Genomic DNA, 40,817 nt, shown 5'->3' with positions numbered 1-40,817 from the left:
TGAACGCGGCGACACGCGCATGGGAATCATTCTCGATTCTATCGGCAAGTTCGTTCTCGGGCACGGCAAGCCGATTGCGATTGTATTCGCCGTCGTGACTGCAATTTCTGTTTTCGGGCTCACCAAGATAGAACCCGCCTTTGACGTGGAACGCACCATGGGCCGCAAGGTCGAATACGTGAACAAGATGCTCTACGTGGCAGAATCGGAAATCGGAAGTTTCTATTCGTACGACCTGGTGATTGACTTTGGTACAAACGACAAGGCCAAGGAAGTCGAGAATCTGAAAAAATTGGAACAGTTGCAGGATCATGCCGGCAAGTACCCGCTCACCAAGCGTTCCACCTCCATTCTTGATATCGTCAAGGATTTGGACCGTACGCTGAACGAAAACCGTCAGGATAAATACGCCATTCCCGAAACGGAAGAAGAAGTGAAATTTCGAGCTACAACTCCAACGAACTCCAGAAGGAAATCGAGGACTTGCAGAATTTCGCACGCAAGCTTTACCCGGACGCAAAGGTGACTGCCGTAGGAAACTTGCCGCAGTTCACCGCCATGCAGCAGTACCTGGAAGTGGGCCAGATGACTTCGTTCCTGATTTCTGTGGTGATTGTGGCAGTCCTTTTGATGATTGTGTTCGGCAGCATCCGCACGGGCCTTATCGGCATGATTCCGAACATTGCGCCGGGCATTTTCGTGGGCGGCTACCTTGGACTCACAGACATTCCGCTTGACATGATGACGGCGACGCTTATCCCGATGATCATCGGCCTTTCCGTCGACGACACGATTCACTTTATCAACCACGGGCATGTGGAATTTGACCGTACCCGCGATTACCGCGAGTCCATTCTCAACGTATTCCGCACGGCGGGCCCAGCTCTCGTGATGACGACGATTATCATGGTGGCGACCTTTGCGGGCTTTACCACCTCGGCCGCAACGCAGATGTTCAACTTCGGCTTCGTGGTGTTTATCGGCCTTGTCTCGGCATTGCTCGCCGACCTGTTCGTGACTCCGCTTTTGATCCGGAAGTTCAAGATCTTCGGCAAAGAGTAGTCAATTCTGAATTGATTGAGTGAAACGCAAAAAGCATCGGTAATAACCGATGCTTTGTCTTATGAGGTGGTATATATAGGATAGAGATTCTTGTTATGCCTGAATCAAAGTCTTGCCCAATTCCGTACAGGCCGTTTTGCCGGCGTCGTCAGGGGCGTTCTCGATAGCGAGCGGTTCTGCCACAAGTACAAGGCCTGCTGCTTCGGCGTCGGCCTTCCACGGGTTCATCCATTCGCCGCCACCCCAGCCGTAAGAGCCGAAAAGTGCGACTTTCTTGCCGGCAAGGGAAGGCTTTACGGCATCGTAGAAGGGCTGGAATTCGGAATCTTCAAGCTCTTCGGCGCCCATGGCGGGGCATCCGAGCGCAAAACGGCCGTATTCGGCCAACTTGTCCTGGGCGAAATCCGAAACGCTGAAAACATCGGCCTGACCGCCGGCGGCGTTAACGCCTTCAGCGATATACTTCGCTATCATTTCCGTATTGCCTGTTCCGCTCCAGTAAATGACTGCAACTTTATCCATTGTGATTCTCCTATTGATGAGCCTTCGCTCAGTGATTAGTTAAAATTTCTGCACCTTTTTTAGCTTACTGCGAGCATGGGGAGCGAGTAGCCGCGTTCAAAAAGTGAACTCATGACAGAAAAACATTTCCGGAAGCATTCGAATATCCGTTCGGATTTTTCGACGTCGCCGTAAACTTTCCAGTATCCTGTACTTTTGCTGTTCTTGCCCGCATTGATGATAAAACCTTTTACGTCTTCTAGCGGGTAGCCCAAGAAGAGCCCGATTTCATGAGGAAAGCAACGGCACCGTCCAATACGATGTGTCAAATTCAAAATGAGCCGTTCTTCGTCGAAATGCTTGTAGTCGTACTGTTTGAGGAAGTGCCGGACCTCTGCGGTTTCGAATAAGCGGCTCAAGAGGTTTCGGCGGTAGACGTAAATAAAACTGCGTCCGCAGCGTTCCGCCACAATGCGTACAAAGACGCCGGATGGATTCAAGTCGTGATTCCAGCGCGCCAGAAGCGAACACATCGGTTCGCGTCCGCCTTGGATGTTTTCCATGCAGAAAAGGCTCCCGACCTTGCGGGCGGCAAGGGTCGGGGCGCATTGGCGCACAAGCTTGTAATCCATCAAACGTTCTGCAGTCATCGGGAGGAAACCTCTTGCAATTCGAGCATCTTGCTGAACAGGCCGCCTTTCGCCTTGAGTTCGGCGGGGGAGCCTGTTTCGGCGATGTGACCGTCGTGCAACACAACGACCTTGTCGGCGTTTGCGATAGTGCGCATGCGGTGTGCGATGATGATGACGGTCTTGCCCTTCACCAACTGCGAAATGCCGCGCTGGATCTTGGATTCGTTTTCCACGTCGAGGCTTGCGGTCGCTTCGTCAAGCAGGATGATGGGCGCGTCTTTCAACAGGGCGCGTGCAATCGAGATTCGTTGGCGTTCGCCGCCCGAGAGCGTGTCGCCGTTTTCGCCGATAACGGTGTCGTAACCCTGCGGCATTTTCTGCACGAATTCGTCGCAGCCAGCGAGTTTTGCCACCTTCAGGATTTCTTCGTCGCTGGCGTCGCGCTTGCCGATGCGGATGTTGTCCTTGATGCTCGTGTTGAACAGCACCACGTCTTGGAAGACGATGGAGAAGTTCTTGAGGAGCGTTTCAGGATCGATTTTACTGATATCTTGGCCGCCGAGCGTTACGGAACCGCCCTGGATGTCCCAGAAGCGTGCCGCAAGTTTTGCCGCAGTCGTTTTTCCGCTGCCACTCGGGCCTACAAGTGCGGTAATTTCGCCCTGCTTTGCGGTAAACGAAACTTTCTTCAGAACCTGCTTGTTTTCGTTGTAATTGAAATCGACATCCTTGAATTCGATATCGTAATTGGCAGGCGTGAATTCTGTTTCGCCATGTTGTATGGGCATCTGGTCCATTTCGCGGAAACGACGCAGACGAACATTCACGAAGAACAGTTCGGCGAGGTTGTTGAATACGAGGAAAATCGGATTGTAGATGGTCGCCGCGCACACGATGAACACCAGGTAGGTGAATACGTCGATTTCGCCCTTGGTCCAGAGGCGTGCGCCCGTAATTAGCACCGTGGCAAGACCCATCTTGAGGATACCCTGCGCCGAATTCAGGAACATGCCGACCTTGATGTCGGAATCCATCTGCGATTTTTCGTAGCGGATGCAGTCCTTGTCAAAATGCCTGAGGTAGGCCGCTTCGCCCGAGTAGGAACGGATTTCCTGCACGTTTTCGAGACCTTCCTGGATGTCTTCGATAATTTCGCGGCGCATGTTGTACGAATTGATAAACCAGCGGTCCTGAATTTTCTTGGAAAGAGCGATCAGAAGCGCTGCGGCGGGTACGACCCAGAAAAGCGCGATGGACATTTTCCAGTTGTAGCAGAAGAGCATGATGCCGATAATGGTGACGCTTCCGATGGCGGCGAAAAGTTCCGGCACCGCATGCGAGAAAATCATTTCGAGCGCATTGCAGTCGTCCATGATAGTCGACGTCAAATCCGAAAGGTTCTTTTTGCCAAAGAAGGAAAGCGGTAGCTTGCGGAGCCTTTCTGCAATCGAGACGCGGCGTCGCATGCTTTCGTCATAAACGCTGTCGTAGGTGGCGGTGTACGAAAAAGCATAAATTACAAGCATCACAATGAATAGGGTGACGGAAAAACCGAGATAGAACCAGATTCCGTGAGGGGCCTTGCCTGCAAAATCGCCGACGCCCATATATTCCATCAAGAAGTTGAACAGCAACATCATCGGGAACATGAGCGAAACGAAGTGCAGGAACGTCCACACGACTCCGCGGATGAATGTGTGCGAGCCTTCTTCCGAAAGAGCAAAAGTATTCTGAACCCACTTATACATTTTCGCCTCCTTCATTTTCCTTGGAATTATCGAGGGTCCATGTGACGGACTGCTGGTATTCGGCCCACATCTTGGCGTAAACGCCGTTCTTTTCAAGCAATTCTGCGTGCGTACCGCGTTCGGCGATTTCGCCTTCTTCGACCACGATAATCTGGTCGGCATTCACCACGCTGGTAAGCCTGTGCGCAATCATAAGCACCGTCTTGCCTGCGGCAAGCTTGTGCAAGGCTTCCTGAATCAGTCGTTCGTTTTCGGGGTCGGCGAATGCGGTTGCCTCGTCGAGCACAACGATGGGTGCGTTCTTCAAGATGGCGCGCGCAAGTACGACGCGCTGCTGCTCGCCGCCCGAAAGGTAAGTGCCCTTGCTTCCGATAACCGTATCGATGCCGCCAGGCAACTTGTTGATGATTTCTCGGCACTGCGCAAGGTCAAGAGCTTCGTTTACCTGTTCAAGAGTTGCATCGGGCATGCCGTAACGCACGTTGTCCAAGATGCTCATCTTGAAAAGTCGCGTATTCTGGAACACGAACGAAATATTCTTCATCAGTTCCTTCGGATCAATCTGCTTTACCGAAATTCTGCCAATGGTAATTTCGCCGCAATCGACATCGAAGAATCTCGGTAGAAGCTTTGCAATCGTGCTCTTGCCACCGCCCGATGGCCCGACAAGTGCAACGGTGTGGCCCACCGGTACCGAGAGCGAAATGTCGCTCAGTACCTGCTTGTCGGTGCCGGGATAAGTGAAACTCACGTTCCGGAATTCTACATCAAAATTTTGCATCGGGACCTGATTTGCGCAAACCTCTAAATCCTTGGTGCGCGCGATATCATTGATGCGGTCAACCGCAATGCCTGCCTGGTTCGTCGCGTTGCTCAGGTACATACTGCGCATTACGCATTGCGTGAATAGCGGCGTCACTAGTACGTAAATCATCATGTTCACAATGGTGAGCTTCACGTCGTCGCCATGCCCAATAATGAGGATTGCTACTGGCACAAGGAACAGGACGAATCCGTTTACGAGCGTGGTGTAAATGCAGTAGGGAACTTTCCAACTAGCAGAATAGGCGGTTACCATCTGGTGGTAAGTTTCAATGGTCTTGTAGAAATTCTTGAACGAATAAATGGTCTGCTGGAAAACCTTGACGACAGGGATACCACGCACATACTCGACGGCTTCGCTGTTCATTTCTTCGAGCGACTGCATGTAGCGTTCCATGAACTTGGTTCCTTTTTTGCCTAAGGTCCCGAGAATAAAGATGGCGTAGGCAATCGGCACCAATGTGGCAAGACCAAGCCGCCAATCAAAAACGAACATCATCACGAGTGCCACAATCGGAATCAGGATGGTGCCCGAAATATCGGGCATCTCGTGCGCGACGAAGGTGTGCGTAATTGCGGCGTTGTCGTCGATAATCTTGCGGAGTTTGCCTGTCGGGTTCTTGTCGAAAAATCCGAGCGGCGCGCTCATCAGTTTTTTCATGGCGAATCGACGCAGGTCGCCTTCAAGCCTGAATGCTACTAGGTGCGAACAGGCGAGGGCTGCAAAGTAAAGTAATACACTTGCAACCGAGGCGAGTACTGCGCCGATAGAGTAATCGAAAATCTTGATGTTCGTCATGTCGCCGCCTGTAAGGATTTCGCGGACAATCAGCCACATCAGTAAAAACGGCACGAGTCCCGCGATGGCGCTCAGTGCCGAGAGAATCAAAGCAAGCGGGAACAGCGGACGACGCGATCCCATGTATGCGTAGAGCTTAGAGAATGTTTTTTTCATGGTTGTTATGCTGCGTTTTGCCTAAATTTTTTGCGGTATTCCTTCGGCGTCATGCCCATGACATCCTGGAAGGCGTGGGCGAATTTGCTTCCGTTGTTGTAGCCGACGGTTCCTGCAATTTCAAGAATCCCGCGGTCGCATTCGCGGAGCTGCTTTGCGGCATGTTTCATACGTTCGCGACGCGCGTAGGTGAATACGGGGAGCCCGAAAACATTCTTGAAGCAGACCTTCATTGCGGTAGGCGGCATGTCGAACTTGTCGGCGAGTTCTTCGATGGTGTAGTGGGAATCGATGTTGTCACAGATGAACGTGCGGATGCCGTAAACCTTTTCGACCTGGAGCATCGATATGTTACAGTCGCGACAAACCGATTCGCGGTGGGCGTCCATGTTCTTGAGCGTAATCAGAATCTCAAGGAGACCGAGCCTGCTATATTCTTGGCGGAAGGCGTCCTTTATGTGCTCAAACTTGGAAAAAACGTACTGGATTTCTTCGCGGGTGTGCACAATGAAGGGCTTGTTCTGAATGCTGAACTTTTCCTGGAAGGATGCGATGTCGATGTCGAAACCGGCAAAGGATTGCCGTATTTCGTTGATGGCTTCATCGTAGAAAAGGATGATGTCACCGCGGTAGTTGGCGGAACGGTTCAGCCCGCCGAGGGTCCAGGCGTCGTATACGAGCATTTCTCCTGTTTCCAGGTGGTTGCACGGCAGGTTCCCGCCAGACCATTCAATGCGGCCCTGACGGCAGAATTCCAGGATGAAGGATGGGGTTTTGGCCGGGACGGCGAAGTTGCGGTCAATGTTTGTGAGCCATTCAATTCCGGCGAGATTGAGCATTTTTTTATTCCTCTCGTTATGTTAGACTAGGCTTAAAAAGTAAGACAAATCTAACTACAACGAAAAACTTTGTCAAGGCTAACTTAGGCATGCGGATGAACTTTTCCTGTCATTTTTTTCTTACGCTGGGGGTTCTTTTTGTCTAAATGGAGCTAAAGTGGGCGTTTTGGATTAAAAGCAAAAAAATCGAACTGACGACCCTTTTGGATTTTTTAGCCGCTATTTGGAGTAGAATGGCAAATGAGACATTTCTAAAATGCTCCGCAAAATCAAAAAAAGCGGTCCCTTCCGCAAAATTTAGGAGCATTCTATGAAATCAAAAATAGTGAAGACCTTTGCTGTGGCCCTGGCATCTGTGGGGTTGCTCGCTGCTTGCAGTGACGATTCCTCCTCCAGCGCTTCCGATGACAACTATAAGCGCGAATTTGCGACAGCCATTGCTGCGGGTAACAGTATATTCATCGGCACCATGTCGCTTGAGCATACCGAAGATATTGGGGATGACTTTATTGAAGTTGGCACCCGTTCGGGCGTAATCTATTACAACAGATCGTTGTTTATTACTGATTTGGATGTCGGTTTGATAACCCGCTATGCACTTGACGAAAACAATAAGATTGGTGCAAAGCAGGGTGAAATTGCCCTGCCGGGCGCTTGGACGAACCACATTTTCTTCGTGAACGAAGAGAAGGCCTATTTGGCTGGTATGTCGGATTCGCTGGTTATCTTCAACCCCAAGAAAATGAAGGTGACCGGCTCTATCAATCTTTCCAAGTATAAGGATAAAGACGCCTTCGCTGTGAGCCCGGGAACCGGTATCATTGTTGACGGACTCCTTTATGTGGGCCTCTTGCAGAACGTGAGCGATTACGAGACCGGTTATACCGCTCAGGTCGCCATTATCGACGTGAAGAAGGACAAGGTACTCGGCGTCGCCAAGGATGACCGCGTCGCTGCGGTCGGATCGCTTGACGATAGCCAGAATGAAGCTTTTGTCGAAGCCGATGGCTATATCTATGTGTATAGCAATGCTTCCTGGAGCTATGCGCCGGGCCAGAAGGATGGCTTCCTTCGCATCAAGGTTGGCGAAAAGGAATTCGACAAGGATTATGTGTGGAACGTTTCGGATGAGGTCTCCATCAAGGATGTGACGAAGAAGGGTGTGTTCAAGTACCTCTCTCCGTTTGCCAAGGCAGATGGTTCAACGGTTTATGCTTACCTTAACGTAATGAACGACTTGAATAAGAGCTGGGACTCGCAAGAGGACTACTATAATGCCACTTGCAAGGCTGTTAAGATTGACCTTGCCAAGAAGAAAATGGAGGCTCTGCCCGTTCCTTACACCTCTGCTTATGCTAGCTATGGCAAGTATGTCGAAGAAGATGGTAATGTGCTGTTCGCCGTTGCTACCGAAAAAGACGGCAATGGCTATTACCGTTACAATCCCAAGAAGGACAAGGCTGAAAAAATTGCAAGCCTCAAGCCGATCCCGATGTGGATTGTTCCGCTCAAGTAATTGCATAGAGGGATAGTCTCCTCGAGATTTCTCGGCCGTTTGGCCGGGAAATCTTTTTTTTCGGCATGACGGCATAAGGCCGCTTAATATAATGAAAAAAACGCAAGGGAATAATCCGATTGGATTTGAACAGGCCTATTCGGAGTAGTGTAAAAAATAAGTTTAGGCTAACTTTAGCGGCGAAAAACGCCGAATTGTCGGCAGGAGGATAATATGGATTTGAAAATGTTTAAAAAAGGCGCGATACTGGTTGTCGCAATGGCTTCGTTAGTGGCGGCGGAGGGGCTTTCGGGCCGTGATGTCATCCAGAAGGTGAAGGACCGTCCCGATGGCGATACGCGCAGTTCCGAACTCTCGATGACGCTTATCAACAAGGCTGGTGCGAAGCGTGAACGCAAGATTACCTCGTTTGCGATGGACGTAGGCAAGGATACCAAGCAGATCATGTTCTTCCGTTATCCCAACGATGTGAAGGGTACGGGATTCCTGACGGTTGATTACGACGATATCAGCAAGGATGACGACAAGTGGCTTTACTTGCCCGCCATGAAGAAAACGCGCCGCATCAGCGGAAAGAGTTCCAAGACGGATTACTTCATGGGTTCCGACTTCACTTACGACGATGTGGGCCAGCGCAATATCGATGAAGATACGCATACGCTCTTGCGTGAAGAGAAAGTGGACGGCGTGGATTGCTGGGTCATCGAATCGGTGCCCAAGAAGAACGATGAAATCTTTTCGAAGAAGGTCTCGTGGATCCGCAAGGATTGCTTGATTGCGGCAAAGGTGGAATATTACGACAAGCTTGGCAAACTGCATCGTTTCTTGAAGGTGGAGAAGGTCACGCAGGTCGATGGATTCTGGGCTATTGCCAAGATGAGCATGGAAAACGTGCAGACGAACCACAAGACGATTCTTGAATTTGGCGACCTCAAGTTCAACATCCCGCTGGATGCGAAGACGTTCACCGTTCCGCGCCTGGAAAGAGGGCTGTAATAGTGGCTAATGGTTGGTGGTTAGTGGTTGGATTGGCGGCAGCAACCGCCTTCGCCCAAGAAAGTCCGTTCCAGTTCAACGGTTTCGTGGATACGTATCATGCGGTCCAGACGCAGTGGCCTCACGACTTGACGTCGTCGAGGACGCGCCTGCGTACCGAGATGCGCGTTGATTACGAAGACGCATACCTGTTTGCGAGTCTGAATGCGGTGCATAACAGTATCTTGGACGATCGTACTGGCGTGCAGTTGCAAGAAGCCTATTTGAATTATTCGAATAACTTCTTGGAAGTCCGGGCGGGCCGCCAGATTGTCGTATGGGGCGTTGCGGATGGCCTTAGAGTCACCGATTTGATTTCGCCGGTAGATTACACGGAATTCATGTCCAGTGATTACGATGATCTGCGCATGGCTGTAGATGGTTTCCGCGTCAAGTATCCCGGGGAACGCGTGAATGCGGAAATCGTTTACGTTCCTGCTCCGCGTTATTTCCAGATGCCTATCCAGGCAGAAAACCCGTGGCGTCCGGATATGCCGGAAAATGCGATTCTCGATTTTCCGGAAGGCCCCGATACCCGTTTCAAGAACGGTGATTTCGGAACGCGCCTCTCGTTTTTCCTCTCGAATTTCGATTTCTCGGTTTCAGCATTGCATACACATAGCCAGTCGCCGGTAACGGTTGCGGGTTACGATTTCGAAAAGGATTCCATCGTTATCCGTGGTGTTCACGAAACCATGACGATGATTGGTGGCGATATTTCCATGCCGCTTGGGGAATTCGTTATTCGGGCCGAAGTTGCGGAATATTTTGGTGAAGCTCTCGGTTACAAGAGTAATCTTGATTACGCCCGCAAGAATACGTTCAATGCGCTCGGTGGAATCGATTGGTATGCTGGTGACAACTGGACGTTCATGGTGCAGTACCTGCACAAGTATATCGCTGACTACACGGACGAACTTGCGGCTGAGAAGAATAGCTCTGAAATGACCTTCCGCATCTCGAAGGAACTTTTAAACAATACGCTCAAGCTTTCGCTTTATGGGATGTTCGATATCGATAACCTTGCTTACTATGCGCGCGCGGCAGGCGATTACGCGGTTACGGACCAGGTGACGCTTTCGGCCGGCTATGACCATTTCGGTGGCAAGCGCGGGCAGCTCGCCAATTACGATAAGAACTGTGAAGTTTGGGCAAAGGCCAAGTACTATTTCTAGATGAGAAACCCTTACGCATCATTCCTCATGAAAAACGCCTTCTGGGTAGGCGTCGGTCTTGCAATCCTATTGCATATCGGCTTCTATGCATGGGGCTTTTTGAGGAATACTCAAGTGGTTACGACGCGCGAGGATGCTGAAGTCATCCATGTGGAACGACTGCTGCTCACGCCGCCGGAACCGCCTCCTGAAATCAAGAAAATTGTGAAGAAGATTGTGCGGGCGAAGGTTATCCCGAACATCGTGCAAGATACAGTTCCGGAACAGGAACCTGAGCCAGAACCGGAACCGATTATGGTTACGGATGCCGAAGTGGTAGAAACAGCTCCTGTTGTCGAAGAACCTGTGGCTCCTCCGCCTCCGCCACCTCCTCCGCCGAAGCCTTCGAAGGATTCGCTGATGAAGGTGACGCGTGCCTACTTGATGGGGCTTTCGAAGGAATTCGAAAAGCGCAAGGATTACCCAGCGACAGCCCGCCGCTTAAAGCAGGAGGGGACGGTGCGTGTCCAGTTTACGGTAGCCAAGGATGGTGCCATTAGCGATGCGGTGGTTGCAAAACCGTGCCCGTATTCCTCATTGAATGAAAGCGCCCTTGCTGCCGTGCAATCGCTTCCGAAATTCAAGCCTATTCCCGAAATCCTGGAAAAGGATACCTGGAAAATGGAGATTCCAATCAAGTACAATCTGCATCAATAAAAGGAAATTCATGAACTACATCTTAGACTTTATCCAGCAGGGCGGCGTGATTGCCTACGTGCTCGTGGCTATGAACTTTGTGGGCTATGCGATTATCGTATGGAAGGTTATCGCTCTCGTTCTTTTCAACAGGAGCATTCGCAAGCGCCTTCCGGCGAAGATCCTGCATCGTGTGGTGACCCACAATACCGATCACCACATCATTGTCGAAAGTATTCGCACCGAGATTGCGCTGGCTTTCTCGCCGCTTTCGAAGGGTCTTACCACCATCGAGAACATCGCGAGCATCTCTCCGCTGCTCGGCCTTTTGGGAACGGTGTTTGGTATCTTCAACGCGTTTAGCGTTATTGCGGTTTCCGGGCTTTCGGATGCCGGGGCTTTTGCAACAGGCATTAAGCTGGCCTTGATTACAACGGTCATCGGTCTCGTGGTCGCCATCCCGCATGTAATCTCCTTCAATTACCTGAATGCCCGTCTTGAATCGGAACAGGATAATGTGGAAAACGATGTGCTTCTGCGTCTGGGCCGCATTTTGAAGGAAAAAGACCATAGACATGAAATTGCTACAGCAGATGCTGCTGATGAGGAAACGTAAATGGCCCGCCGTACCCGCCGCATCCGCCCCGATATGACGCCGCTGATTGACTGCGTCTTTCTGCTGTTGGTGTTTTTCCTTGTCACCTCCGTTTTTAAACAAGATGAATCGGTGCTCAAGTTGATTTTGCCTGAGACGCAGAGCGAAGTCAAGCGCGATACGCCAGAAGGCCTGTACATCGAACTTTCTGAAACGGAACTCGCTTTCAATGGCGAGCGAGGAACGCCTGATGATTTGCGCGTCAAGGCCGCTGCCGTTCAGAACAAGAAATCTCCTGTGGCGATTAAAATCGACAAGGGAACGACTTACGAACGTATCGCTGTTGTGCTTGACATCTTGCAGGTTGAAAAACTCTACAACATCCAGCTGATAAACGAATTAGAAGGTGGAGAATAATTCACTATGAAGAAGTTTGATTTCACGATGATGACGCTTGCTTTGACGGTCGTTTTGATTACGCTGATGGCGGCGGTTTCCGTGCGAGCCCAAGATGAAGAAGTGACGTCGATTGACGATTTTTTGGAAGAGCCTAGTGCGGCTAATACAAGCGCCGAGAATAATGCGCCTTCTGCGGGTGTTACCCAGCTGGATGAACTTTCGGTGGAAACTGATGCCGAAGCAGAGCAGGCAAAGCAAGCGAAAAAGGTGGAAACCGTTTCGACCATCGACGCTACGGAACTTCAGAATACCAGCAAGAGTATCTCGAAAGCAGTCAATACTTCTTCGGGAGTTAAAGTACGCAAGTCCGGAGGCATGGGCGGCGAGGGCAAAATCAATATCCGTGGTATGGAAGGCAAGAACATCAAGGTGCTCGTGAATGGCGTCCCGATAGAAACTCAGGGAAACCTCGGTCTTGACGATATCCCTATAGACCAGATTGCCGATATCGAGGTGTACAAGGGCTACATTCCGGCGCGTTTTGCAACCGACGGCGCAGGCGGCGCTATCAACATCATTACCAAGAAACGCCCTGCTAATTCGGTTGATGCTTCTTACAGCCTGGCGAGTTACAATACACACAAGGCCTCGCTTACGGCAAGCCATACCATTGATAGCATTGTAGGCGCGGCCGCCCTTGAAGTTGGCGTATCGGGTTACTTTAACCATTCCGATAACGATTATGAATTCACGTCCCCGTACATGAAAAGTTCGACGGGTAAGGATACTTCTGTCATTCGCGATCATGACCATTATACTTCGTATAATGTGCAGGTGTTTACGAACCTGATGGGGGCCTGGTTCGATAACGTTTCGCTTGGCGCTAGCTATGGAGCAAGTGAACATGAAGTCCAGGGGAATACATTCCGTATTACAGAAACGACGATGGATGGCTATAGTTTTGGTACAACATTCGGGTTAGACAAGAAGAATCTTTTTGTGAAAGGTCTGGACTTTGGCAATTATTTTTCGTTCGCTTACGGTGAAAATACAGTGACGGATACTTCGCGCATTCATTGCCGTAACTGGTTTTCTTGCGATACGGCATCGAGAAATGTTGGCGAACTTTCGATGGTGGGACTCCCGAAATTACGTACGGTAGAATCGTTTGATTTCAATGACCTGTTGAACCTGGATTATGAATTCTACAAGAATCAGACGGTTTATTGGAATACCTTGTTCAGATACCGCAAGGAGAATCCAGAAGATGACGTGGGCTCCGAAATGGTGGGTTTCAATATGGCAGGATTTCCTGGCAAGACTTATTCGATGACGACAGGGCTTTCGCTAGAAGACCGTATTTGGGACGAACATATTCAGAATTTGATTGGTTTCAAGTTCCATTACCTGAAAGCCGAAATTTCAAAGCCGGTCTATTCTACGCTCAATGAACCCGAATTGCAGTCGGATGACTACAAAGAATTTAGTTATGACGAAAGTATCCGGTTCCAAATCGTCAAGCCGTTTGCGATAAAAGGTTCGTACCAGCACGCGGTGCGCCTTCCGAGTTCTGAAGAACTTTTTGGCGACGGGGCTAAGGTTAGTGCCGCTGTTGGCTTGATGCCCGAGGCTGTGGATAATTTTAATGCGGGTATTTCCATTGACTTGATGGAACTCCCTTTGGTGACGCGCTTCCGTTTTGACGGAGACTTTTTCTATTCATACTACAAGAATAAAATTCAGTATATAATGTTAGCGCAGGTGGCAACACCCTATTCTAACCTTGACCCGATTCGCGGTTGGGGCTACGAAGGTGATGTGAAGCTTGATTTGAATGAATATATCTTGCTCGGGACGAATTGGACATTCCAGGATTTGCGCAACATCGATTATGTGGCTAAGCAGGGAATTCCCGAAAATGCCATTGTACCGAATATCCCGCGGTATTTTATGAACTATCTCGCGGAATTCCATATTGGTGACTTGATTAACAAAGAAGATTTCTTGAAACTCTGGTGGGCCGCCAATTATACCGCTGAATACTATTACGGTTGGAAAATCAGTTCCCGTCAGGACCGCATGATTCCTGCGTCTTTCTCGCAAGATGTGGGCATTGAATACTCGGTGTGGGACAATAAGCTCGCCTGGAGTTTTGAGGTGGAAAACCTGACAGACCGCGTTGTTTATGACAATTACGGCGAAAGTAAGCCTGGCCGTTCTTATGCGACAAAGATAAGGTACAGTTTTAGGTAGGAAGATGATGCAAGAAGAAAACATCCGTGCTATTTCACTTGGCGAAATGGGTGAAAATTCTAGCGGGAACATCGCTAAGATTGAAGGCGATTCCCGCTTTATCTCCAGAATCATTTCTATCGGACTTACTCCGGGCTCTTCCTTTACGCTTTTGAAAAATGACGGTCGCTCTCCAGTACTCGTTTTTTGCCGCGATACTGTCATTGCGGTGAACCGTAGGGAATGTTCGCAAATTTTAGCTAGGGTGGAAAAGTAGTATGGCTAAAACGATTGCTCTTTTAGGCCAGCCGAATTCGGGAAAGTCAACCCTGTTCAATAACCTTACGGGTCTTCACCAGCGGGTGGGTAACTGGCCCGGGAAAACGGTGGAACGCGCCGAAGGTTTTTTCAGTTATAACGGCGTTGAATACAAGGTCGTCGATTTGCCGGGTAGTTACGGGCTTTCTGCGAATTCCGAAGAAGAAGTCGTTACCCGTAATTACATTCACGGTGGTGTGGCTGATTTAGTCTGCATTTTGGTTGATGCTTCGCAGTTGGAACGCAGCCTCTATATGCTCGCCGATTTCGTGGGCATCAGGGCCCCTGTAATGCTGGTCCTCAATATGATGGATGTTGCCGAGGCTGCCGGTAAAAAAATTGATGTGGAGTCTATCGAAAAGAAATTGGGCGTCCCGGTTCTTGGCTTCAGTGCTGCCGAGACCAAACGATACCCCGTATTCCTGAGAACTTTGGAATTGGCTGTAAAATTTCCGAGATTCCTAGATTCCGGTGAACTTCGAAAAGAATTGGAAGAGATCGGCGAAAATAAGGTAGAGTCTCCGCTCCATCTGCTTGAAGAGGCCTTGGGGGAGATTAAACTGGGAAATTCTGAAAAAATGTGGCTTGCCGTTAAACTGCTTGAAAACGACAAGCTCGTGCGCCAAGCGGTTAAGGATAACCTCCCATTTGCAAGGCGTAATGCCGTTGAGACGATTCTTGGAAATGTCGGTGATGGCGGTATTGCAACAGGGGAGGCCAAGTACCGTTGGATTTATAAAATCGTAAAAGAATCCTGCAACGAAAAAGCACCCGACAAGGTGTTCGGAAAGTGGGACCGCATTGCGACTCACCGTATCAAGGGCAAGATATTCTCGTTCGTCATTATGGTGGTGGCACTCCTTGCTTGCATGATCCTCGCTTTCCCCGGCATGGGAATCGGTTTTGGCTTGCAACCGCTCCTGCAGTCGCTTGTGGAGAAGGCTGGCGCATCGCTTGGTGCTTGGCCTGTTGTGGTCTCGTTTGTCAATAACGTCTTGGTGGGCGGAACCTGCATCACGGTTTGCATGACGAGTTTCATTTTCTCAATAATATTCGTCTTCCGCATTCTTGAAGAAATCGGCTATATGGCGCGATTCTCGTATGCGTTTGACAACTGGCTTTCTCGCTTGGGGCTGCATGGCAAGGCTATCATGCCGCTGTTTTCTGGAATTGGTTGTACGGCGGGTGCTGTCTGCGGGACGCGTGTGCTTGATACCCGCGGGCAGCGCTTGTTCGCCCTGGTACTCCTGTGGGCGATTCCGTGCGGCTCCAAGGTGGCCGTGGTGCTGTTCCTGGCTTCTACTTTCTTCGGTTCTGCGGCTCCGTTCTTTGCCATCGGTTACGTGGCGCTGATTTTCCTGTCGTTTTGGCTTTCGTCCATCTTGTTTGGCAAAAAGCTTATCCCCGAAAACGAGCGTGTGGGCATGATTATGGAATTGCCTCCTTACCATAAGCCGCATTGGAAGATGATTGCCGCGATGGTCGGGCGCAGCACTTGGGGCATTTTCAAGAAGGCCCTCAAGATGATCCTTATGGTGGCCGCGGTGTTCTGGGCGCTTTCTTATGCGAGCGACGGCAATGTCGAAAATACGATTCTGTACAGGATCGGCAATGCGATTGAGCCTGTGACGATGTTCTTCGGCATGCGTTGGGAACTCTTCATCTCGTACCTAGGTGGAATGTTCAGCAAGGAAGCGTCCCTTGGCATTATGAGTACGCTGTTTAACCATACCGGAGAAGCGTTCTCGTTGGTGACCCGTGTGGCGGCGAGCGACAATTTGGGCGAGGTCCTTGCCAAAACGATTTCGAAACCGGAAGCCCTGGCATTCCTTTTTGCTTCCATGTTCAACGTCCCCTGCGTACTTGCCATGGGTACGACTTACCGCGAGGTGGGGGCCATTAAGTGGCTGGCTACGATTATGGGGTACTACATCGCTCTATCGCTGGGTTTGGGCTTTATCGGCTATCATATCGGACTGCTTATTTTCTAAAGGAGAATGCTTATGCCTAATGTGAAAACAACTGGTAAGAAATCTTCGAATACCTTGGTGCGCGACCTGGTGAATGTCGGCATCTTTGCGGCACTCTATTTCGTGCTTGCATTTGCTTCGTCAAGCATCGGCTACATTCCGGCGCTGATCATTTTTTCAACAGGAAGCATCAGCCTTGTGACGAGTATTCCGCTGTTTCTGTTCTTCTTGAAGATTGATAGGCCGATTTTTTGCTGCTTGTTGTTCAGCAGTTTCTTCGGCTGTGTGATGCTGATGATGGGACAGAGCCTTTTGATGTTGCCGATTTTTGTGACTGTAGGTGTTTTGACAGGCTTTTGCTTGAAAATTTTGCACAAGTCTTTTTGGGGCTTGTTCTCGGCAAATGTCTCCATGAGCCTTTTGTCATCTTCGATGATGCTTCCGTTGTGGCTTTCTACCGAAGAATACCTGGCGTATGCGAGCGGCATGAGCGATGAAGGCTATGTCGCGAAGATGGCCGAACTTGCAAACAGTTACTGGCCTTTGGTGGCCATATTCGCATTTGGTATTTTGGGCGCGGTTGTGGGGTCGTTTATCGCCCGCCGCGTGATGAAAAAGCATTTTGAACGGATAGGGCTTGCCTAGTGAAACTGGATCCTCGGACAAAGCTGTTCCTGGTTGCCGCAGCGAACACCATGATTTTTTCGGTCCCGTATGCTTATAGCATGCCGATGGTGGCCGCTGTTCTGGTCTTGCTGTTGCTTGAAAAGAAATGGAAATTCATGAGTGTATTTTTTCCGGTATATGCTATAGCGGCACTCTGTTTTGATTATTTGAAGCAGCTGGATTCCGGAATGATTGGCACGTTACTGGCGGCTACCGTTCTCTTGATTTGCCGTATGATGCCTGTTGGCGTGGTGTTCTATTACATCATGGCGACGACCAAGGCGAATGAATTTATGGCGGGAATGTCGAAAATGCATGTGCCGAATAAGGTGACCATTCCCTTGACGGTGATGATTCGCTTTTTCCCAACGGTATTCGATGAATCGCGGGCTATCAGCACTGCGATGAAAATGCGCGGCATTCGCCTGTTTAGCTTGCATACTCTCAAGAATCCGTTGACGATTTTAGAATATAGGCTCATTCCGCTTCTCGTTTCGATTACGAAAATCGGCGATGAACTTTCTGTCGCGGCGTCGACACGTGCCCTTGCCCCCGATACCAGGCGTACCTGCATTGTGCCGATAGGGTTCCATGTACAAGATGCTGTTGTCTTTGTTTATTGTATTGCTGTAATCGCTTTTGTCGTGGTCTCTCACATATGAAAATAACCCTCAAAGACGTATCCTTTTCCTACACCGACAGCATTGACGATGCGATTCTCAAAGATGTCAACCTTCAAATTGAATCGGGGGAGTGCGTGGTGTTGGCGGGGGAGTCGGGCTCCGGAAAAACCACCATTTCCAAACTGATTAACGGGCTTATTCCGCTGTACCAGTCGGGAACCATGGCTGGCGACGTGTTCTTGGGCGACAAGAATACCTCCGATATGACGCTTGCTGAGATTTCGAAGTATGTGGGCTCGGTATTCCAGAATCCGCGTTCGCAGTTTTTCAATATCGATACGGATAGCGAGATTGCGTTCGGTTGCGAAAACTTGGGCATTGAACCGGAAGAAATTCGTCGCCGCATTGAGAAAACGGTCGAGGATTTTCATTTGGAATCGTTGTTGGGGCGTAACATTTTCCACCTTTCGGGTGGCGAAAAGCAAAAGATTGCCTGCGCTTCGGTGAATGCGACGGACCCTGATATTTTTGTTCTTGACGAACCTTCCGCCAATCTTGACTTGAAAACCGTTGATGACCTTGCCGAAATCATCAAATTGTGGAAATCCCGCGGCAAGACGGTTGTCGTGGTGGAACACCGCTTGCATTACCTGCGGGACATCGCTGACCGCATTATCTATGTGAAAGAGGGGCGTATTGAATGCGAATGGACCCCGGCAGAACTAGAGGCGAAAGGGCCCGATTATGCGGCTAGCCTCGGATTGCGCAGCATAAAGCTGGTGCAGTTGGGCGGAACGGGGGTGTCACCTGCCGCACAGCGGGGCGAATCCATCACTTTCCGCAACCTTCGTTTCGCTTACCAAAAAAAGTTCCCGATTCTCGATATTCCTGAACTTTCACTTCCCAAGGGCAAAATTACTGCCCTTCTTGGCCATAACGGTGCCGGAAAATCGACCCTTGCACAGCTGGTGTGCGGCCTTCGCGGCTCGTGGAGCCAAAAACGCGCTGCCCGCAGGTTGGGAACCTACTTGATTATGCAAGACGTGAACCACCAGCTGTTTACCGAAAGTGTCCTGGACGAGGTCTTGCTGGGCATGAACCCGAAAGACGAATCGGCCGCTCTCGAAATTCTCGACAGCCTCAACCTTAAGGACTATGTCGACAAGCATCCGATGGCTCTTTCAGGCGGGCAAAAACAGCGTGTCGCTATTGCAAGCGGGGTCAGCTCGAATCGCAACCTGATCGTATTCGATGAACCTACGAGCGGCCTTGATTACCGCCAAATGCTTGCTGTTTCCGCAACGCTCAAGGCGCTTGCGAAGCGCGGTAAGACCCTTTTCGTGATCACTCACGATCCGGAACTCGTCTTGAACTGTTGCCACTATGTCATCCGTATGGATCATGGCCGTATTGTAGAAGAATATTCCCTGTAAAAAAACTCTCTCAATAAAAGAAGCCACCCCGTTTTCGCGGGGTGACTATTTTTTGTTCCAGGAATGGAGTACTCTAAAATTAATCGGCGATGGGAACGATGTAGTATGCGTTTCCGGTGGTCACGTTCATTTCCTTGGTGACCTTGCCGCTATCAATATCGTAGCGGTAAATGGCTCCGCCCTTCTTGTCGGCATGGCCCACGAGGACACTCTTGCCGTCGGCATCAAGATGGATAGAGGGGGCGAACCACGAAATGGTCGGAGAGAGGTCCTTGACCTTCTCGACGGTCTTGTTATAGATATCTACAACCACGTATTGCCATTCGTAATCGTACCAGTTGTTCGGATTGGAGAAATTGCCGAAGAAGCCAAAGAACTTGCCCTTGCCGATATAGGTGCCGCCGACCATCAGGCTGTTATTGTTGCTCTTCTTGCCGTTATAGGCGGCTTCGTGCATATGGAACACCCAGTCCTTGTCGAATTCGGTTTTACCCTTCTTGATGCGGACCCAGCCTTCCTGGTAACCTTCGATAAAGCTGTAGGAAGCGTTGGAGTAGAAGTAGATGTCACCCTTTTCGTCGACAAAAGAGGCGGTGTTGTTCATGTCGTCCATGCCGCCGACGGCTGCAACCTTGTCGCTGTAAATGACCTTGTCGACCTTGTCGCTCTTTACGTCGATGATGGCCACACTGGCGCGAGGACCGGCAATCGCGTTATCGAAATCGACAAACTGGTTCAACGACACGAACATCTTGTCGTCGCGAATCACGGCAGAGCCCGGAACAGATGTCAGGGCGCCGCTTTCTTCGTCGATGTAGCTGGAAAGGTCGATGGTGGCCGTGGTCTTGAGAGTCTTGGGGTCAAGAGCCGTGATGGCGTCGCCCAGGGCCTGTTCAACGTACATCTTGTTTTCGTCGACGAACTTCATCATGATGGCGTTCGTTCCCTTAAACTTGGCCTTGGCAGCGGCCTTGTCGGCCATATGGCCATTCTTGACTTCGTAGCGGGAAAGCGTGCTGTTTCCGCCGTCAGAAACAAGGGTGTAGACCGAACCGTCAAAGTAGGCGACTGCACCCGTATTCGGAGCCTCGATAAAATCTTGGACGAGTTTGGACTGATTGTCGGAAAGAGATCCAAGACCCACGAACTGCGAAGTTTCCATCATGAAGGAAAGAAGGTAGAGGTCGCCAGTTTCGTTGGACGGTTCATCGCCAGAAGCACTGGAGCTGGAATCGTCGCCGCAGGCAGCGAGCATCATTGTAGATGCGATTGCTGCAATGGTTAGTTTATTCTTGAAGAGGTTCATTGGGTATCCTTTTGTTTATAGTGTAAACTTGACTTTTGTCGCAAAGGCGCGGCCTGGCTTGGATTCGCCATACTTGTCGTAGACGAGTTCATCCATAAAGTTGCGCACTTCGAAATTCCATGAAAGCTTGTTTGCAAGAATCGAGTATTCGACTCCTATGTCTTGCGAGAATGAGCTTGGAATGGTACGGTCCTGTTTCTTGGAGACTTTCCAGGAGTAGTAATATTCATCGGTGTAGTTGGCAAGCCAGTAAAGTTTGAAGAAGTCATCGCGGAAAAGCAAGTCGCCTAGGTGAAATTCTGCACCGAAGTTCATGTAGAATGTGGGGATGTTCGGTACGGTCAGGCCCTTCGCGATTCCAAACGCCATATCTGCCTCGCGGCTTTCGGCATCTTGCTTGGTCATGTTGTAGGTGAGCGAGATGTATTCGTTGACATCGACTGCGGCATCAATTTCAAAACCGGTCGTCTTGGTGCCAACGCTGTTGTAATACGGTCGCGGAATCGAGACGAAGTTATTCCAGTAAATGCGGTCATCCATGAGCATATAGAACCAGTTGAATTCCAAATGCAGTTTTAACAGCAGTGGAATCTGTCGTAGGTCGAGTTCGGCGCCTGCCGTAAAGTTGTCCGACTTTTCGGGCTTCAGGTCCGGGGCGCACAACACGTACAATCCGTCACCAAAAATTTCTTCGCGGGTCGGGAACCGTAGGCTGTGCTGATACCCGCCTTTCACGGCAAACTGATCAATGACGGCCAATTGGTCTATCAATTTTAAGCGCAGGTTATCGCTGTAACCATAATCCTTGTTGTCGGCATAATCATCGGTCAACTGCTGGATTCTGTTTTCGCCGTCATCCTCGGCTTCGATGACGTAATAATACCCTTTGACTCCTGCTACGTTCTGGATGCGTTCGTTCCAGAAATTATTTTCAAGCGAAAGACCCGATACTACCGAATGGCTATGGCCCGGGAATCCTGCGTTGTTGAGAGTCTTGCCTTTAGCCATACGTTTGTCCGTCGGGTCTTGCGATTCGTAGCGGTACAGGCCGCTCCAGGTGAGAATGTGGTTCTGGGTGAAGGCGTAATCAAAGTTCCACGGAACGATAAAAGTCTGGTTTTCGCGTTCTATGTGCGACGCTCCGCCAAGAGAAATTTCGCCGTAAGCCTTTTTACTTTCGCGTACATTCTCTTTGTCCCAGCCGTAATAATACGTATGGCTCGTATCAATAACCGCCTCTTTGCCGTAGGCGTAGCTTAGCGAAAGACCCATCGATAGTCCCTTGATAAACAGGTTTGCTTTTTCAAGGGAAAGGTTTACGCCGTACGATTGCGCATTTGCGGTCGCCTCTTCGATGCGGTGCGCGTTTGACTCTATTTCTTTGTCCATCGCATTGTAGATTACGCCTAATGTCAACTTGTCAAAAAAGAAACGCTCGAAAGAGACATACGGTAGCACATTATAGCTGTAGTAACGGTCGTGTTCACGCGTTACGGTCGTATCCATGTAGGGCGTGGTGAATTCATAATCGTTGTCGGAGTAGTTGTAATAGGCCGAAATTCCGGTGGCGATAGCGCGGCTCTTGAGCGAATCGGTTACCCATACGTACTTTGCGTCAAGCGAGGCCTTATGCGTATTGAAACTTCCGAAGCTGTAGGAACCCGTAACCGAACTCTTGGGCAGGTCATGTGTCACGATGTTGATTACACCGCCCATGCCGTCGGTGGCGAAGCGTTCGGGGACGTAGCTTTTGTAAATCTCGATGCGGTCAATCTTGTCGATAGGAATGTCGTTGACGGAGAAGTTTCCGTTGCCGTTATCAACAGGGACGCCGTCGACAAGGACTTTTACGTTTTTGCCTTCCATGCCGCGGATGTTGATCTTGCTTTCGCTGCCCATGCCACCCGACTGACGGATTTTTACGCCCGAAGAGCGGTTTGTGGCGTCTGCGATGGTGGTGCTGGAGCCCTGCATTTCCGTGGCATCCATAACCTTGACCGATTCGGCTTTCGTTTTCTTGTCGATCGGAGCGGCTTCGTTGATTCCTTCGCCTTCGATGCCCATTTCGTCAAGGACGGTTACCCCAATTTGCGAATCATTCGCATTTTTGTCTGTGTCAGAGGACGGATTGGAGGATTCTTCGGCAAAAAATTCGTCAAAATTCGTGACATCTTCGTCGGGGTTTGCCCCCGTCGATTCCTGTGCCCGCGTTGCAACCGCCGTGATGGCAATCAAAATGAGGATAATCGTTATCAGTTTGTATACAAAAATTCGTTTCATCGGCCCCAAATTGAGAAAATGGGACCTAAAATATCTACTCCAATTGGTTTTGCGAAAATCCGTTTGGAGTAGAACAGAAAAAGTTTTTTTCCAAAATTTGATTCAGCCCTTTTGGGAGGAAACTCTATGAAAAAGAAATCTCTGCTCTCTTGGATTTTTCTGTTTGCCAGAAACAAGAAAAAATACTACATCGCAAGCATTTTCTTTGCGCTCTTGCGCGTTGCTTGCGGAATCGCTCCTTACATCATTATCGCAAACATCGTGCGCGAACTGCTCTCGGGCGTGCGCGATTGGGACGTCTATCTAAAAGAATGCCTGATTATTGCGGCATTCTGGTTCGGGAATGTCCTGTTCCACAGCATTTCGACGACGCTTTCGCACGTAGCGACGTTTAACGTTCTCGGCAACATCCGCAAGGACCTTTGCGACAAGCTATCGCGTGTGCCGCTGGGTTCTGTTCTCGACATGCCCTCGGGCGCGCTCAAGAACATCCTGGTAGAACGCATCGACAGCATGGAAACGACGCTTGCGCACGTGGTTCCGGAATTTACCTCGAACCTGATTCTCCCTGTGCTCATGTTCGTCTACCTTTTCCATATCGATTGGCGCATGGGACTAGCCTCGCTTGGAACGCTCCCGATCGGTATGGTCGCCATGGCCGTCATGTTTGCCGGAGCGCAAAAGTGGTTCGACAATTCTATCCAGAAAACGAAGGCGTTGAACGACACCGCGGTTGAATACATCAACGGCATCGAAGTTATCAAGGCGTTTGGCAAGTCAAAGTCTTCTTACGACAAGTTTGTAGTAGCCGCAAAAGAAGGGAGCGACTGTTTTGTTGAATGGATGCGCCGCTGCATTTGGCCGCATTCCCTTGCCATTACGGTCGCTCCTGCCACGCTATTGACGGTGTTACCGTTTGGCGGTTACTTCTATTACAACGGTTCCATTACGGCCGTCGATTTTATCACCGTCATCATCGTTTCGGTGAGTATCATGATGCCGCTCCTCACCATCATGAGTTACAGCGACGACATCAGCAAGGCCGGCGTCATTTTCGGCGAAGTCGGCTCAGTGCTCGAAATGAAGGAGCTGCAACGCCCCATTGTCGACTTGCACAATCCGGCCGACAATTCAATCACGTTGAAAAATGTCCGGTTCAGCTACCATGCTTCGACTTCGCTCAGCACAGGCAAGGACAAGGTCCCTGAGCTTGCCGAAGGGCCTAGCAATGAAAAAAGCAAGGAAATTCTCCATGGCATCAATATGGTTCTCCCCGAAGGGAGCTTTACCGCATTCGTGGGCCCGAGCGGTTCGGGCAAATCGACGATTGCACGCCTTATCGCCTCGCTGTGGGATGTTGACAGCGGCGATATCGAAATCGGCGGCGTGAACATCAGGGATCTTTCGCTCGAAGAATACAACCGCCGCATCGCCTACGTTTCACAGGATAACTTCCTGTTCGACATGTCTGTCCGTGAGAACATTCGGCTCGGGCGGCCTTCGGCATCCGATGCCGAAGTCGAAGAGGTGGCGCGCCAAAGCGGCTGCTACGAATTTATCATGAGTCTTGAAAACAGTTTCGACACGATTGTCGGCGGCTCGGGCGCCCACCTCTCCGGTGGCGAGCGCCAGCGCATCGCCATCGCCCGTGCGATGATGAAAAACGCCCCCATCGTCATTTTGGACGAGGCGACCGCCTACACCGACCCCGAAAACGAAGCCATCATCCAGAAATCCGTGGCAAAACTCGTGCAAGGCAAAACACTCATCGTCATCGCACACCGCCTTTCGACCGTCAAAGACGCCGACAAGCTCTACGTCATCAAGGACGGCAACATCGACAGCTGCGGCACGCACCAGGAACTGCTCGAAAAGGGCGGTCTCTACAAGTCCATGTGGCAGGCCCACATCAGTGCCAAGGATTCCGAGGAGGATGCATAAATGTTCGATACACTCATTAAATTCTTCAATTTCTGCAATGCAGAAAACCGCCACAAGTTCTACGGCTCTATCATCGTGGGAATCTTCAATTCCTTCTTCATGGCACTCCGCATCGGTGCCATGGCCGTCATGCTGCAGGGCGTCATTCGCCACGTACAGGGCGTCGCCCCGTTCACAATGGATATTGTCTGGCTTTCGCTTGGGATCATGGTGGCGAGCCTTATCGGCGCAACCGTTACCAAGCGCGTCATGAGCATGTGGCAAACCGAGGGCGGTTACCGCACTTGCGCCTCCAAGCGCATCGAAATCGCCGAACACCTGCGTTACCTGCCCATGGGCTACTTTAACAAAAACAGCCTCGGCTACATCACCTCCGTCACCACCAACACCATGGAACAGCTTGGCGATGTGGCAACACGCGTTGTCATGATGGTCACGCAGGGCATTCTCGACACCGTCCTCATCATCGTGATGATCGCCTTCTTCGATTGGCGAATTGCGATTGTCGCAACCATCGGCTTTGCGATTTTCCAGTTCATCAACACGCTCATGCGCATGAACGTCCGTGCCGTGTCGCACGAAAAAGTGGAATCCGACAGCAAGGTAGTCGAAAAGGTTCTTGAATACATCCAGGGAATCGCCGAAGTCAAGGCCTACAACATGACCGGCAAACGCTCCAAGGAACTGAACGAAGTCATCGACAAGTGCACAGCAGCAAACATCAGCATGGAACTCAAGTGCGTTCCGCTTTCAAACTTGCAGACTTTTGTCGCCAAGCTCACGGGCGTTGCCATCATGATGTTCTCGATTCATTTCTACCTGAACGGCACCATGGAACTTGCCAACTGCGCTGTCATGCTGGTGTGCTCCTTCATGCTCTTTGCAGCCCTGGAACTGGGCGGCAGTTACGCGGCGCTCCTCCGTGCCGTCGACATCTCGGTCAACCGCGCAAACGATATCTTGAACAAGCCCACCATGGACATTGACGGCGAAGATATTGTCCCTGCCAATCACGACATCAAGGCCGACGGTATCGATTTCGCCTACGACAAGCGCAAGATCATTGACAACGTGACGCTTACCATTCCCGAAAAGACGACCACGGCAATCGTGGGCCCGAGCGGTTCTGGAAAGACAACGCTTTGCCACCTGCTTTCACGCTTCTGGGATGTAAATGCAGGCTCAGTCACTTTGGGAGGCCGCCGCGTGCAAGATTACAGCATGGACAGCCTCATGAAGAACTTCAGTTTCGTATTCCAGAATGTGTATCTGTTCCGCGATACGATTGAAAACAACATCAAGTTCGGGAATCCGAGCGCCACGCACGAGCAAGTCGTAGAAGCCGCCAAGAAAGCCTGCTGCCACGACTTTATTGAAAAACTCCCCGACGGTTACAATACGGTCATCGGCGAAGGCGGCGCAAGCCTCAGCGGCGGTGAACGCCAGCGCATCTCGATTGCACGTGCCATCATGAAGGATTCTCCGGTCATCATTCTGGACGAAGCGACAGCGAACGTGGACCCTGAAAACGAACGCGACTTGATGCTTGCCATTCAGGAACTGACCCGCGAAAAGACGGTCATCATGATCGCACACCGCTTAAAGACCGTGCGCCATGCCGACCAGATTGTCGTCTTGGACAAGGGCCGCATCGTGGAACAGGGCAAGCACGAAGAACTCGTGAAGAACGGCGGAATCTACGCCCGATTCATCGATTCCCGCCGCGAAGCCGTCAGCTGGAAGCTGTAATGAATATTGCCGCTCCCGGCATGATGATGGGGGCCGACGGCGAGTTCCTTTCGCAGGCTATTCGTTTGGACGCGCTCCCATCATAAAATTCTGCATTTAAATCATGGACAAGAATGTCATTGCGATTGGTTACGCGATAGCGGCGGCCGCATTTTATGCACTGAATGTTCCCTGCTCCAAAATGCTGCTGGCCCACATTTCGCCCGTATTCATGGCGGGACTGCTCTATATTGGTGCGGGGATCGGCATTGGCATCCTCTACCTGTTCCATGTCAGGCGCGAGCCCCAATCGGAACGGCTCTGCAAAAAAGATTTCCCCTACACGCTGGGCATGGTTCTGCTCGACATTGCCGCACCCATATTGCTCATGTTCGGCGTAAAGTACGGAACATCTAGCAATGCATCGTTGCTCGGAAACTTTGAAATCGTCGCGACAACGCTGATTGCGCTATTCATCTTTAGAGAAAAGGTGTCTACACGTTTGTGGATCGCCATTTTATTTATAACGATATCCAGTTTCATCCTCTCGTTTGAAAATGCCGATGAATTCAATTTCTCGATCGGTTCCATTTTCGTTCTCGGCGCGACCATCTGCTGGGGACTAGAAAACAACTGCACCCGCAAAATTTCGGACAAAAGCACATACCAGATTGTGACCATAAAAGGCCTCTGTTCCGGAATCGGTTCCACCGTCGTTTCGCTTACCACAGGCGAAATGAACTTCGCCGCAAAATACATCCCGCTAGCCCTGTTGCTCGGCTTTGTGGCTTACGGCCTGAGCATTTTCACCTACATCCGCGCACAAAAATACCTGGGAGCCGCAAAGACCAGCGCCTTTTACGCCTTTGCGCCCTTTATCGGCGTCCTGTTTTCTGTCGTGCTCCTGAACGAAAAAATCACGCTGCAATACATTGTCGCGTTCCTGGTCATGATTGCCGGTACCATTTTTGTGGTTTACGATACGCTTGTCCGCTCACATTCGCACATGCATCAGCATGTTTTCACGCACACGCATGGCGGCATAACCCATACACACGTTGTTACGCATTCCCATTTGCACAACCATGTCTTCTCCGATGCAAAGCACGGTCACAGCCACGACATTAAGGACCTAGAGAAAATCTCAACACACTGATGAGGAATTTAATCGCCGATTACCCCTGCGAGTTCACTTTGCGCAGCGGGGTTGTTTGCGTAGTTCCGCATGACGGATTTCATGTCGAGGAGGATGCAGGCGATTTTGTGGAAAAAACAGATATAATCTATTCATTTCCTTTTTTCTAGAATGTTCATTATTTCATCCGGTAAAAAAGGAGGTTTTTTTCTGTGTAACATTGCGTGGCAATTAGGGCACACGGGAATCAAATCTTTTTCTGGATTAATTTGATAATTCGATCCAATCATTGATACAGGAACAATGTGATGAACATGTATAAATCTTTGACCGATACTCCCATACGTTTTTTCAAAATCAAAACCGCAGATTCTGCATGTATAGCCATTCTTTGCAAGGCATAATTCACGATTGATTGGACTGCGTTCGTATTTATTACAAACGACCTGATATTGCGACCCCTCTAATTCGCCAGTTTGCTCATCTTGATCAGAAACGGGAAGTAAACACAAGAAAAGACAAACAGCCTGTTTAGTCCATTCTGATATTACATCAAACAAATCCCAAGGTTCACTCGAATCTGTAATGGGAACTCGTGTCAGACGGCAATAGAAATTATTCCATGTACAACTTTTTAATTCTTCATCGTTTATTGGTCGTCCGTTTATCTGTAAATCAACAGAGACCCTTTTGGATCTTAGAGAATTAAGGAAGTTTATAAACTTTGTCTTTTTTTCGTTATCGGCGCCTGAGATGGATTCAAGCATCGCCCTTGCATGTATTTGCGGTCTTATTTCTAAAACAATCCTAATTTCATTCTGAATATACGCATTAACTTCAAAAAGCATATCTCCCTCATTGGACGGCGAGGAAAAATAGCATTCATTGCCGTCATGCAATTCCTTTCGTACATCGAACGGCATAGAAAAATATTCTTGCAAATATTTTTGAAGATCGGCAGAACTCATAGAATTTATTCCTCAGACACATCTGGATCAGGAAGATCTGCAACCAATTTTTTCAGAATTCGAGATACGGTAAAACGCATGTCTTCATAATTTTCAATTGTCGCTTGATTGCAAGTAGAGTTTTCCGCTTCAGCTAGCGCCCACAAAAGATCATCAAGGCCCTCAACAACGACTCCCTTTGCTAAAATAGGGCCATATACTTTTTTATAAAAATCATGGTTCTCATTTATTCGAACAGCGTGTACACCATTAATCAAAGCAGGTTCCCACAAAGCATTTCCTTCTATGGATTGAACAGGAACAACTCTATTTTGTGAGGGAATTTCCGCTTCACCAATCGTAATCTTCTTTTTAAACGAGCCATATTGATTATCGACAACAACCTCATCGGGTTTACCCGTAGGAGTCATTCGCGAATTTTCGACTTCAGGAGCTTTGGCGTTAATAGACGAATTAGATGAGTTATGAGCCTCCTTGCCAGGCTGATGAATGGATTTTGTTTCACCATCTCTATAACGCTTTTGCGCTTCCCGCCGAGGAGCAGCCAAGAACTTAATCAAATAATCAGCCAATTCCGATATAAGCATTATTCTTGACTTCTTTATGTCAACATTTAATAGTTCATCTAGTTCGTGCGTGAATGAAAAGTCAACACGTAACAAGGAACCATGTGGTTCCTTTGTGAAAAAACCAAGCCAATCTCCATAATGAATAAGCCTGTTTTCTCTATATACATAGAAACCTTGATAATCGTTATTTCCTCGCGCTTTCTCACTAGCTTCTTTAGAGCTAAACTCCGATTTTCTTGGAATTACATATGCTGTCACCTTAAATGACGTTTTTTCTCCATATTCAACCTCTACAGGAACGTTTTCTGATTGCAGAAGTTCAGTATTGGGTTCCTTTGTGCAAAACGGATCCCATGGCTCAACGGAAACTCCATTCAATTCAATAGAGGTGTTCGCAGCCCTCGAGTCTCTTTCATCTAAAAAACGCTGGAACACCATTGACAAGTGGAATCGGAGGTCATCTATTTTCTTCTCTAAAGCCCTTTTGGCAGCAGATTGTTTTTGATAACTTTTTAGCAACCTGTCAACCTTATTCCAAACAACAAGTGTTCCTGTTGCTTCTGACGCAACCATGTCTAGGATTTCTACTTCCTCGTCATCGACAGGAACTATCTTCAGCTTCCACGACCCAATATCACTAATGTAATCCAAATCCCATTGAACCTTACGGACCTCAGCATCATTAGGGCCTCTTGAGATTAAGGACAGCTGCTTGCAGAACGCCGTAGATGCCGTTTTCAAACCGAGTCCAAATTTTCCAAGACTATTCTTTTCTGCTCTTTCCTTGGATCCATATTTCATTGCGTTTTTAAGGCCGTCCATATCCATGCCTATACCATTGTCGGCAATATAGACTCTGACATTTTGAGAAGGATCCATCGAAACGTTTATAGAAATCTTGGTGGCCCTTGCTGCAATGGAGTTGTCAACAATATCTGCAATTGCTGTGTTGAAATTGTAGCCCGTATCACGTAGGCCATTCACAATCCTAGCCGGATCCGGTAAGAGTTCAATTTCTTCATTTAAATTTGACATATTCATACCTCATTTAAATTTTTGGAACCATGGTTAACGCTTTCAAAAGGTCATCTTCGTCCAAGGTGTCGCCTGTAACACCAACAACGGCTTCTTTTGCGATGTCCCTTTTTCGTAAGATTCTTTGTTGTATAACTTGTTCTATGGTGTCCTTGTAATACAGTCTATAGACAAAAACTGTTTTTGACTGCCCCTTACGGTAAGCTCGGGCGGAGGATTGGTCCTCTAAAGCCGGATTCCACTCAAGATTATAGTGAATAACGTGATTTGCTCCCGTTATATTCAGCCCAGTACCGGCAGCACGCGGATTCAATATAAGAACTGCAGATGATGAATACTGATTAAATTCATCAACAATTTTTTGTCGTTCGCTGACGTCGGTTTCTCCATTTATAGCCCATGTCTTTACGCCGTACCGATATCGCAAATTTTCTTCAAAGATTTCAAACATCTTCTTATAGGATGTAAAAACAATGGCCTTTTCTTTAGCTTCTAATATTCCTTCTAATATTTCACACAAACGCTGATATTTGATGGATTTCGAATATGGGTCAGCGATATCATTACTTGTTATAATCGGATGCGTGCAATACATACGTAATTTCTGAAACATCCCAATAGAAATTTGGCTCGTCTGAGATAAGCCCTTTATTTCATCTAAATATTGCGCGTATTCTTCACATTCTTTAGGGGACATTTGTAATGGTTGGTCAATATCTATTCGAGGTGGCAATTCATTTGCCACATCTTTCACTAGTCGGCGGATCATCAAAGAAGAAAGAATTGGTTCTAACTTTCGGCCCCCATCAACATCATCAGATATTACGTCATTAAACTGGTCCAATGATCCTAGTAAACCCGGTTTAACAAAATCAACGATTGACCAAACATCTGTCACATGATTTTCAAAAGGTGTTCCTGAAACAGCAATGGCATTTTCTCTATTAAGTGATTTGCACGCAATTGTTCTTGCACTAGTAGGACTTTTAATATTTTGTGCTTCATCCAATACCACCAAGTCCCATTTTTTCATATTTAACATGTGCAAGTCGTTTATCACAACCGAATACGAAGTAACTACGATATCGTAAGGATTGAAATCTTTAAAATTGCCTGCTCTTTGTGATCCATGATGGATGAGAATATTCAAACAGGGGGCAAATTTGCGACATTCTTTCTCCCAATTTGCAAGCAGAGAAATTGGAGCGACAACCAATATCGAACACGTTCTTTTTTGCTGCATGGATACTGCATATGTGATAATCTGCAGCGTTTTTCCGAGTCCCATTTCATCGCCCAAAATGCATCCGTTCACATTCCCCAGGATTGACCGAATCCAAAGAAATCCAATTTTTTGGTAGTCATATAAAGTTGCTCGCAGTGGCAATGCAGAGATATCAACATCTTCAATAGGATATTTTTGCATTAATGATGTGTCTACAGAATCTTCAAATAAAGATTCTTTCCGCATCATTTCAAAATTCTTTAATTTTAAATATTGTGCTAGCGAGATTTTTCCCGCAGAAGAAATGTTCGCATCGCGCAATGCGTCTTCGATATCAGAAGTATCATTCGATATGTAAAACCATTTATTCTCAAATACGAAATGATCGATGATTTTCCCTTCATGGATAACAATAGGGATACTTATCCCTTTTTTCTGTGAGTACGCATTCAAGCAAATGCTTTTATCTTTTGATTTGATGGAAACCTTGAACGTTGTGCCAATCGACGAATATTTTAAGGAAGGAAAGGCTTCTCTAGGGTCGCTTAGTTCAATATTTTTAAATTGAATCTTAACCTTATCTTTGGTTAATAATGGATACAGGTCTTTTGCCAATGGGTAATAAATATTCCCATTACTTGAAATGCAAAGTGTATTTGTCAAAACAACCCAACTCGTCAAAACAATTTACCCTTTGCTGCGGAATCTATTTAGACTTGCTGCGCTTATAGATATTGTTGGACTTGGTCTGTATTCCGCATGGCTGTCGCAAACCATTTGTATTTTGGAACAGCCTTCTGCGAGCTGATACAACTTCGTTTCTACGTCGTCAGGAGTATATTTATTAATGCGAGGATTGATTGCAAAAGAGTCTAAATTTTCGACTAGTTTCCGTAAACGGATGTCGGTTGAAAAAGCGAAAATAATATCTGCGACATAACCGTGGCTTACATTGACTATGTTCAAAGCGTTTAAAACAGGGGAAACAAAAAAATCAGCACGGTCAATGGTTTTATTGCCAGACCACCAAGAATAATTGCTTACAAAATTCAATAGGTATTGCGAAACCTTTTCTATATCAGGATTTTGGGGAAATTCATTTTGAAGGAATTTCTTAGCGACAGTAACAAAACGTTGACCTTCTATAGGATTTAATGTTTCCTTCTTCTGTTTTATATATGTTTCAACATTTACATGCATCAAACCGCAAATTTTTATTAAAAAATATTTGTACGTTAATAATTCTGTACAAAAATCAACCATATATGACGCTATAGCGAACCATTGGTTTGCTACATAAATTTTCTTGCCCGCTTTTGTCGTAATAATTGAAGTATGAGTAAAATACTCAACAGAACATTCTTTTGAAGCCAAATATCTTTGGTACGCAAACTTGAACGATTCATTCAACACAATCTCTTGTGTAACAAATTCATTCAGGAATCTTTGCTTAGCGTATGTTAAAACAGCATTCAAATCTTTCAATATTTGCGTATTAGACATAATGCAATCCTACTTGATTTTAAGAAGTTGCCTTTTAATTTCTTTCGCCAAAGTCCTTATCAAAGGAACAGCGACGCTGTTGCCAAATTGATGGTAAGCCTCTTTATCTGATACAACAATTCTCATCGTCGGCAGCCTATTCTTGTTGTTCTGATTCTCTGCTGCTTCTGCGTACTTCCAGCCATTACCGACTATCTTATAGCCCTGCAAACGTCCAGCTTCAACGGGAGTAAGTTTTCGAGGATTTTTATTTTTATCAGATTGATCTATAAGAATTTCACTACCGTCTTTCCAGTAGCGTGCTGAGATGGTGCTGCAATAGGTCGCGTTTTCCTTAAACAGCGAATAACCGAAGCCTTTCCCGTTTGCACGATTTCGTTCTTTCCTGAGCTGATGTCCTATCCACATTTTATCGCTGATGGTCATCTTCTCTGGAAGAGAAGCGTCAGGTTCCAAAATATCACCAACTTTTGTCGGTATGGATTTATCTAAAGAATCTTTATCAAAGATGGATTTCAAGTTCGAATCTAAACCAATCGGAAATTTAAAGTCATCTACAGGGCATTGCTTTTTGTCCCAACAAACAAAAAAGAGCCTTTCTCTATTTTGCGGCACACCAAAATACTTGGCATTTAAAACCATCGTTCTGACTTCATATTCCAAGCCCTCTTTTAACACTCGTAACAATGTTTCAAGAGTCTTCCCGTGATCATGATTTTTCAGACCTTTGACATTTTCAAGGAAGAGAACTTTCGGCTTCTTTCCAGTCTTTATTTTATGGTCAACTATAGCGGCGATGTTAAAAAAGAGAGTTCCACGAGTGTCTTCAAAACCTTTGCGTTTCCCCGCAATCGAAAAAGCTTGGCACGGGAAGCCGCCGCACAGAACATCAAAGTCTGGAACCTTATCCAATTGAACGTCGTTTATGTCAGCATTGAAAAACTTGTAATTACCTTCGTTATCTTTTACAAAAAGAGATGGCTCAATGGCCTTGTAATTTTCTTCATAAGTTATGCGAGCGTTCTTGTCCCATTCACTTGCAAAAACGCATTTTCCACCAACGGAATGCATTGCTGTGTGGAACCCTCCGATACCAGCAAACAAATCGATGAACTTGAACTTCGGTTTGCTTTTGTCGTCCTTGACAACCTTTTTACTCGGCACTTTTCGCTCCGTGTTGAAAGTGAACGAGTTCACTCTCGCGGGAGCGGTTCTGGCCGATTCGCTTGGCCGGGGTGCGGGCAAAAAAGAAACGGCGAGGAGCCGACTCACTCCTCGCCTAAAAGCGCGACATTTTCAAAAGAATACAATACACCCGCAAAAACCCGGGCGGATACAATACGCCCAGGGTACACTACGCCCATGCAATCCATGGGCGATGGCGAGTTATTGTCTTATTCTCGTTGTTGAAATTGTCGAAGTTCCAGATAGAGGACAAGAGCAAAACTCAGCGAGTCCACCCCTGTTCCGCATTTGCCCAGTCTTTCTTGAAAACAAAAAAGGCGTGGAGTTGAATGCGTTTACCTATCTGAGGCCTTCGACTGCCCACAACGAATAAACACAAACAACTCACGCCCCAAAAGGCCGCTTGCATACAGGCAAACTGCTATTAAACAATAGACCATGTAGCAAAACGATGCGGCGGGCATACGCCGGTCGCAGACGTGAGCGTTCGTCTCGTTCTCGTTGTTGAAATTGTCGAAGTTTCAGATAGAGAACAAGAGAAAACTCTATTTGCTTGAAATATAGATTATTCCGCTGTCAAAAGGTGACGCCACGCCCGGAAGGCAAGAAAAAAGCGTAAAAACGCAGATTTTAACCGCCTGCGGGGGTCGATTTTCGTCAAAATTCCCAAAATTTCCGCAAAAATCGCCGATTGTCATAATATGACATACGAGGAATGTATATTTGCATCGAGAACACTTTGCCCCGCCTTTTTTTGCTTGTAGGCGGAAGGAGTAGAAGATGGCTAGAAAGACCGAAAAAACGGATGATATCGCACCTAACCCGCTTATGGAGTCGGGCATCGGAAAGATGATTCAAGTTGTTCGTGGCAAGCAGGTGCTGCTTGACCGCGATTTGGCGACGCTTTACGGGGTGGAAACGAAGCGTATAAATGAGCAGGTAAAGCGCAATATTGAGCGTTTTCCCGAAGATTTTTGCATACAACTCTCTTTAGAGGAATCGCAACTTCTAAGGTCGCAAAATGCGACCTTAGAAAAAAAGGGGCAAAATTTAAAGGGAAAGCACACAAAATACCGTTCTTTAGCTTTCACCGAACAAGGCGTAGCGATGCTATCTTCGGTTCTAAAAAGTGAGTCTGCAATCAAGGTCAACATCGCCATTATGCGGGCTTTCGTGCAATTGCGTCACCTTATGATGGGTAATGGAGGCCTCGTCAACCGGCTTTCAAACGTGGAAGCAAAGGATCTGGAACAGGACGACCGCTTGACAGGTCATGACGAGCATCTGCTTGACCATGACCGTAAATTTGACGAACTGTTCGAGGCGATGGACCGTGGCGAGCTCAAATCTAAGGGTTTATTTTATAACAACCAGGAGTTCGATGCCTATGTATTTGTCTGCAACCTCATTCGCCAAGCCAAAAAGAGAATTGTGCTGGTCGATAGATATGTAAACGAGAAAACCTTGACGATGATGCTCAAACGGGAAAAGGGCGTTTCTGTGACAATCTACACCTACGACAAAAGCAAAGTCCTTGAAATGGACCTAGCCACTTACAACGAACAATATCCTGACAGCCCGATGCAAGTCTTGCCTAGTTACGGAATGCACGACCGATTCTTGTTCATAGACGATACAGCCTACCACTTCGGGGCTTCGCTCAAGGATTTGGGCAAGAATACGTTTTTCTTTACGCAGGAAGATTTCACGCTGCAAGAAGTGCTGAAGGAATCGCAGAAAATTCAGGCAGAAAAAGAAAGCTAGGCATTACAAGGTGACAACGTACCCCGCCTTTTTTTGCTTGTAGGCGGATTGGAGTAGAAGATGAATAACGAAAACACGTTTTCGATTTTAATGCGCAATGTGGCAGACCGAATTACATCCGTTCGAAATCATAAAATCATTTTGGATGCCGATGTCGCTTTGTTATATGGTGTAGAGACAAAGCGAATCAATGAGGCGGTCAGGAACAATCCTGACAAGTTTCCCTCGACATATATGTTCCAGTTGTCAAAGGACGAAGTTGAAATTTTGCGGACGAAAATTTCGTCCACAAATTATTCGGCCAAAAGCAGATCTTTACCCTACGCTTTCACAGAAAAAGGCCTCTATATGCTTGCGACAATCTTAAAAAGCAAGACGGCGATTAACACAACTTTCGCCATCATCGAGACTTTTGCGGCTGTTCGAGAACTCAAGAGAGAACTTGTGGAGTTGCATAAAGAAGGCGACAAGGAGGAAAAGCATTCGAAAATGCAGCATTTCGGAGAGATTCTCACAAACATCGTTATGCCGGATTTAGAAACAACAGAAACAGAATCCTCGCTGGAACTGAACTTTATCATAGGCAAGATAAAACATTCCGTAAAGCGTGTTAAGCGATAGATGAAAAACGGCGCAATCAGCAAGCCGCCATCCTTTAAGACGCGGCGGATTTCCGCGAGCGCATCGAGAATTCGTAAACCGGCGCGAAAACGTTCCATACATTCATATCAGGCCTTACTAGGGAACAATATAGTTATAAGCGACTACCGCATTTTTACGGGCCACCGCATCGTCAAGGAATTCGAACATCGTGCGGTAAGCGAAATCGCGAACGTCCTTACGGGAAAGGAATACGTCGTGCATTCCGTCTTCAACAGTCACTGTTGTAACATCAGGCCCTAGCTTGGGAGCCCATTTTTCTAGGAGATCCACATCGAGCAAGCAGTCGCAGCGCATGTAGTCTTCTTCCCACTTGACGTTGTTGACGGTGCAGCCACTACGCATCATAAGTATGGGAGACTTGATTTGCATTCCGTTATGAATCCGCTTGATTCCCCTTGTGGTCGCGCGAAGGAAACCGAAGTATTGTTGCGGCCATTCGGCGCTCTTTAATTCCGTGTTGAATTCCCATTCGCCTCTTTCGGTTTTCAAAAGAGACGTGTTGTACTTGGGAGATTCCTGTTTTGGCGCCGGCGCATCGGGCATCAATAGCGCGACGTCCGAAAGAACGGGGAATGCCACATTACGGACAAACCAGCTGTTTTTGTAGTCGAGGAAGGGACTGTTCAAGACAAACGCCGCAAAATCTTCGCTATTGCGTTCGTTCAAGTAATTCGGCGTAATCAAGCCACCATTGGAATGCGCGATAATGACAAACGGCAGATTGCTCGAAATGGAATTTTCAGCAATCTTTTTACTGAGCGCCACGGCGGCATCCAATTCGGCATAGTATTCCTTGACGCTCCGCATGTCGGAACGCGGCTCCCCAGCGCGGTACGAACGGCCATTGTAATGCAGGTCTATCGCAAAGAAAGCGAACCCGGCAGAATCGGACTTTTCGGCCAATTCTTCTTGGAAAAAGTAATCGTTGTATCCGTGTACATACAAAATAATTCCACGCGGGCTAGAAATCGGCGACACAGCGCGCGGCGAACTCCCGAAGGGGTATTCGATTAACGTCGAATGGAAAACCTTGTCGTAGGGTTTCACCTCAATCGGGTAAACCGTATAAGGTGCACCAAGTTCCGGATCAACCGACTTTTGCGGCAGGGAATTATCAACAAGGGTCTGCAAAGCCGATGTCGTGAGGGGTTTACTGTAGGCCTCATCACGTTTCTTTTCTTTGCAGGCAGCAAGGCAAGCATTAGCGGATGTGGCAGAAAGAAGTGCGACCATAGTCGCGGCAATGATTATTTTTGCTTTAATCATGCTGATACAATAAAAAAATGCATTACCCCCAACTACTCCAATCAGGCGTTCAAAAATCCACGAGAAATTTCATCTTTCCGCATTGGCGTATTTATGCTATCTTTTAATGTATGAACGAACCCGTCTTACAAATTGCCCAAGGTCTTGCCATCCCGTTTTTGGGGACGGTGTTAGGGGCGGCTTGCGTTTTCTTTATGCGCAAGCAGATGGGCATAAACCTCAAACGCGGCCTACTCTCGTTTGCGGCGGGCGTCATGGTGGCTGCTTCTGTGTGGAGCTTGCTTTTGCCAGCCATTGAGGCGAGCGAATCCATGGGGAAGCTTGCTTTTATCCCGGCGACAGTTGGCTTCTGGGCGGGCATCATTTTCCTGTTCATTCTAGACAAAATTACACCGCATTTGCATTTAGGGAGTTCTACTCCTGAAGGCCCCAAGGCAAAACTCAAGCGCACAACGATGCTTACGCTTGCGGTGACCTTGCATAACTTGCCCGAAGGCATGGCTGTAGGCATTGTATTTGCAGGCTGGCTTTCGGGGAATGTCGCCATCACGCTTTCGGGCGCATTTGCGCTCGCGATAGGCATTGCTATTCAGAACTTCCCCGAAGGGGCCGTGGTTTCGCTTCCGCTCCGTGCGGAAGGAGCTTCCCGCAAAAAAGCATTCGCATTGGGAGCGCTTTCCGGAGCCGTTGAACCGGTGGGGGCTTTGATTACATTGCTTGCCGCAGAGGCTCTTTCGCCTTTTATGCCGTACCTGCTTTCGCTTGCGGCTGGGGCCATGATTTATGTCGTGGTCGAAGAAATGCTCCCCGAAGTGAGCGAAGGCGATCACTTTGATGCCGGCACCCTTCTTTTTGCCGTGGGCTTTACGCTGATGATGGTGCTCGACAGCGCCCTTTAATTGTCTATTCTTCGTTCAATTAAAAACCCGCCGCGGCACTCGCCGGGCGGGAGATCAACCCTCCTTTCGCTTCAGGAGACACTTCAAAAAAGCGAAAGATGAGGTTTTATGGCAATACTGTACGTCTTCGATTAGAAGCTGAAAACGGTTTCAATGCCCATGTGGAACGATTCGTTGTCTTCGTTGTCCGCAACAGGGATGTCAATCATGCCGAAGGCGGTAATCTCGAGATTCTCAACCGGCGTGATGTAGACGCGGCCACCGACATCGAATGTCTTCTGGGTGTCATCATCGTCGTCCAGGGTGTTGGTGTGGTATTCCACGGGAATGCCGAGCTTGATGTATTCAGCCAGCTTGAGGGCCGGTTCTGCATACAGGAAGAAGTATTCCGGGATTTCTTCGTTGTCCAGGTCGCTTGCGCCTTCGGCGGCATCACCCCTGTCGATGAGGGCGTAGAAAGCCGAGGTCTTGATTTCGAACATGCTCACTTCGAAGGAGGGTTCCACCAAGAAAGCGTGGGCCGTAGAAGTCCAGTCCTGGTCTTCCACCACGTCGCCGTCGTCACCCAGGTAGTCGGCATGGAATCCATAAACGGCACGGAATCCGAATCCGCCAATGGAAAGTCCGGCTTCTACGCCTGCGTGCAGTTCGTTGTGCTGGGCTTCCTGATAGCTCTTGTAATCGGCATACGGACGCAGGTGCTGACCGGCGTATTCGAATTCATAGGCGGCATGGACGTCGTAAACGTTGCCGTTGGCTTCTGTTTCGGGTGCGTCGTTGTCACCGCGGCCAAAGCCCAAACCGAGTTCGAAACCGGCGAGCTGTAACTGGATTCCACGAATGTCATGTTCCTTCATACCGGCGGCATTGTCGGCAGGATCGTCGTAACCGTAATAGGCCACAAATGCACCTTCAGAGGAAGTCAGGTCACCGAACTTAACCGAGAAGAAGTCGGCGGGCTGGTACTGGATATAGGCTCCGTTGTAGACGGCTTCCGGGCTATCCGTTTCTCCGTCGGCTTCGAGGCCTACGAATGCAGACCATTTTTCATTGAACTGGACTTCGAAATTGAGGTCGAATGTCGATGCGTAGGAATGCTTGAAGTCGTCATCGTTCCAGAGGTCGCCGGTATAGACGTCAAATTCGACTTCGCCGGAATACTTGACTTCCATCTTGGCTTCGGAAGTTTCTTCGCTCATGCTGGCCTTGATGATGTCCAGGGCATTGCCGGCGGCAGCGGCGACTTCGCCGGGATTCGTATTCTCGGCGGGAGCAGATTCAGTCACTTCGGCAGGCTCAGTGACCTTGTCGGTTGGTGAGCTTGTCGAACCATCGGCAGGTGCGGCGGCGGGTTCGGCTGCCGGAGCGGTTTCGGCGGGAGCTGCTACCTCTGTTGCGGGGGCTGCAGCCGGAGCGGCGCTTTCGGCTTCCTGGGCAAAGGCCGCAGAAGCGAGAAGCATGGTAGCGGTAATCAAATAACGTTTTTTCATTTTTCTCTCCCTTGACGGTTTGATTTTTTTTGTAACACTCCGTCAAGCTTTTTACAATTCGTGTTACAAAATGGTGGGGTTAAAGCGCTTTCACTTTGATTATGTGCAAAATGCGTGCCAAAATTTTATTAGTCTTGTCTAAGTTAAACTCCTTAATAAAGGGCCGACGGTTTTGGGGCCGCCGGCCCTATGGTTCTTGATTCGAATGAGACTAATTATCGAAACGTTTTTCCTTGTTAGCCTTCATGCCGAAGAGCTTGAGGAAGATGCCCGTACCCACGAGCGCCACGATGGCTGCGACAATCCACTTGGCGTCGCCTCCAACAGGCACCTGGTAAAGGAGCACAGCCACAGCCCAGGCAAGAATTGTCTGCACGGTTGCCATGAGAACAGCGAGGCCGAGGCCGATTTCGCGGGCGACGACACCCATCGCAGCAAGGCAAGGCACGTAAAGCAAGATAAAGATGAGGAACGCGAATACCTGCCAGTTGAATCCGTCCACCGGGTTCCCGTTCTTATCCGGGTTGTGGAAGTAAGAGCGGAGGTTGGCGTAGATGTCGGCGGTTTCGGAAAGGTCGCCTTCTTCGAGAGCGCCCATTTCGTCTTCGGAGAGTTCAAGGCCAGCAGCGGCGAGCTTTGCAAACACGGCTTCGCGGGTCTTTTC

Annotated in this window: 34 protein-coding genes and 2 pseudogenes; 21 read left to right on the top strand and 15 right to left on the bottom strand. The window is 48.5% G+C overall.

The window, feature by feature from the left end:
- Both HUF13_RS17420 and HUF13_RS17415 read left to right on the top strand, forming a co-directional pair.
- Nucleotides 1–526, top strand: a pseudogene (locus HUF13_RS17420) (hypothetical protein); the annotation flags it as partial.
- A complete protein-coding gene (locus HUF13_RS17415; protein WP_304039182.1) occupies nucleotides 484–1,062 on the top strand; it encodes an MMPL family transporter in 579 nt (192 codons plus the stop codon). The pseudogene HUF13_RS17420 and the gene HUF13_RS17415, both read left to right, overlap by 43 nt.
- Nucleotides 1,063–1,155: 93 nt before the next feature.
- On the opposite strand, the gene HUF13_RS13450 is transcribed toward HUF13_RS17415, so the two are convergent.
- The 5 genes from HUF13_RS13450 to HUF13_RS13430 are packed head-to-tail and all read right to left on the bottom strand — an operon-like array spanning nucleotide 1,156 to nucleotide 6,559.
- Nucleotides 1,156–1,584 (bottom strand): flavodoxin, encoded by a 429-nt coding sequence (locus HUF13_RS13450; RefSeq protein WP_173475608.1) that lies wholly within the window; start codon nucleotides 1,582–1,584, stop codon nucleotides 1,156–1,158.
- Between the two features lie 59 nt (nucleotides 1,585–1,643).
- Entirely contained in the window at nucleotides 1,644–2,213 is a 570-nt protein-coding gene (locus HUF13_RS13445) for a DUF3793 family protein (protein WP_173341967.1), read from the bottom strand.
- Nucleotides 2,210–3,943: an ABC transporter ATP-binding protein gene (locus HUF13_RS13440; protein ID WP_173341966.1), complete on the bottom strand. Its 1,734-nt coding sequence runs from the start codon at nucleotides 3,941–3,943 to the stop codon at nucleotides 2,210–2,212. The genes HUF13_RS13445 and HUF13_RS13440 overlap by 4 nt, the downstream gene beginning before the upstream one ends.
- A complete protein-coding gene (locus HUF13_RS13435; RefSeq protein WP_304039180.1) occupies nucleotides 3,936–5,720 on the bottom strand; it encodes an ABC transporter ATP-binding protein in 1,785 nt (594 codons plus the stop codon). The genes HUF13_RS13440 and HUF13_RS13435 overlap by 8 nt, the downstream gene beginning before the upstream one ends.
- A gap of 5 nt (nucleotides 5,721–5,725) precedes the next feature.
- A complete protein-coding gene (locus tag HUF13_RS13430; RefSeq protein WP_173341965.1) occupies nucleotides 5,726–6,559 on the bottom strand; it encodes an AraC family transcriptional regulator in 834 nt (277 codons plus the stop codon).
- Between the two features lie 310 nt (nucleotides 6,560–6,869).
- Between HUF13_RS13430 and HUF13_RS13425 the strand changes: the two genes are divergently transcribed.
- From HUF13_RS13425 to HUF13_RS13370, 12 genes are all read left to right on the top strand, one after another.
- Entirely contained in the window at nucleotides 6,870–8,075 is a 1,206-nt protein-coding gene (locus tag HUF13_RS13425) for a hypothetical protein (protein WP_173341964.1), read from the top strand.
- Between the two features lie 225 nt (nucleotides 8,076–8,300).
- Nucleotides 8,301–9,071 (top strand): outer membrane lipoprotein-sorting protein, encoded by a 771-nt coding sequence (locus tag HUF13_RS13420; protein WP_173341970.1) that lies wholly within the window; start codon nucleotides 8,301–8,303, stop codon nucleotides 9,069–9,071.
- Nucleotides 9,072–9,073: 2 nt separating this feature from the next.
- A complete protein-coding gene (locus tag HUF13_RS13415; protein ID WP_173341963.1) occupies nucleotides 9,074–10,285 on the top strand; it encodes a DUF1302 family protein in 1,212 nt (403 codons plus the stop codon).
- Entirely contained in the window at nucleotides 10,286–10,981 is a 696-nt protein-coding gene (locus HUF13_RS13410; protein ID WP_173475607.1) for an energy transducer TonB, read from the top strand.
- A gap of 10 nt (nucleotides 10,982–10,991) precedes the next feature.
- Nucleotides 10,992–11,576 (top strand): MotA/TolQ/ExbB proton channel family protein, encoded by a 585-nt coding sequence (locus HUF13_RS13405; RefSeq protein ID WP_173341961.1) that lies wholly within the window; start codon nucleotides 10,992–10,994, stop codon nucleotides 11,574–11,576.
- Entirely contained in the window at nucleotides 11,577–11,972 is a 396-nt protein-coding gene (locus HUF13_RS13400) for a biopolymer transporter ExbD (RefSeq protein ID WP_173475606.1), read from the top strand.
- Nucleotides 11,973–11,978: 6 nt separating this feature from the next.
- The gene (locus HUF13_RS13395; RefSeq protein ID WP_304039176.1) at nucleotides 11,979–14,207 is read left to right on the top strand and encodes a TonB-dependent siderophore receptor; all 2,229 of its coding nucleotides are present in this window, start codon (nucleotides 11,979–11,981) and stop codon (nucleotides 14,205–14,207) included.
- A gap of 4 nt (nucleotides 14,208–14,211) precedes the next feature.
- Nucleotides 14,212–14,463, top strand: a complete 252-nt coding sequence (locus HUF13_RS13390) for a FeoA family protein (RefSeq protein WP_304039175.1) — start codon at nucleotides 14,212–14,214, stop codon at nucleotides 14,461–14,463.
- A gap of 1 nt (nucleotide 14,464) precedes the next feature.
- A complete protein-coding gene (gene feoB, locus HUF13_RS13385; RefSeq protein WP_173475605.1) occupies nucleotides 14,465–16,495 on the top strand; it encodes a ferrous iron transport protein B in 2,031 nt (676 codons plus the stop codon).
- 12 nt (nucleotides 16,496–16,507) lie between these two features.
- On the top strand, nucleotides 16,508–17,119 hold the full coding sequence (locus HUF13_RS13380; protein WP_173341845.1) for an MptD family putative ECF transporter S component: 612 nt from the start codon (nucleotides 16,508–16,510) through the stop codon (nucleotides 17,117–17,119).
- Nucleotides 17,119–17,802: an energy-coupling factor transporter transmembrane component T gene (locus tag HUF13_RS13375; RefSeq protein ID WP_173341844.1), complete on the top strand. Its 684-nt coding sequence runs from the start codon at nucleotides 17,119–17,121 to the stop codon at nucleotides 17,800–17,802. Before HUF13_RS13380 ends, HUF13_RS13375 begins: the two co-directional genes overlap by 1 nt.
- Nucleotides 17,799–19,196 (top strand): ABC transporter ATP-binding protein, encoded by a 1,398-nt coding sequence (locus HUF13_RS13370; RefSeq protein ID WP_173475604.1) that lies wholly within the window; start codon nucleotides 17,799–17,801, stop codon nucleotides 19,194–19,196. Before HUF13_RS13375 ends, HUF13_RS13370 begins: the two co-directional genes overlap by 4 nt.
- A gap of 79 nt (nucleotides 19,197–19,275) precedes the next feature.
- Here the strand turns inward: HUF13_RS13370 and HUF13_RS13365 are convergent, their stop codons facing one another.
- Entirely contained in the window at nucleotides 19,276–20,502 is a 1,227-nt protein-coding gene (locus HUF13_RS13365) for a hypothetical protein (RefSeq protein WP_173341842.1), read from the bottom strand.
- A 15-nt stretch (nucleotides 20,503–20,517) separates the two neighbouring features.
- A complete protein-coding gene (locus tag HUF13_RS13360) occupies nucleotides 20,518–22,782 on the bottom strand; it encodes a TonB-dependent siderophore receptor (RefSeq protein WP_173475603.1) in 2,265 nt (754 codons plus the stop codon).
- A gap of 126 nt (nucleotides 22,783–22,908) precedes the next feature.
- On the opposite strand from HUF13_RS13360, the gene HUF13_RS13355 reads away from it, so the two are divergent.
- The 3 genes from HUF13_RS13355 (at nucleotide 22,909) to HUF13_RS13345 (ending at nucleotide 27,607) form a co-directional block, all read left to right on the top strand.
- Nucleotides 22,909–24,723: an ABC transporter ATP-binding protein gene (locus HUF13_RS13355; RefSeq protein WP_173475602.1), complete on the top strand. Its 1,815-nt coding sequence runs from the start codon at nucleotides 22,909–22,911 to the stop codon at nucleotides 24,721–24,723.
- Nucleotides 24,724–26,472, top strand: coding sequence for an ABC transporter ATP-binding protein (locus HUF13_RS13350; protein ID WP_173475601.1), 1,749 nt, complete (start codon nucleotides 24,724–24,726; stop codon nucleotides 26,470–26,472).
- 103 nt (nucleotides 26,473–26,575) lie between these two features.
- Nucleotides 26,576–27,607 (top strand): DMT family transporter, encoded by a 1,032-nt coding sequence (locus tag HUF13_RS13345; RefSeq protein WP_173475600.1) that lies wholly within the window; start codon nucleotides 26,576–26,578, stop codon nucleotides 27,605–27,607.
- Between the two features lie 131 nt (nucleotides 27,608–27,738).
- Here HUF13_RS13345 and HUF13_RS13340 read toward each other — a convergent pair whose 3' ends face one another.
- Genes HUF13_RS13340 through dcm form a run of 5 tightly spaced genes read right to left on the bottom strand, consistent with a single transcriptional unit; the run spans nucleotide 27,739 to nucleotide 33,990 of the window.
- The gene (locus HUF13_RS13340) at nucleotides 27,739–28,554 is read right to left on the bottom strand and encodes an HNH endonuclease (RefSeq protein ID WP_304039173.1); all 816 of its coding nucleotides are present in this window, start codon (nucleotides 28,552–28,554) and stop codon (nucleotides 27,739–27,741) included.
- A 5-nt stretch (nucleotides 28,555–28,559) separates the two neighbouring features.
- On the bottom strand, nucleotides 28,560–30,164 hold the full coding sequence (locus HUF13_RS13335) for an ATP-binding protein (protein WP_304039171.1): 1,605 nt from the start codon (nucleotides 30,162–30,164) through the stop codon (nucleotides 28,560–28,562).
- A gap of 7 nt (nucleotides 30,165–30,171) precedes the next feature.
- The gene (locus HUF13_RS13330; RefSeq protein WP_173475599.1) at nucleotides 30,172–32,046 is read right to left on the bottom strand and encodes a DEAD/DEAH box helicase; all 1,875 of its coding nucleotides are present in this window, start codon (nucleotides 32,044–32,046) and stop codon (nucleotides 30,172–30,174) included.
- A gap of 24 nt (nucleotides 32,047–32,070) precedes the next feature.
- The gene (locus HUF13_RS13325; RefSeq protein WP_173475598.1) at nucleotides 32,071–32,886 is read right to left on the bottom strand and encodes a hypothetical protein; all 816 of its coding nucleotides are present in this window, start codon (nucleotides 32,884–32,886) and stop codon (nucleotides 32,071–32,073) included.
- A gap of 9 nt (nucleotides 32,887–32,895) precedes the next feature.
- Entirely contained in the window at nucleotides 32,896–33,990 is a 1,095-nt protein-coding gene (dcm, locus tag HUF13_RS13320; RefSeq protein WP_304039169.1) for a DNA (cytosine-5-)-methyltransferase, read from the bottom strand.
- Nucleotides 33,991–33,994: 4 nt separating this feature from the next.
- On the opposite strand from dcm, the gene HUF13_RS13315 reads away from it, so the two are divergent.
- The 3 genes from HUF13_RS13315 (at nucleotide 33,995) to HUF13_RS13305 (ending at nucleotide 36,456) form a co-directional block, all read left to right on the top strand.
- Nucleotides 33,995–34,444 carry a hypothetical protein gene (locus HUF13_RS13315; protein WP_173475592.1) on the top strand — a complete coding sequence of 150 codons (450 nt, stop codon included), beginning with the start codon at nucleotides 33,995–33,997 and terminating at the stop codon, nucleotides 34,442–34,444.
- A gap of 407 nt (nucleotides 34,445–34,851) precedes the next feature.
- Complete coding sequence (locus HUF13_RS13310) at nucleotides 34,852–35,835, top strand: ORF6N domain-containing protein (RefSeq protein ID WP_173475596.1); 984 nt, start codon at nucleotides 34,852–34,854, stop codon at nucleotides 35,833–35,835.
- A 60-nt stretch (nucleotides 35,836–35,895) separates the two neighbouring features.
- Nucleotides 35,896–36,456, top strand: a complete 561-nt coding sequence (locus tag HUF13_RS13305) for an ORF6N domain-containing protein (RefSeq protein ID WP_173475595.1) — start codon at nucleotides 35,896–35,898, stop codon at nucleotides 36,454–36,456.
- A 117-nt stretch (nucleotides 36,457–36,573) separates the two neighbouring features.
- Here the strand turns inward: HUF13_RS13305 and HUF13_RS13300 are convergent, their stop codons facing one another.
- Nucleotides 36,574–37,764: an alpha/beta hydrolase gene (locus tag HUF13_RS13300; protein WP_304039167.1), complete on the bottom strand. Its 1,191-nt coding sequence runs from the start codon at nucleotides 37,762–37,764 to the stop codon at nucleotides 36,574–36,576.
- Between the two features lie 110 nt (nucleotides 37,765–37,874).
- Between HUF13_RS13300 and HUF13_RS13295 the strand changes: the two genes are divergently transcribed.
- Nucleotides 37,875–38,663, top strand: coding sequence for a ZIP family metal transporter (locus HUF13_RS13295; protein ID WP_173475594.1), 789 nt, complete (start codon nucleotides 37,875–37,877; stop codon nucleotides 38,661–38,663).
- A 131-nt stretch (nucleotides 38,664–38,794) separates the two neighbouring features.
- Here the strand turns inward: HUF13_RS13295 and HUF13_RS13290 are convergent, their stop codons facing one another.
- Both HUF13_RS13290 and HUF13_RS13285 read right to left on the bottom strand, forming a co-directional pair.
- Nucleotides 38,795–40,153 carry a hypothetical protein gene (locus tag HUF13_RS13290; protein ID WP_173475593.1) on the bottom strand — a complete coding sequence of 453 codons (1,359 nt, stop codon included), beginning with the start codon at nucleotides 40,151–40,153 and terminating at the stop codon, nucleotides 38,795–38,797.
- 211 nt (nucleotides 40,154–40,364) lie between these two features.
- A pseudogene (locus HUF13_RS13285) lies at nucleotides 40,365–40,817 on the bottom strand (nucleoside recognition domain-containing protein); the annotation flags it as partial.

Origin of the sequence: Fibrobacter succinogenes (assembly GCF_902779965.1) — a bacterium.
GTDB lineage: Bacteria > Fibrobacterota > Fibrobacteria > Fibrobacterales > Fibrobacteraceae > Fibrobacter > Fibrobacter succinogenes_F.
Note: the sequence above shows the minus strand (reverse complement) of the source record. Positions and strands in the feature narration are given on the sequence as shown.

What these genes read in the sequence shown, in the direction of transcription:
- HUF13_RS13410 (WP_173475607.1), top strand. Translation starts at nt 10,286, where the DNA reads ATGAGAAACCCTTACGCATCATTCCTCATGAAAAACGCCTTCTGGGTA.
- HUF13_RS13325 (WP_173475598.1), bottom strand. Translation starts at nt 32,886, where the DNA reads ATGTCTAATACGCAAATATTGAAAGATTTGAATGCTGTTTTAACATAC.
- HUF13_RS13400 (WP_173475606.1), top strand. Translation starts at nt 11,577, where the DNA reads ATGGCCCGCCGTACCCGCCGCATCCGCCCCGATATGACGCCGCTGATT.
- HUF13_RS13305 (WP_173475595.1), top strand. Translation starts at nt 35,896, where the DNA reads ATGAATAACGAAAACACGTTTTCGATTTTAATGCGCAATGTGGCAGAC.
- feoB (WP_173475605.1), top strand. Translation starts at nt 14,465, where the DNA reads ATGGCTAAAACGATTGCTCTTTTAGGCCAGCCGAATTCGGGAAAGTCA.
- HUF13_RS13315 (WP_173475592.1), top strand. Translation starts at nt 33,995, where the DNA reads ATGAACTTGAACTTCGGTTTGCTTTTGTCGTCCTTGACAACCTTTTTA.
- HUF13_RS13365 (WP_173341842.1), bottom strand. Translation starts at nt 20,502, where the DNA reads ATGAACCTCTTCAAGAATAAACTAACCATTGCAGCAATCGCATCTACA.
- HUF13_RS13310 (WP_173475596.1), top strand. Translation starts at nt 34,852, where the DNA reads ATGGCTAGAAAGACCGAAAAAACGGATGATATCGCACCTAACCCGCTT.
- HUF13_RS13335 (WP_304039171.1), bottom strand. Translation starts at nt 30,164, where the DNA reads ATGAATATGTCAAATTTAAATGAAGAAATTGAACTCTTACCGGATCCG.
- HUF13_RS13345 (WP_173475600.1), top strand. Translation starts at nt 26,576, where the DNA reads ATGGACAAGAATGTCATTGCGATTGGTTACGCGATAGCGGCGGCCGCA.
- HUF13_RS13355 (WP_173475602.1), top strand. Translation starts at nt 22,909, where the DNA reads ATGAAAAAGAAATCTCTGCTCTCTTGGATTTTTCTGTTTGCCAGAAAC.
- HUF13_RS13405 (WP_173341961.1), top strand. Translation starts at nt 10,992, where the DNA reads ATGAACTACATCTTAGACTTTATCCAGCAGGGCGGCGTGATTGCCTAC.
- HUF13_RS13395 (WP_304039176.1), top strand. Translation starts at nt 11,979, where the DNA reads ATGAAGAAGTTTGATTTCACGATGATGACGCTTGCTTTGACGGTCGTT.
- HUF13_RS13390 (WP_304039175.1), top strand. Translation starts at nt 14,212, where the DNA reads ATGATGCAAGAAGAAAACATCCGTGCTATTTCACTTGGCGAAATGGGT.
- HUF13_RS13295 (WP_173475594.1), top strand. Translation starts at nt 37,875, where the DNA reads ATGAACGAACCCGTCTTACAAATTGCCCAAGGTCTTGCCATCCCGTTT.
- HUF13_RS13340 (WP_304039173.1), bottom strand. Translation starts at nt 28,554, where the DNA reads ATGAGTTCTGCCGATCTTCAAAAATATTTGCAAGAATATTTTTCTATG.
- HUF13_RS13420 (WP_173341970.1), top strand. Translation starts at nt 8,301, where the DNA reads ATGTTTAAAAAAGGCGCGATACTGGTTGTCGCAATGGCTTCGTTAGTG.
- HUF13_RS13290 (WP_173475593.1), bottom strand. Translation starts at nt 40,153, where the DNA reads ATGAAAAAACGTTATTTGATTACCGCTACCATGCTTCTCGCTTCTGCG.
- HUF13_RS13430 (WP_173341965.1), bottom strand. Translation starts at nt 6,559, where the DNA reads ATGCTCAATCTCGCCGGAATTGAATGGCTCACAAACATTGACCGCAAC.
- HUF13_RS13350 (WP_173475601.1), top strand. Translation starts at nt 24,724, where the DNA reads ATGTTCGATACACTCATTAAATTCTTCAATTTCTGCAATGCAGAAAAC.
- HUF13_RS13380 (WP_173341845.1), top strand. Translation starts at nt 16,508, where the DNA reads ATGCCTAATGTGAAAACAACTGGTAAGAAATCTTCGAATACCTTGGTG.
- HUF13_RS13435 (WP_304039180.1), bottom strand. Translation starts at nt 5,720, where the DNA reads ATGAAAAAAACATTCTCTAAGCTCTACGCATACATGGGATCGCGTCGT.
- HUF13_RS13300 (WP_304039167.1), bottom strand. Translation starts at nt 37,764, where the DNA reads ATGATTAAAGCAAAAATAATCATTGCCGCGACTATGGTCGCACTTCTT.
- HUF13_RS13370 (WP_173475604.1), top strand. Translation starts at nt 17,799, where the DNA reads ATGAAAATAACCCTCAAAGACGTATCCTTTTCCTACACCGACAGCATT.
- HUF13_RS13450 (WP_173475608.1), bottom strand. Translation starts at nt 1,584, where the DNA reads ATGGATAAAGTTGCAGTCATTTACTGGAGCGGAACAGGCAATACGGAA.
- HUF13_RS13440 (WP_173341966.1), bottom strand. Translation starts at nt 3,943, where the DNA reads ATGTATAAGTGGGTTCAGAATACTTTTGCTCTTTCGGAAGAAGGCTCG.
- HUF13_RS13425 (WP_173341964.1), top strand. Translation starts at nt 6,870, where the DNA reads ATGAAATCAAAAATAGTGAAGACCTTTGCTGTGGCCCTGGCATCTGTG.
- HUF13_RS13360 (WP_173475603.1), bottom strand. Translation starts at nt 22,782, where the DNA reads ATGAAACGAATTTTTGTATACAAACTGATAACGATTATCCTCATTTTG.
- HUF13_RS13445 (WP_173341967.1), bottom strand. Translation starts at nt 2,213, where the DNA reads ATGACTGCAGAACGTTTGATGGATTACAAGCTTGTGCGCCAATGCGCC.